Below are 54,048 nucleotides of genomic sequence, written 5' to 3'. Positions count from 1 at the left end.
GGCCTGTGGTGGGGGGCTTCCTGGGTCTCCCCTTTCGGGCGGCGCGGGGGGGGGGGGGGGGGGGGGGGGGGGGGGCCCCCCCGGGGCCCCCCCCCCCCCCCCCCCGCCCCCCCCCCCGCGATTCGTCGTTCTCGGGCGGGTGCAATGGGAAGGAACGGGCGCGGGCGCGGGTCAGGCGAGGATCGCGCCGTGGGGGAGCAGCGCGTGCACGCCCCACGTGCGGTTCGCGACCTGGGTGACGCGCATGCTCACGGCAACGCTGGCCATCGCCAGGGCCTCGGCGCGACCGATGCCGTGCAGGCCCGCGATCCAGTCCACCATCCGGTCGAGGGCGGTCGTCGTCGCGGTGTTCAGATCGGCGTCGAACCCGAACGTGATGCGCCCGGCCGGGGTGTCCGCGTGCACGCCGTCGACCGGGGCCGAGTCGAGCAGCGACAGCGTCATCGTCGTGGTCATGCCGCACTCGACCGCGGTGCCGGAGACCTCGCCGTCGCCCTGCGCCGCGTGGCCGTCTCCGACGAAGAGGAGCGCGTCGGGCACCGTCACCGGGAGGTACAGGGTCGCGCCGGCGACGAGCTCGCGGCAGTCGATGTTGCCGCCGCCGACCGAGCGCGGCGGGATGGTCGAGTGTTCGCCGGAGGACTCCGGCGGCAGCCCGACGACGCCGAGGAACGGCGCGGTACGGACACCGAGACCGAGCTGGTTCCGTGCGGTGCCCTGCTCGGGGTCGATGTCCCAGAGGAGCGGCCCGCGGGACGCCGGGTCGGCGAGCCCGAGCGCCCGGTTCACCGGGGTGTCGACGCCGCCCGAGCCGGTGTACCCCCAGTGGTCGGGGACGAGAGCGTCGAAGCGGACGGCGAGGACCTGCCCCGGACGGGCACCCGCGACCGCGACCGGGCCGACCAGGCAGTGCCCCCGGCGCGGGTCGATCAGCGTCGGGACGTCGACGCCGGGCTGCTGCTGGCGTTCCGTGTAGCCCGCGGCGCTCAGGGTGCGGACCGTCACGGTGTCGCCGGGCTCGACCCGGAGGACGGGTTCGCGCTCCGCGGTGAAGACGTCGATGGCGGTCGTGGGTGTGGCGTCGATGCGGTGTCCGGTCACGTGCCGATCCTCGCAGGCCCGACGCGGTGCCGTCAGTGGAACTGGGGGATCGTCAGCCAGATGCCGTACAGGACGGCGGCGACGCAGACGGCGAAGCACAGCCCGGCTCCTGCGAGGGCGATCGGCGGCGTGTGGCCGGACCGCGGCGTCTCCTGGCGGTACTGCGTGCGCTCACCGCCGGCGTCGACGGGCTGGCCGACGCCGAGCAGCCGCAGACCGAGCGTGTAGAGCAGCACCACGCCGACCGCGGACACGAAGCCCACGCCCGCGACCGTGCCGATCGCTCCGAAGTCGATGTCCATCGTCGTGCTCCTCAGCGCTCGGTGGCCGCGGCGACGGGCTCGCGCTCCGCGGCGTCGGTGGTGATGTCCTCGTGCGAGACCGGCTTGCGCCGGGCGAGACCGTAGAAGGTGAGTCCGGCGGCCAGCGCCAGGACGGCGACCAGCACCAGGCCGATCACCGAGGTCGAGGCGAGCCAGGTCGCCAGGCCGCCGACGAGCGCAGCGGCCGGCAGCGTGATCACCCAGGCGACCACGATCCGGCCGACGACGCCCCAGTGCACGTCGGCGAGCTTCTTGCCGAGGCCCGACCCGACGACGGAACCGCTCGTGACGTGCGTCGTCGAGAGCGCGAAGCCGAGGTGCGACGACACGAGGATCGTCGCCGCGGAGCTGGTCTCCGCCGCGAACCCCTGCGGGGACTGCACGTCGGAGATCTTCTTGCCGACGGTCTGCATGATCCGCCACCCGCCGACGTAGGTGCCGAGGCCGATCGCCAGGCCGCAGGCGAGGATCACCCAGATCACCGGGCCGGTGCCGGCGTCCTGGTAGTTCGCGGCGATCAGCGTGAGCGTGATGACGCCCATGGTCTTCTGCGCGTCGTTCGTGCCGTGGGCGAGCGAGACGAGCGACGCCGAGATCGTCTGGCCGTGCCGGAAGCCGGTCGCGGCACCGTGCGTCGTCGCGTTCTTCGTGAGCGTGTACGCCAGGTACGTCGCGACCAGGGCGATGACACCCGCGATCACCGGCGACAGCAGCGCCGGCAGCACGACCTTCGACACGACCGTCGCCCAGTCGACCGAGTGCAGCCCGGCACCGATGATCGATGCGCCGATCAGTCCACCGAACAGCGCGTGGGTGGACGACGACGGCAGCCCGAAGTACCAGGTGGCGAGGTTCCAGAGCACCGCACCCACGAGTCCCGCGAAGATCATCGTCGGGGAGATGTGGATGCCGTCCTGGCCCTCACGGATGATGCCCTGCGAGACGGTCTTCGCGACCTCGGTGGACAAGAACGCGCCGACGACGTTGAGCACGGCGGAGATGAGCACGGCGGTCCGGGGCTTCAGCGCACCCGTTGCGACCGACGTGGCCATGGCGTTGGCGGTGTCGTGGAATCCGTTCGTGAAGTCGAACACGAGCGCGACCACGATCACGAGCACCACGATGACGAGGACGTCCATGGCGGCGACGGTAGGCCTGCGGCGCACCGTCTGCGTGAACGCCCGGTGAACAGGTCCGCCCGTCTGGGAGGATGCTCACGTGCCCACCTTCTCAGCTGCCCGCGGCGACTCCTCGTTCGTCGACGCGCACGGCGTCGAGATCGTCTACTCCACCTGGCGTGCCGGCCGGCCGAAGGGGATCGTGCAGATCGCCCACGGCGTCGGCGAGTACGCGCTGCGCTACGAACGGCTCGCCCAGGACCTCGTCCGCGCCGGGTACACCGTCGTCGCGAACGACCACCGGGGGCACGGACGCACCGGCCTCGGCCAGTGGGACGACGATCGCACGAAGCTCGGGAAGCTCGGCCCCGGCGGGCTCCGCGCGGCGATCGCGGCCGTCGAGCGGATGACCGAGATCGCCCGCGACGAGACACCCGGTGTGCCGCTCGTGCTGTTCGGGCAGTCGTGGGGGTCCCTGATGGCGCAGCGGATCGTGAACACCTCGAGCGAGGCGTACGACGGTGTCGTCCTGTCCGCCAGCGCGTACCGGGTGCCCGGGTTCATGAACAGCGGGGACCTGAACAAGCGGCACGCGGCGACCGGGCCGACGCGGTTCGAGTGGCTCAGCCGCGACCGCGCGGTGGTGGACGCGATGTCCGTGGACCCGCTCGTCGTCGAGGCGAACGTGATCAGCCTGTTCGGGCTGCCCGACGCGGTCCGGCTGCTCGGGGTGCCCCGCCGCGGGATCCCGCACGACGTGCCGATGCTGCTGCAGGTCGGCTCCGACGACACGCTCGGCGGACCCCGCTCGGTGGAGCGGCTGGCGCGGGCGTACCGGGGGCGTGGTGGGCTGTCGGACGTGACGGTGCGGGTGTACGAGGGTGCGCGGCACGAGGTCTACAACGAGACGAACCGTGACGAGGTGGTCGCGGACCTCGTGGGGTGGCTGGGACGCGTGGTCGGCCACTGAACGCGCGTGGCGTCGGACGGGAGGCCGATGGCGGCGCCGCCATCGGCCTCCCGTCCGTCGCGGCGTAGGCTCGGACCGTGCACGGTGAGTACAAGGTCCCAGGTGGCAAGCTCGTCGTCGTCGACCTGGAAGTGGTCGACGACACCATCCAGGAGTTCCGGCTGGCGGGTGACTTCTTCCTCGAACCGGACGACGCGCTGCCGCTGATCGACGCGGCCGTCAACGGGCTGCCCGCCACGACCGACGCCGCCGGGGTCGCCGCAGCCGTCCGCGCAGCCCTGCCCCAGGACGCCGTGCTGCTCGGCTTCACGCCCGAGTCCGTCGGGGTCGCCGTCCGCCGTGCCCTGTCGCGCGCATCGGCGTGGAACGACTACGACTGGCAGATCGTCCACGAGGGCCCGATCAGCCCGAACGAGCACCTGGCGCTCGACCAGGTCCTCACCGAAGAGGTCGGTGCCGGCCGTCGCGGGCCGACCTTGCGGATCTGGGAGTGGGACCAGCCCGCGGTCGTGATCGGCTCGTTCCAGTCCCTGAAGAACGAGGTCGACCCGGCGGGCGCGGCGAAGTACGGCGTCGAGGTCGTCCGGCGGATCTCCGGCGGCGGCGCGATGTTCATGGACGCCGGCGCGATCATCTCGTACTCGCTGTACGTGCCGACGGACCTCGTGCAGGGCATGACGTTCGCGGACTCGTACGCGTACCTGGACGAGTGGGTGATCGAGGCGCTCAAGTCCCTCGGCATCGACGCGTACTACCAGCCGCTCAACGACATCACGTCGACCAAGGGCAAGATCGGCGGCGCCGCGCAGAAGCGCCTCGGGACCGGTGCGCTGCTCCACCACGCCACCATGAGCTACGACATGGACGGCGAGAAGATGGTCGAGGTCCTGCGGATCGGCCGCGAGAAGATGAGCGACAAGGGGACGACCTCGGCGGCGAAGCGCGTCGACCCGCTGCGGTCGCAGACCGGGTTGTCCCGCGCGGCGATCATCGAGTCGCTGATCGGCACCTTCACCAAGCTGTACGGGGCGACCCCTGGGCAGGTCACGGACGCCGAGCGGGCGCGGGCGCAGGAGCTGGTCGCCTCGAAGTTCGCGACGAAGGAGTGGCTCGAGCGCGTCCCGTGAGCTGGTCGGCGGCCGAGGGAGGGGGGATCCTCGGCCGCCGCGGAACCAGTGTGGGTGTCCGACCCGTGAACCACACATGTGGATCATGAGAATCACCCGCGCGGCTGATCCGCCGCCCCGGAGCGGCACGTAGCCTCGCTTGCGTGAACTGGTTGATCCTCCTGGGGGCGGTGGCCGCTGCGGTCGTCGTGACGTGGATCGCCGATCGCCTGGGGTGGATCGACCTGTCGAACAAGTCGACCAACAGCGGGGGATCCGGTGGTGTCATCTCGATGATGGACGAGGTCTTCGCCCCGACCCGCCACGAGACGCAGGCCGAGTACGAACGGCAGTCACGCCTGCCGCGGGAAGCGCCGACACCCGCCGACGACGACCACGACCTGCTGAGCGGGAGCGTGCTCATCAAGGTGCCGGCGGTCCGGGGCGCCGGCCGGCACGAGGCCCGCGCCGGCACGCACGACCGCTCGTACTGAGCGGGGCCGTCAGCGGGTCGTGAGCTCCTGGTAGTCCGGGTGCCGCTCGATCCACGCCGCGACGTAGCTGCACTGCGGCACGACACGGAGCGACCCGGTGCGGACGTCGTCGAGCGCGTGCTGCACGAGCAACGACGCGTGCCCGCCACCACGGTGCGCCGGGTCCACCTCGGTGTGCACGAAGCGGATCTCGTCGCCGTCCGTCTCGTACGCGGCGAAGCCGATCACCTCGCCGTCCTCGACGAGGGAGTACTGCTGCTGATCGGTGTCGTTGCGGACGTCCAGTGCCATGCCCACGACGCTACGCCCGAGCCCAGAAGAGGGGCCTGTGCGCCTGCTGTGACGACCGCTACCCTCAGCGCGTGACCGAGCAGCACCCCGGCGTCGAGCCCGCCCGTTTCCGCACCCCACCGGGGTGGCCCGCCCCGTCGGCCGCGTGGGTCGAACGGCACCGCCTGGCGGAGCCGGCCCTCGGCTGGGTCCCGGCCCCGAGCCTCCCGGCCGCCCCGCAGGGCTGGCGGTTCTGGGAGCTGGACCGGCGCGCGTTCGCGGCCGACCGTCGGAGCCTGGTCCTCGTCCTGGTCGGGCTCGCCCTGGTGCTGGTCGGCATCGCCACGGTCGTCGCGGTGTCGGTCCTGGGCGGCGACCTGCGCGGACTCGCCGTGCTCGGCCTGGTGCCGGTCGTCGGCGGTGCCGCGATCGCGATCACGAGCAGTGTCCGCCGCGCCGTCCTCCGCGCTGCCGCGGCCGACGGTGTCGTCGCCGCCGCCCGCGAACGTCGCGCCGCGGAGCCCATCGACCCGGAGGCCGCGTGGGGCGTTCCCGGAGCCCTGCCCTTCGTCGAGGCGTCCGGCGACGAGCGGCGGTCGCCCGTGCGACGTCGTGACCGGATCGGGGTCACCGTGACGGCGGCGGCCACGGCGGTCGTGACGATCGTGGGTGCCGCGGTCGCCGTCGTCCCGCTCGTGCAGGAGACGGTCGGCGGGGGCGGACAGACCCTGGCGCTCGGGCTGCAGGACGATGCACCGGCACCACCGACGGCCTCGGCTTCGGCGGATCCGGACACCGACCCGGCTCCCGACACGGACCCGACGACGCCGCCGGCGCCGTCGACCGTGGCGGTCGACGCCGTCCTCGAGGAGGGGACGGCGCTGCAGGCGGACTGTTCGGTCGCGATGGCGGGTCGGACGGACCCCGCGCACTGCTGGGCCTGGTCGCTCACCGCACCGGCCGCGTGCGAGGCCCAGGTCACTGCCCGGTTCGGCCAGGACGCGAACGGCCCGGCGACCCGGACCGAGAAGCGCTTCGTGTCCCTGTCACCGGGGGTGCCGCTGTCCCTCGTGCTCCGCGGCGGCGAGACCATCGCCGGACTCGACCACCCGACCTGCGTCGGGACGGCAGCCGCGCGGTACCCGATCGGCACCTACGACGCCGGCGTGGACCTGCCGGACGCGGACTTCCCCGCGGCGTGCGACGACTGGGGGTGCGACGGGTTCATCTTCGACGCCGAGGCATCGTGCGACCAGGCGACCATCGAGGTGCACGTCTTCGACGACGTCGCGGACCATCACTCCCGGGACTACGTGGTCGTGCAGCCGGTCGCCGACGGGACGAGCACGACCCACAACGAGGTCTTCGTGCCGTACGACCACGGCGAGCAGCCGGCCGACGCCGAGGTGTCGTCCGTGACCTGCGAGGACTGACCCGGCGCGGACGCCTGTCCGTCCGCGCACGGTGGCGCGGGCGGACAGGCGTCGCGGCTACTCGGCGGAGTGGCGGCCGTGCGGGTGGTCGCCGTCGTCCAGCCGGGAGGCTCCGGTCGGCTCCGCAGGGTCGGCTGCGGTCGCGGGGGCGTCGGCCTCCAGCGCCGCGGCGTGCGCGGCACGTCGGGTCCGGATGGCGCCGGTCGTCGTCGCGGGCTCGTCGATCGGCGCAGCCGCCGAGTGCGCGCCGTGCGTGGGGGCGTCCGGGAGCGGCGCGCGGGTGTCACCCGCGACGTCCTCCGGCAGCACCGACACGTCGGGCGTCGCCGTGGACCGGGCCGAGCGCGGCTGCGCGGGCACGTCCGGGGACGTCGGGACCACGTGCATCGAGCCGGTGTCCGGGGACACGAGCGATCCCGAGCGGGCGGCCGCGCCCTGGGCGTCGACGGTCAGGCGGTCCTGGTCGTCTCCGTCCCCGCCGGAGGCCGCGGCACGGGCGGTGTCGGCCTGCTCCTGGAGCGCCGAGGTCTTGCGCAGCGGCGGCACCCGGAAGAACCACGTCAGCACGAACGCGATCAGGATCACGGCGAGGCCGACGTAGTACACGGTGACGGCCGAGCTGCTGAACCCGACGAGGAAGGGGCGGGTGAGGCGCTTGTCCGCGCCGTTGAGGAACGAGGTGTCGCTCGTCGCGGAGCTCGAGGAGGAGCTCGCTGCGGAGTCGCCGCTCTTGAGCTGCTTGATGAGCGTCGGCGTGACCTCGTCGACGACGTTCGAGCGCTGGGCGGCGTTCGCGTAGTCGACCTGGAGCGTGCCGTCGACGACCTCGGCGTTCGCCTTGGACGCCGCCGTCTCGAGGGCCTGCTGCTCGGCCGCGGGCTTGGCGGCTGCGACCTGTTCGGTGATGACCGACTGTGCGGCGGAGGCGGGGACGGTGCCGGCGTCGACCTGTTGCTGCACGGCGGCGGTGACCTGCTTCGTCACGGCGGCGTCGGCGGCCTCCTTCGCCTGGACCGCGCCCTTGTCGAGGCCGTCCTGCACGTTCTTCTTCACCGGGTCGACGATCTTGTCCCAGATCTGGTCCATCACGCCCTTGTTGTCGGACGCGTTCGCGACCGAGGGGGTGAGCGCGGCGTTCAGGGCGCTCGACAGGTCGGACTTGTTCTGCATCGCCGTCGTGATGTTCGTCGGCATCAGGGTGAAGAGCACCGAGAGGAGCACGGCGGTGCCCATGGTGCCGCCGATCTGCCGGAAGAAGGTCGCCGCGCTGGTCGCGACGCCGATGTCCCGCGGCGACACCGAGTTCTGCGCCGCCAGGGTCAGCGTCTGCATGAGCTGACCGAGGCCGAGCCCGATGCCGAACATCCCGAGCATCAGGAACCAGAGCGGACGGTCGGCCGTCAGGAACGTCAGGACGGTGAACCCGATGGCGGTGAACGCGGTGCCGGTGATCGGGAAGACCTGGTAGTTGCCGGTCCTGGCGATGATCTGGCCGGAGGCGATCGAGGAGATCATCAGGCCGAGGACCATCGGGAGCATCGCGAACCCGGACTCGGTCGGCGTGACGCCCTTCACGATCTGCAGGTACAGCGGGATGGTCAGCATCGCGCCGAACATCCCGAAGCCGACCAGCACGGACAGGATCGCGGACATCGAGAACACCCGGGACCCGAAGAGCTTCAGCGGCAGGATCGCGTCGTCGCCCATGGCGCGCTCGACGATCACGAACCCGAGCAGCCCGAGTGCACCGATCACGTAGCAGGCGAGTGCGCCCGGCGAGGACCAGCCCCACGTGCGGCCCTGCTCCGCGATGAGGAGCAGCGGCACGAGCGTGACGATGACGAGCGTCGCGCCCCACCAGTCGATGCGCGGCTTGCCGCGGTCGCCGAACTTCGGCAGGTGCAGGAAGGTCAGGACCATGCCGAGGGCGATGATGCCGATCGGGACGTTGATCAGGAAGACCCAGCGCCAGCCGGCCACGAAGAGGATCTGGTCGGCGCCGGCGAACAGGCCGCCGACGAGCGGGCCGATGACGCTGGAGATGCCGAACACGGCGAGGAAGTAGCCCTGGTACTTGGCGCGCTCGCGCGGGGCGAGCATGTCGCCCATGATCGCCAGCGGCAGGGACATCAGACCACCGGCGCCGAGACCCTGCAGCGCGCGGAACCCGGCGAGCATCAGCATCGAGGTCGAGAACGACGCGGCGAACGAGCCGATGATGAAGATGCCGATCGCGGTGAGGAACAGCGGGCGCCGGCCGAAGATGTCGGAGAGCTTGCCGTAGATCGGCGTGGTGATGGTGCTCGCGATGAGGTACGCGGTGGTGACCCAGGCCTGCTGGTCGAGCCCGTGCAGGTCGTCACCGATCGTGCGGATCGCGGTGCCGACGATCGTCTGGTCGAGGGCGCCGAGGAACATGCCGGCCATCAGGCCGTAGATCACCAACAGGATCTGTCGGTGGTTCATCACGACGTTGGACGCCGTGGTGGGTCCCGCGGGTGCGGTCGCCGTCTGGGTCATGTGCAGGGTCTCCCGGTGCCGGAGCGCAGAGTCAAGAATTTTGCGCTGTCTGCAAAGTTACATCTGCCGCAAGGCGTTGGTCCGCGTCAGGGCGGGTTCCTGTGTGGATCGGCAGCGATCCGTCGAGGAACAGTAGGGTCGCCGTCATGAGCACGCCCGACGGGATCACGCTACGCCCGACCTCCCGGAGTGGTCCACGGCCGGTGGTGATCGTCCTGCCGGGCGGCGGGTACGAGGAACACGGCGCCGCGAGCTCCGAGCCGATGGCGGAGTGGTTCGCCGGCATCGGCGTGCACGCGTTCCTGTTCCGGTACCCCCTGCGCACGCCGGACACCGTCGGGCCGCTGCACCCCGCACCGATCGACGCGACCCGTGCGGTGTTCACGTGGCTACGCTCTGGACAGGCGGCGGTGGACACCGGCCTCGCGATCGACACCGAGCGGATCGGTGTCGTCGGGTCGAGCGCCGGCGGCCACCTCGCCGCATGCCTGGCGAACGGCATCGACGACCCGTCCCTCGACCGGCCGGCGTTCTGCGTCCTCAACTACCCGGTCGTGTCGATGGAGCACCCGACCAGGCCCCGTCCGGTCGTCGGGCTCCTCGGCGACGCACCGTCCTGGCGGACGCGCCGTGCGCTGTCGATGGAGACCCGGGTCGACGAACGGACGCCACCGACGTTCGTCTGGACGACGGCCGACGACCGGATCGTGCGCGCGACGAACGCGCTGTCGTACGCAGACGCGCTGGTCCGGAACGAGGTCGACGTCGAGGTGCACGTCTTCCCGCACGGCCGACACGGGCTCGGCACCGCCGTCCGCGAACCGCACACGTCCCAGTGGACTCGACTCTGCGAGAACTGGCTGCGGTACCAGCGCGTGCTGCCCGACTAGGCGACCCCGGCCTCCTGACCGGTTGGAGGCCCGGCGCACGTCCGTCAGACGGCCGCCGTCTCGACGATCCTGCGCACACCCCGCGCGGCCAGGTCCGCCGGATCGGCCGCGGTCCGGCTCGTCACCACGGTGACCGCCTCGCCGGCGGCGCGGAGGCGGTGCCAGCGGTCGAAGACCGCGCCCCCCGGTGCGAGGTCGGCACGGCGGCGGGGCAGATCGGCCTCGTCGACGTCGACCACGACGGCGGTCGTCCGCACGGTCGGGGCCGGCGCCGCGCGGCGTGCGTCGGCGACGACCTCGGCGTAGCGACGGCCGAGGGGCTTCACCCGGTTGTCGACGTCGAGCAGACCGAGCGTGTACTCGAGGTCCTTGAAGTCGCCGAGGTCGCGGGAGACGTCGTGGGAACACCACCACGTGACGGCGTGCAGGTGCTCGGTCGTCAGGGCGGCGGCCACCGTGCGCTCGAGGAACTCGGGCATCTCGTCGTCGGCGAGGTGGCGGTCCGGCGCGCCCACCTCCTGCAGCCAGACCGGTCGGCGGAGGTCCGTCGCGAACGCCTTCGCGAGCTCGATCATCCACTCGGCGTGCCGGACGGACTCGTCGGAGAGCGCGCCGTACCGCCCGGCGACGCCGTTGAAGATCCACGAGTGCACGGTGGTGACGTCGCCGAGGCGGCTGGCGTGAGCCGGCACGAAGGGGTGTCCGTCGCGGTACCAGAGGTGGTCGTTCTCGCTGTGGGTGACGACGTGCCGCGGGTCCCTGTCGCGCGGGGCGCCGAGCAGGGACTCGAGCCAGTGCGTGACCTGGTCGGTGTCGGCGGGCATCGCTGCCGGGTTCGGCGGCTGGAACTGGTTGACCTCGTTGCCCAGTGTCAGGCCGGTGAAGTTCGGGCGGTCGCGCACGGCGTCGTACACGGCGGCGACGAGGTCGGCCTGCGCGCTGATCGCCGCCGGGTCGGTGAACATGTTGCCGTCGTGCCAGTTCACGAGCCACGCCGGGACGAAGTCGAAGCCCGACATGTGCCCCTGGATCACGTCGACGCTGGCGTCGAGACCGAACTCCGCGGCGACGTCGACGACCTTCGCGACGTCGTCGAGCGCCTGCCGGCGGATCAGCGTGCGGTTCGGTTGCAGCGTCGGCCAGAGCGGGAAGAGCCGCACGTGGTCCAGGCCGAGGCCGGCGATCGCCTCGAGGTCGCGGCGGACCGCGTCTTCCTGCACCGACTGCCACTGGAACATCCAGTCGGTGGACGGCACGTAGTTCACGCCGAAGCGCGGGGCGGTGGTCATCGATCTCCCTCGGTCGGTGCGTGCGGTGTCGCGGGTCGGGTCGGTGCCGGTCCGGTGGAACCGCGGACGTGCAGGGCGCGGCCGCTCACCTCGGCGTCGCCGACGTCCTCGCCGCGGACCAGGCGCTCGACCAGGGCGACCGCCGTGCGCGCTGACTCCTCCACCGGGGCGTCGAGCGCGGTGAGCGTCGGGCGGACGATCGACGACACCCAGGAGTCCTCCCACGCGACGACGGACAGGTCGTCGGGGACGCGGACGCCGAGTTCGGGGGCGTGGGCGATCACCTCGGCCGCGATCGCCTCGCCGTCGAGGACGATCGCGGTCGCGCCGTCGAGCCGGCCGAGGAGCTCGGCGACCGGGTCCTCGGCGTCGGCGCGCCAGGCCAGGACGAGCGCGTCGATCCCGCGTTCCCCGGCGGCGGCGGTGAACCGGGCGTCGCGTGCACCGGTGTGCGCCAGCGAGGGGCCGTCGCCGACGCGGGCGATCCGCCGGTGCCCGAGTCCGTCGAGGTGGTCGAGCAGGGCGCCGGTGGCATCGGCGTCACCGACCGTGACGGCCGGGATCGTGCTGCCGGGGATCGGTGCCCCGAGCATCACGGCCGGTGCGGACAGGTGCTGGAGGAGCGAGGCGCGGGGGTCGTCGGTGCGGACGTCGACGAGCAGGAAGCTGTCGACCCGCTGCTCGGTCCACCACTGGCGGTAGACGTCCGCTTCGTCCTCGGCGCGGACCAGGGTCATCGAGAGCGACCACCCGATCGCGGCGAGCGGCTCCGTGAGCCCCGCGATCAGACGCATCGTGAACGGGTCCCGTTGGAAGGTGTCCCGGGAACGGGCGAGCACGAGGCCGAGGCTGCGGCCCGCGTTGCCCGACAGCTTGCGGCTCGCCAGGTTCGGCCGCCAGTTCAGGTCGTCGGCGGCCTTGCGGATCCGGGCGGCGGTGGCGGCCGAGACGTTGGGTCGGCCGTTGAAGACGTGGGAGACCGCCGAGGTCGAGACGCCGGCGCGCTTGGCGACCTGCGCGATCGTCACGCGACGACGGTCGACGGCTCCGGCGGTGGTGTCGCTCATGCCGACGAGCGTAGAGGGTTGACCGGTTCGTGTAAAGCGGTATACGTTGCTCGTCACCTGAAGTACACCGCTGTACCAAGCACACCGCGAACCGCTCCACCTTCCACTGCCAAGGAGGCACCGTGACGGACGGAATCAGCAGGCGGACCCTCCTCGGAGCCGGCCTCGGCGCCGGGGTCCTGGCCCCGATCCTCGCCGGGTGCGCCGCGCTCACACCGGCTTCGAGCGGTCCGGGGACCCTCAGCGTGCACACGCAGCTGAGCGGTGCCGTCGCGGGGGCCCAGACGTTCACCGACGTCGTCGCCGCCTACCGCCGACGCACGAGCAGCAGGGTCGCGCTCCTGTCGAACGGCTCCGACCTGCCGATCGTGTTCGAGACGAGTTCGCTCGCGGGCAAGGAAGCCGACGTCGCCATCGTGAACATGGTCGGGCGCACCCTGTCGTGGACGGGGGAGCACGCGACGATCCCGGTGAACCGGTACCTCGACGACTGGGGGCTGCGGGACGAGATCATCCCCGCGGCGATCGACGAGTGGACCGATGACCAGGGCCGGGTCCGCGCGTTCCCCTTCACCAGGACGAACTGGCCGGTGTCGTACAACACCGCCCTGCTGGAGCAGGCGGGCGTGAGCGAGATCCCGACCACGTCCGACCAGCTCGTCGCCGCGGCCGACCGGCTCCGTGCCGCCGGCATCGGGCCGGTGACCGTCGGCGGCTCGGACTGGAGCGGGCAGAAGCTCCTCATGCAGATCATGCAGGGGTTCATCACCCAGGACGAGGCGACGAAGGTGTTCTCCACCGGCAAGATCTCGGAGTCCGCCGGCGCGGTCCGGGGCGTCGAGCACTTCGTCGAGCTCCGCGACGCCGGCGTGTTCGTCGACTCGGTCCAGGGCTTCACCTCGGACTCCGAGCTCACGCAGTTCAACACGCGCAAGGCGGCGATCGTCCCGGCGATGTCGTCCGCGCTCGCGCTCGTGTCGAAGGAACGCGCGGCCGAGGTCACGGTGGGCGGCTGGCCGGTACCGTCCGCGCACGCCGCGATCGCGCACCCGAGCGTCATCAAGAGCTACAACGGTCACGGCATCTGGATCAGCGAGAACGGTCGCGACAAGCTCGACCTCATCAAGCCGTTCGTGCAGTACCTGTACTCGTCGGCCGTCACCAGCGAGTTCGTCCTCGACTCCGGGCGCGACATGAGCCGCATCACGGACACCGTCAGCCAGGACTTCCCGCTCGTCGCGCAGGCGTCCGAGCTCACCGACGACCAGGTCACCCCGGTGATGCTGCCCGACCTGCTCGTGCCGGACTCCGCCTACGAACCGATGATCCGCGCGACGTCGCTCGCGTACGGCACGGGCACGTCGGCCGAACGGATCATCGACCTGTTCGAGCGCGCCTACACCGCTGCCTGACCCTGCGGCTGCCGGTCAGACCCCCTTTCCCTCCCCCCGATCCACCCGTCCGCAAGGAGCGATCCATGGCAGTGCTCGTCGAGGAACCACCCGTCCGGTCCGCCGGAACGCCCCCGCGCCAGGTCCGACGCCGGTCCTCCGGCGTCGGTGAGGGCCGTGGCCGCTTCCCGACCTTCGCGATCCCGGCGCTCGTCTGGTACGGCGTCTTCATGATCGGACCGGTCGTCGCGATGATCGTCATCGCGTTCCTCAGCTGGCCGGGCATGCTCGTCACCCCGACGTTCGCCGGGCTCGACAACTTCCGCGTGCTGTTCTCCGACGACACCTTCTGGGCCGCCGTGCGGAACAGCACGATCCAGATCGTCGTCGGACTCCCGATCATGATCGTGCTCGCGTTCCTGCTCGCCTTCCACGTCGTGCAGAAGCCGAGGGGGCACAAGGCGCTCCGCTACCTGCTCTTCATCCCCGCGCTGATCTCGGCGCCGGCGACGGCGATGATGTTCTACGCGATGCTCAACCCCGACGGCCTCGTCAACGGGGTGCTCGCGACGCTCGGCATCGGCGGGAAGGCGTGGCTCGCGGATCCGGCCACCGCGCTCGGCGCCCTCATCGTCGTGGACCTCTGGGCGGGCATCGGGTACTCGGCCGTGCTCATCGCGTCGCGGCTCGACGGCGTCGACAACGAGGTCGTCCAGGCGGCCCGGATGGACGGCGCCGGGTCGTGGCGCCTCGCGTGGGGCGTGTACTGGCCGATCGCGCGCGACTTCATCGGCGTGGTCGCCATGCTGCAGTTCCTGTCGATGCTCTTCAGCTCGGCGCAGAACGTGCTGCTGCTGACGCAGGGCGGACCCGGCACCGCCACCACGACGCTGTCGTACCTCGTGTACCAGAAGGCGTTCGTCGACACCGACCTCGGCTACAGCCAGGCCGTCGGCGTGGTCCTCTTCGTCCTCGGCCTCGTGGGCATGTTCATCATCCGCCGCGTCCTGCGCAAGACGCACTGACCAGGGAGACCACCATGGCGAAACCGACCGCGGGCACCCGGCTCCGCGACCGCATCGGCTCGATCACCGGCGGCACCATCGCCTGGGTCTACGCGGCGCTGCTCATCCTGCCCTTCTACTACTTCGTCGTGTCGTCGTTCAAGGACAACGACGGCATCTTCGAGTCGCCGTTGGCGCTGCCCGCCAGCTGGGACCTCAGCAACTTCACCGACGCCGTGCGGCAGGCCTCGCTCGGGCCCGCGATCGCGAACTCCGCGATCACGACCGTCGCCGCACTCGTCCTGACCCTCGTGCTCGCGCTCCCCGCGTCGTTCGCGCTCGCCCGCGCCACCGGTCGTGCCGGACGGATCGTCGAGGGACTGTTCTCCCTCGGGTTCCTCATCCCGTCGTTCGCCGCGCTCTTCCCGACGTTCCTGCTCGCGGCGGCGATGGGACTGTTCCACACCAGGACGTTCCTCGTGCTGCTGCTCCCGGCGACGGCCATGCCCCTGGCCGTGGTCATCCTCACGCAGTTCATGCGGACCATCCCCCGCGAGCTGGAGGAGGCTGCCTCGATGGACGGCGCATCCGCCTGGCAGGTGATGCGGCAGGTGTACCTGCCGATCTGCATCCCCGGCATCGCGACCGTGCTGCTGCTGAACTTCCTGTCGTTCTGGAACGAGTACCTCTACGCCCTCGTGCTGATCGGCCCCGACACCGCGCAGCGGACGATCCAGGTCGCGCTGCCGACGCTCAAGGTCGACGCGGGCACCGACTACGGCATGCTCATGGCCGGCACGCTCGTCACGCTGCTGCCGGTCTACCTCGTGTACACGATCCTGCAGCGGCAGATGCAGAAGGCACTGGTCTCCGGGGCGATCAAGGGATGACCGACTCCACCGCCACGACCGGCGTCACCCCGCGGGCGAGCGACCTCGACGTCCGCGCCCGCATCGGCCAGGTCAACCAGCGGCTCAAGGGCTGGGAAGCCGTCCGCTGGATCGACGGCAGACCCCGGATCACGGACGTGCTCCGGGCCGAGGTCGACCGGTGGGGCGGCATCGGCGCGGTGTACGGGGTGCTCCGCGCCGATCCGTGGTCCGGCGTGCACTGGGGCAACGGCGTCCCGCCGGAACGCTCCGCCGAGGCGTACGCGGCCGTCCAGGACCACGTCGTCGCGCACAGCGACGGGCGAGTGCCGACGCTGTTCGTGGAAGAGGTCCCGCACGGACTGCAGGCCCTCGGCGGGACGACCGTGCCCGTGAACCTGGCACTCGGTGCGGCGATGGACGTGCAGCTGGTGGAGGAGCTCGCCGCGGCCGTCGCAGCCGAGGTCCGTGCCCGCGGGACCCACGTCGCCCTGGTCTCCGGGCTCGACGTCCTCCGCGACCCGCGGTGGGGACGCGCCGAGGAGTGCTGGTCAGAGGACGCCGCGCTCGCCGCCCTGATGGTCGGGGCGACCGTCCGCGGCATGCAGGGCGGCGGCGACGGCCCCATCGACGGTCGGCACGTGGCCGTCGTCGCGAAGCACCTCGCCGGGCAGGGTGCGGGAATCGGCGGACGCAACGGCTCCGGTGCGCCGATCGGCCGGCGCGAACTCGCCGAGGTGCACCTGCCGCCGGCGCTCGCCGCCGCGCGGGAGCACGTCGTCGGGTTCATGGCCGCCTACAACGACGTCGACGGCGTCCCGTGCTGCGGCAACCGCGACCTGCTCACCGCCACGGTCCGTGAGGCCTGGGACTGGGACGGCCTGGTGATGGCCGACGGCACCGCGATCGACCGGCTGCGCGACGTCACCCCCGATCCGGCGACCGCTGCCGCCGTCGCCCTGCGCGCCGGGGTGGACCTCAGCCTGTGGGACGAGGCGTTCACCCACCTCGACGAGGCGCTCGACCGTGGGCTCGTGGACCTCACCGACCTCGACCGTGGGGTCGACCGGGTCCTGGCGGTCAAGGACCGGGTCGGGCTGTTCGGCGAGGCGCCCGCGACCGCCACCGGTGCGGAGCGCGAGACCCTCGTGCTCGCGGACCGTGCCGCGCGTCGTGCCGTCGTCGCGCTCGGCGACACCGCGCTCCGGGTGCGCGCGGACTCGACCGTCGCGCTCCTCGGCCCGAACGCCGACGACCTGGACGCGCAGCTCGGCGACTACTCGCCACCGCGTCCGACGACGGACCCGGCGGCGTCGACGGTGCGCTCCGCACTGGAGGCACGGCTCGGCCCCGACCGCGTCCGGTACGCCCCGGGGAGCGGACTCCGCGGGCCGCTGCCGGACCCCGACGCGTCGGCCGACGTCGCCGCGGCCCTCGCTGCCGCCGACGTCGCGGTGGTCGTGCTCGGCGGGTCGAGCCGCCGCACCTACGACGACGGCTTCGAGGACAACGGCGCCGTCAGCGGCCCGGCACCGGACACCACGAACGGCGAGGGCGTCGACCTGGCGTCGGTGGCGGTCCCGGACGCGCAGCTCACCGTGCTCCGTGCGGCGCACGCGTCCGGGCTGCCGGTCGTGGCCGTGGTCGTCGACGGGCGGCCCCGCGTGCTCACCGACGTGACCGCGCTCGCGGACGCCGTGCTGGTCGTGCCGTTCCCGGGTCCGGCGGGCGGCGCGGCTGTCGTGGACGTGCTCCTCGGTGCGCCGGCGGACGGCCGGCTGCCCGCGACCTGGCCGGCCGCGGACGGCACCTGGCCGGTGGCGCACGACGAACGGCTGGAGACCGCTCGCGGCTACGTCGACGTCGCCGAGCCGTCGCTCGCGCTCGGTCTGCCGGGGCCGGGCGCGGGGGTGGAGGTGGGACTCGGGGACGTGCGCGGTGCGCTCACGGTGTCGAGCCTCCTGGCCGGAGCCGTGGTGACCGTCCCGGTGACCGTGACCAACGGGTCGGAGCGCGACCGCCGCGTCGCGGTGCCGCTGTGGTCCCGCCGCCGGGAGCCAGGTGTCCGTCCGCGGCGACGTCGGGTGCTCGCACTCGTCACCGTGGACGTCCCAGCGGGTGCGACCGTGCGTGCGGAGTACGTGCTCGGGCTGGACGCGCTCGGCACGTGGGGCGACGACCTCCGGCTCGGCGCCCGGCCGCTCGAGGTGGTGTACTGGACCGATGCCGTCACCACGCCACCGGACTCCGCTCGGCTGGTCCGCGTGACCGACGACGACGGACGCATCCCGTGGGTGTCGTGACCGGCGTCGACCTCGCCGGCATCGCGCCGACGATCCGCGCGGCGGCCGACCGTGTGCGCACGGCGATCGGTGACGAGGTCGGCGACCGGGTCGAGCGTGCGCTCGGACGGACACTGCGGGACACGATCTCCCTCGACGAGGACGGCGCCTTCGTGATCACCGGTGACATCCCAGCGATGTGGCTCCGCGACTCCACCACGCAGATGACCCCGTACCTGCGGCTGGTGGCGGAGAGCCCGGCGCTCGCCGACGTGCTCTGGGCGGTGGTGCGTCGGCAGTTCCGGCTCATCGACCACGACCCCTACGCGAACTCGTTCAACCGGGAGCCGAACGGGGCGCACTACGAGCCGGACGACCTGAACGCGGACCCGCTGGTCTGGGAGCAGAAGTACGAGGTGGACAGCCTCGGCTACCCGGTGACCTTCGCCCACGCGCTCTGGCGGAGGACCGGCAGGGTCGACGTCCTCGACGCCACCGCACACCGGGTGTTCCGGACGATCGTCGACCAGTGGCGGCTCGAGACCGACCACGAGCGGTCCTCGTACCGGTTCGTGCGTCCCGGGGCGGTGGCCACCGAGACGCTCGCGCGAGACGGGCGCGGGACGCCCGTCGCGGTGACGGGGATGACGTGGAGCGGGTTCCGGCCCTCGGACGACGCCTGCACGTACGGGTACAACGTGCCCGCGAACCTGTTCGCCGCCGAGGCGCTGCTCGCCGTCGCGGCCATCGCACGCGAGGTGTGGGACGACGGCGCGCTCGCCGCCGACGCCGATGCGCTGCGGACCACGATCCTCGACGGGGTCGCACGGCACGGTGTCGTGCCCGGACCCTCGGGCGCGGACGTGTACGCCTACGAGGTCGACGGGCTCGGCGGCGTGCTGCTCATGGACGACGCGAACACCCCGTCGCTGCTGTCCCTGCCGCTGTCGGCACCCTCCGTGGTGGACCCGGCGGTGTGGGCGGCGACCCGGGAGTTCGTGACCTCGCCGGCGAACCCGTTCTGGTTCGCCGGGTCGGCCGCCGCCGGCATCGGCAGTCCGCACACGCTGCCGGGGCGGGTGTGGCCGATCGCGCTCGCGGTGGAGGGGCTCGTGTCCGGGTCGGGCGCCCGGCAGCGGGAGGTGCTCGAGCTGCTCGTGGCGACGGACGCGGGGACCGGTGACATGCACGAGTCGTTCGACGTCGACGACCCGACACAGTTCTCGCGGCCGTGGTTCTCGTGGGCGGACGCGATGTTCTGCGAGGTGGCGCTGGTGGCGGCCGGGGTCGGGGCTGCTTGAGGCGCCGCCGGACTGCTGAGGCGCCCCCGAACCGCCGAGACGCCGCCGGATCCGGCGGCGTCTCGGGGAGCGTGCGGTGTCTCGAGCGTTGGGCGGCGTGACGCCCGGGCGGCCTAGGCCCCCAGTGCGGCGTCCACGATCTCCTTCGCCTCGCGCTGCACCTGCTCCAGGTGTTCCTGCGACACGAAGCTCTCCGCGTAGATCTTGTAGACGTCCTCGGTGCCGGAGGGGCGGGCCGCGAACCAGGCCTTGTCGGTGACGACCTTCACGCCACCGACGGCAGCGTCGTTGCCGGGAGCCTTCGAGAGCTTCGCGGTGATCGGGTCGCCGGCCAGGGTCTCGGCCGTGATCGCGTCCCCGTCGAGCTTCGACAGGCGGGCCTTCTGGTCCTTGCTCGCCGCGGCGTCGACGCGCTGGTAGACCGGGGCACCGAAGCGCTCGGTGAGCTCGTCGTACAGCTGCGACGGGGTCTTGCCGGTGACCGCGACGATCTCGGACGCCAGGAGCGCCAGGATGATGCCGTCCTTGTCGGTCGTCCACGCGGTGCCGTCGGTGCGCAGGAACGAGGCGCCGGCGGACTCTTCGCCGCCGAAGGCCACGGAGCCGTCGATCAGGCCGGGCACGAACCACTTGAAGCCGACCGGGACCTCCCACAGGCGACGGCCGAGGGACTCCGCGACGCGGTCGATGATGCTCGAGGACACCAGGGTCTTGCCGATCGCGGCGTCGTCCCGCCAGGCCGGACGGTGGGCGTAGAGGTACTCGATCGCCACCGCGAGGTAGTGGTTCGGGTTCATCAGCCCGCCGTCGGGCGTGACGATGCCGTGGCGGTCGGAGTCGGCGTCGTTGCCGGTGAGGACGTCGTACTCGTCCTTGTGCGCCAGGACGGAGGCCATCGCAGACGGGCTGGACGGGTCCATCCGGATCTTGCCGTCCCAGTCGAGCGTCATGAACGACCAGGTCGGGTCGACGTCCGGGTTCACGACCGTGAGGTCGAGGCCGTAGTGGTCGCGGATGAGGTTCCAGTACGGCAGCGAGGCACCACCGAGGGGGTCGGCGCCGATCTTCACGCCGGCCTGCTTGATCGCGGCGATGTCGATGATGTTCTCGAGGTCCGCCACGTAGGTGTGCAGGAAGTCGTAGCGGTCGGGGGTGGCGTGCTCGGTGCGCTGCACCTCGGCGTTGCCGCCCTCGATGATTGCGTTCGCCCGGTTCGCGATCCAGGACGTGGCATCGCTGTCCGCGGGGCCACCGTGCGGCGGGTTGTACTTGAAGCCGCCGTCGCGGGGCGGGTTGTGGCTCGGCGTGATCACGATGCCGTCCGCGGTGTCCGGGTTGCCGGCGCGGTTGTAGCGGATGATCGCGTGGCTGAGCGCCGGGGTGGGGACGTAGCCGTTCTCGCTGTCGGCGAGGACGTGCACGCCGTTCGCGGCCAGGACCTCGAGTGCGGTGCGCTCCGCGGGGCCGGACAGGGCGTGGGTGTCGCGGCCGATGAAGAGCGGGCCGTCGGTGCCCTGGGACTGCCGGTACTCGACGATCGCCTGCGTGATGGCGGCGATGTGCGTGTCGTTGAACGCCGAGTCGAGCGAGGAGCCGCGGTGCCCGGACGTGCCGAACACCACCTTCTGCTCCGGGACGGAGACGTCCGGGACCCGCTCGTAGTACGCGGCGATGAGGGCGTCGAGGTCGACGAGGTCGTCTGCGGTCGCTGGGGTTCCGGCGCGGTCGTTCATGCGTCCATCCTGGCACCAGCGCCTGCGGGGCGTTCGAGGGTGACCGTCCGTGCGTACGCTGGGTCCGGCGATGGGTGGCATCGCGGTCGGGGGGATCATGGGGCACGTCGTGCGCGCGGACGCCGCGCTGTTCGGGCGGATCGGTCGAGACCGGACGCGCGTGGTCGAGACGCCGTCCGGCGCGGTGCTGTCGTGGGCGGCGCTGCACCTGCTCGCCGAGCACGGGTACCGCTGGCGGCCGTCCGGGGAACCGGAACGACCGGACGCACCGGTCGGGGACCTGCTGCACGTCGACCTGACGATCGAGCACGCGCCGTCGGGGCGCCTGGTCCTCGGCGCGACACCGGCCCGGTTCCTGCAGGCGTTCGGTCGCACGGTCACCTACGCCCCGGACGAGTCCGCCGAGCCGTGGTCGTCGTCGGAGCTGACAGCGCGTGCCGAGCGGCGCGCGCCGACACCCACCACCGTCGTCGTCGGCAGCGCCGACGACGCCGTCGGCGGGATCCTCGTCGTCGAGCGTGGACCGCGGACGGTCTTCGAGACCCTCCGCGTCGTGGTGGCGATCCGAGACCGACGCACGGTGCGCGACGGACTGGAGGCCGGCCTCCAGTCCGTCAGTCTCGGTCGCCATCCGCAGTCCGGACTGTTCTCCACCAGCCGTGGACGGCTCGACGGGGTCACCGACCCGGTCCTGCGCGGACCGACGACCCCGCTCGCGGTCTTCGCCGGAGCGCGCGCCGTGCGCGCTCGCGACCTGGCGGGGCGGGCGGCGGACCTGGGTGGACGGCCCGTCGGGTCGGCCCGGGCGCCCGGCTTCGTGTTCTGGTTCGCCGGCGACGAGCCGGATCGGTGGCGCGCCGCCGCGGACCTGGCGCGCGGCGTCCGGGGGAGTGGGTTGCGCCGGACGCCGTCGGCGCGGGACGATGACAACCGAACGGGGGAGGTTCGATGAGTTCGGGGAGCTGGAAGATCGACCCCGCCGGGGTGCGGTCGGTGCTCGACGGCATGCAGACGTCGCTCGACGGCACGGCTGCCGCGCTGCAGTCCGTGCAGACCGGGGTCGCCGATGCGTCCGGCGGAGCCGGAGCGGTCGTGAACGAGGCGCTCGGTGCCTTCGTCGACCAGGTCAGCGACGACGTCGACCAGGTCACGTTCCGGCTCGTCGGTGGAGTCCAGGGCGTCCACGGCGCGGTCGACGCCTACGTGCGCGGCGACCTCGAGATGGCGGCCGAGTTCCAGCGGGCCGGCACCACGGCGCACGAGACCCACGACGTCTCCCTGTTCGTCCGGACCGCCGGGGCGGACACCGGGACGGCCGTTCCCGGAGCGGACCGGTGAGCGGTGTCGCGATCGGGGACCACGGGCTCGTCGACCCGGACGGCATCCCCGGATCGGAACTCGACCTGGCCTCCGTGTCGGCCGCCGCGACGACGATCTCGGGCGGCGGCGAGTCGATGCGCACCGTCGCCGACGACATCCCGACGAAGTGGAAGGCGCTCGCCGGCGTCTACGAGGCACCGGAGTCGGCCGAGGCCCTCGCGCTGATGGACCCCGTGGCCGACGACACCCACGCGATCGGCAGGGCAGCACGCGGTGTCGCGAAGGCACTCGACACCTACGCCTCGAGCGCCGCCGGTCCGAAGCAGCGGCTCGACGACCTGCGTGTCGAGGCGGCGGCGTTCGTCGCACGGGTGCAGCACGGGGTCCCGAAGACGACGTCGCCCTACACGACCACGACCGCGCCGCAGGTGGACGGCTCGTGGAACGCGTACGGCGCGACCCGGACCGACGCGCCCCCGGAGAAGACCACCGTGCCCTGGTACGAGGACATCGTCACCCGGAACGAGAACGACGACATCATCCGGCGGATCAACGCGCAGGTCGCGCTCCTCGAGCAGGCCCAGGCGGACTGCGCGACCGCGATCAAGACAGCGTCGGGAGCGAGCCTGAAGGGTGCCTACGTCGCTCCCTCGGAGAACGATCTCAACACCCGCGGCGTCGACCTGCCGTGGAGCATGCCCGGCACGGCGGACGGCAAGACCTGCGGCGAGCAGTTCTCCGAGGGTGCGACGGACGAACTGCTGCAGTCGCTCGAGAGCGGCATCCACATGCTCGGCTTCGACAACCAGGGCACCTGGTCGACGGACACCCTCGGCTCGTCGTGGGGCGGCGTCGTCGACGGTGCGGCGACACTCGGACTGTTCATCTCGCCGTTCGCGTGGGTCGACGCCGCGCTCGACCCGCAGGGCGACGCGGCGAAGGCGCACGACGCCGCCGGACAGGCGCTCGGCGATTGGTGGACCGAGGCGCAGGAACACCCGGGTGCCGCTGCGGGAGCCGCTGCGATGGGGATCGGGCTCGGTGTGGCCGGGCCGGGTGGCTTGGCGAAGGACACTGCGAAGGCGACGGAGCTGGCGGAGGGGCTGTCGAAGCTCGGGCTGCAGGGGCTGAGCCGGGACGTCCGGTCCTGGGTGGAGCACGGTGCGTCGAAGGAGAGCGTCGACACGCTGCACGACCTGGTGGACCGGACCTACCGCGAGTACGCCGGCAGCGACGACTTCACGCCGGGCATCGGGAAGGGTGACGGCTCCTTCGATCAGTTGCTGCGCGGCGAGATGGCGCAGTTCGCGGACGAGCACCCGGACCTGCTGCGGCCGCACGACGAGGCCTCGCTGCCGCACGGCATCGAGTCGCAGCCGTTCACCGACGGGGGCGGGCTGGCTGCCGCGGAGGCTGCGGGCGGCCACACGCTCGAGCGCCACGTCCGGCCGGACCTGCACGGGCAGGAGCTCGACGACTGGATCCGCTCGCGGAACGGCGGCAAGAGCGCGAACAGCGCGTTCACCGTGCAGACGTCCGAGGTCGACAAACTGGTCGCGAACACGCTTGACTTCAACCACGAAGCGGTCCAGGAATGGATCCACGCCAATCAGGTCGCCGACAGACCGACACGGACCGAGGGCTTTGACTGGCCTTCGGACCGGGTAGTCGGTCGGGGCTATGCCCCTGGACGCACGCCGCCGATGCACGACGACACGGTGGTCCGCGTCGTGCTGCGGTGGGACCCGACCGCGGAACCGCCCTACCGAGTGATCACGAGCTACCCGAAGGCGACGTTGGACCAGTGAACGACTCAGAACGGCGCGCGGTCGTGGCCGAGATCCCGCACCTGCGCAACTTGCTCGGGGCAGTGTTCAACTACGACTGGGACCTCGACTTCGAGGATGCTGAAGCCGCTTACGCATCCGTTTTCGACGATCTCGATCCCGAAGCGCGCGCCGTGTACCTGCGTGAGGCGCAGGTCCTCGAGCGGGAGCTGACGACCGAAGCTGAGGTACAGGCCTTCCTGAACTTCGTCGGGTCTGGGCTCGCTCCGAGTGTGCATCTCGGCGTGCCTCTCGCCGAGTGGCCGAGTTCCCTGACCCGCAGGATCGGTGAGTCGACGTGAGCAACGATGAACTCGCTTTCCGAGGGATCCGCTCGCGGACGGACGACGCCGTGCAGGACCTCCGCGACGTCGTCGTCACGGGTCGTGATCCGGAGTGGGATGGCGGCCTCACGCCGACGGCGTGGCTGCGTGCGCTCCGGGTTCACATCGAGCAGGAGCTCGCCACACCACGAAGAAGGAGTATGTGATGCTCCACGCCGTCAGGACCGGGACCTCGGTGTTCACCGGCGGGACCGACGACGCGAACCGGATCGTCGCACACGCCTTGGACGCCAACCACCTGCGGATCCGTACCTGGGTCGCTGATGACTGCCCGAAGCCCCTCCGCGTCTACGCCGTTCCCGGCGGTGTGACCGGGCGCGGCATGCCCTTCGGCGAGGTCCAGGACCTGGACGCCGTCCGGGTGGTGCTCACCGCCGCACCGGACCGTCCCGCCGGTTACACGGTGCTGACGGCCTACCCCGCGGTCGCGAGCATCACCGCGGCGAACTTCGCTGCCTCCGACGACTTCGTGGGTGCCTACTTCCACCAGGACTGGGCCGACGCACCCTACGGGGCTGCCGATGCGCTGGAGCACTACCTGGCGATCAGCTCCGACGACGGCCAGCCAGGGAGGATCCCGCCGATGCACGAAGACTCGGTGGTGCGCGCCGTTCTCAAGTACGATCCGGACCGTCAGCCGCCCTACATCGTCCTCACGTCGTTCCCGAGAGCGGGGATCAGATGACGATCTCCCCGGAACGTCTCCGTGAACTCGGAGGACTCGCGCCACACATCTACGACTTCCTGGCCGGGGATTTCAACTTCGACTGGGACCTCGACCACCTCGATGCAGAAGCGGTCTACGCCGAAGTCCTCGATCGACTCCTTCCATCCGAGCGGTCGCTGTACCTCTCCGAGGCGCGCCTTCTCCGGCACACCCTGACGGACGACGAGGCCGTCCTGCGCTTCCTGCGTTGGGTGGGGGTCGGGATGGACCCCGAAGAGGACTTCGGGTTGCGGCCGGTTGCATGGTTCGGCGCACTCGTGGAACGGCTCGAGCGTCCGCCTGGTTCTGCGGAGGTCCCTCGCGGCTCCGACGGAATGCCGTGAAGACCGGCGAGGAGGCCCGCGAGCTCCTTCGCCGAACGCCATGCATCGTCAACCTGCTGTCGGCGGATTCCAACCAGGACTGGGATCTCGATCACCTCGACGCAGAATCGGTGTCCGCCTCGACCATCGACCGGCTCGCCGAAGCAGTGGTCGGACGCGCTCGTCGCACGTCTGGAGCGCGGATGATCGACGTCCCACGACCACCACGAAGAAGGAGTATGTGATGCCCCACGCCGTCAGGACCGGGACCTCGGTGTTCACCGGCGGGACCGACGACGCGAACCGAATTGTCGCACACGCCTTGGACGCCAACCACCTGCGGATCCGTACCTGGGTCGCTGATGACTGCCCGAAGCCCCTCCGCGTCTACGCCGTTCCCGGCGGTGTGACCGGGCGCGGCATGCCCTTCGGCGAGGTCCAGGACCTGGACGCCGTCCGGGTGGTGCTCACCGCCGCACCGGACCGTCCCGCCGGTTACACGGTGCTGACGGCCTACCCCGCGGTCGCGAGCATCACCGCGGCGAACTTCGCTGGCTTCGACGACTTCGTGGGTGCCTACTTCCACCAGGACTGGGCCGACGCACCCTACGGGGCTGCCGATGCGCTGGAGCACTACCTGGCGATCAGCTCCGACGACGACCAGCGCGCGCTGCTCGGGGACGTCCGTGACCTGGACGAGGTGCTGCCCGACGCGGCGGCACTGGGCGGGCGACTCGTGGAGCTCGACTGCAACTACGTGCCGTCCGAGGATGGTCTCGACGATCGCGAGTGGCTCCGTCAGGTCGCGCAGCGCCTCGAGGCTGCGGTCGCCGGGGTCTGAGGACCAGGACCCGGAACGAGCGAACGGCCGCCCAGCCCGGGTCAAAGGGGGGAGGACCCGGGGTGGACGGCCGTTCGCGGTCGGTGGGACGGCGGGCTCAGGCGGTGCGGAACGACCCCGTCGCCGTGCGGAACGAGCCGGTGACCGTGCGGTTCGACGCGGTGACGGTGCCCGGTCGTGCGGACTGGGTGTCCACGAAACGGCCGAGGCGTCCGGTGACCGGGACGCCCGTGTAGGTGCCGACCGAGTGGTCGGAGCGGGAGCCGGTGTAGGTGCCGTGCTCGTCACGTCCGCCGAGTCCGGACACGAAGGTGCCGCCGAACGGGAAGGTGCTGTTCGTCATGGTGGTCTCCTCGATGTGGTGGCAGCGTCGAGGGTCGCCGGTCCGGCGGCCCTGACGCCGTCGGCTGGAGAACACCACGGTACCCGGTTGTCTTGAACAATGCAAAACAACCGGTTGCATCGGCGTTGTTCAGGCGATGAGCTCGCAGAAGCTCCGCCCCGCGACGGTCCAGCTCGCACGAGCGACCAGGCCGGCGCGGGCAGCGTGCCCGTGCAGTGCGTCGAGGCCGACCTCGGCCCACGGGAACTCGGCGCTCTCGTGGCCGTCGGTGTCGGTCACCCGGGCCCGGTAGGTCCGGTCGGCCGAGCGGTCGACGTGCGTCTCGACGACCACGCGGCCCCCGACGCGGACGATGTCCCGGCAGCGCTCGAGCAATGCGGTCGGGTCCCCGCCGATGCCGATGTTGCCGTCGAGGACGAGTGCGGTGTCCCAGTGTCCTTCGTCGGGCACGGGCTCGAACACGGAGCCCTGCACGGCACGGCCGCCGGCACGCCGTGCGATCGCGATCGCATCGGCGGACACGTCGACGCCGAGCGCCGGGATGCCGAGGGTCCGGGCCGCGACGAGCATCCGCCCGGGCCCGCAGCCGATGTCGATGACGGGGCCGTCGACGTCGTCGAGCAGGGAGCGGTCGACACGGTCCGCGGCGGCGCTCCAGCGCCCGACGTCGAGGGTGACCTCGGCGTCCGGGCGGTCCGGGTCGGTCAGGCGGAGGCGGCCGTCGGAGCGGAGCGCTCGTGCGTACGGCTCGTCGCCGCCGGTGCCGAAGGTGACCGGGGCCTGGGTGATGTCGCTCATCGGGTGCCTCCTGAGGCGCGGGGAGTCGTCGCAGTGGTGAGGTGCGACGTCAGGGATGCGGCGAGTGCCGCGGCGAACGAGGAGTCCGGCACGAGCTCGGCGACCCGCCGGGCATCGGGCACGGTGTCCACGTCGAGCAGGGTGACGAGGGTGCCGACGTCGAGTCCGGCGTCCACCAGGCGTGCGAGCTGCACGGCGCCGGTGTCGTCCTGGGACATCGGGACGCCGCGCAGGTGGGCGCCGTCCGGCTCGCGGAGGTACAGCGCCCAGAAGCCGCCGTCCTCGGCCGGGCCGAACCAGGCGTCCCGGTCGGGCTCGCGGAGCACCGGGGTCAGGTCCGCGGCGGAGAGCTGCGGGGTGTCCATGCCGACCAGGAGCGTCGGCCCGGTCATGGTGTCGAAGAGGTGGCCGAGGCGTTCGTCGAGTCCGCCTCCGGGCTGGTGCAGCACCTCGAAGTCCACTGCGGCACCGGGGGTCACCGCGCCGTCGAAGAAGAGCACCCGTCGGGCGACGGGGAGCGCGGCGACGGTGCGGAGGGTGTCGTCGAGGCTGCCGGCGGCGACCTGCGCGGCGGCCTCGGGCGTGATCGCCGGCGTCAGGCGGGTCTTCACCTTGCCGGGCAGGCACTCCTTCGCGATGACGACGACGGTCAGCGGCACGACGGTGGTCTCAGAGGTGTTCATGCGTTCGTCCCCTCGGCGACGGGGGCGGGCGCGACGACGCGGGTGCGTTCCTCGCGCCGGTACTTCCGGAGCAGGCGGGACATGTCCCGCACCGCGTTGATCGTGCCGCGCAGCGTGCCGGTCACCTTGCTGTCGCCGATGCGCTGCTCGTAGCCGATGTCCGACTCGTCGACGCGCCAGCCGGCGGCGTGGGCAGCGAGCACCATCTCGAGCGGGTAGCCGCTCCGACGGTCCTGCAGGTCGAGGGCGACCAGGTCGGCGCGGCGCATCACACGCATCGGGCCGAGGTCGCGGAGCGCGTACCCGGTCGCGCGGCGCATCAGGACCGCGAGCACCCGGTTCGCGAAGCGTGCGTGCGGTGCCCAGGCGGCGGGGGTGGTCGGGACGCGGCGGCCGAGCGCCAGGTCGACGCGGCCGGTGGCCACGCGGGCGACGAGCGGCGGGAGCTCGGCGGGGTCCATCGAGGCATCGGCGTCGCAGAACGCGACGTACTCGGCGGTCGCAGCGGCCACACCCGCGGCGCAGGCCGATCCGAAGCCCCGTCGGGTCTCGGTGACGACGACCGCACCGTGCGCGCGGGCGACGTCCGCGGAGCCGTCCGTCGAACCGTTGTCGACGACGATCGCGCGGTAGCCGGCGGGCAGGCGGCCGATCACCTCGGGCAGGGCGTCCGCCTCGTCCAAGCACGGCAGGATCACGTCGACGTTCATGTCGACCATTCGGTGCGGTCGGCCGTTTCGACGGGAGCTGGTTGCCATGCACACCAGGCAACCGGAAGCGTGGTGCGGACGCACCGGGAACTCGTACCCCTTGGCCGGTCGACGCACAGGTTGCCCCGCGAAGTGGGTGCACGGAGTGCTCGATCCGGACACGCGCGCCCGAGAGCGGGAGGACGCCGCCGCGCCGTGTCGGACGGGAGGGCCGTGGCGGGCCCGACCCGGACCTCCCGTCCGGCGGTGGTCCGGTGGGCCTGCGTCAGCGGACGGCCGCGCGCAGCGGTGCGTCCGCGAACTCGCGCATGCCACGCTCGAAGTCGACCCCGGCGCGCCAGCCCAGCTCGTGCTCGATCCGCGCCGACGAGGCGGTGACGTGCCGGACGTCGCCGAGGCGGTACTCGCCGGTGACGACCGGCGCGAGGCCCGCCGTCCCCGCGATCGCCGCGGCCATGTCCCCGATCGTGTGGACGGTGCCCGACCCGACGTTGTACGCCCGGAAGGTGTCGTCCGGCAGGGAGTCCGTCGCACCGATCGACGCCAGGTTGGCGCCGGCCACGTCGTCCACGTGCACGAAGTCCCGTCGCTGGGCGCCGTCCTCGAAGACGCGGGGTGCCTCCCCACGGGCGATCGCGGAGCGGAACAGCGACGCGACGCCCGCGTAGGGCGTGTTCGCGGGCATGCCCGGCCCGTAGACGTTGTGGTACCGCAGCGCGACGGCACGGCCGCCGGTCGCCCGGGCCCAGGACGAGGCGAGGTGCTCCTGCGCGACCTTCGTCTGCGCGTAGACGTTCCGGGGATCGAGCGCCGCGGACTCGTCGATCAGTCCGGGGACGAGCGGCCGCCCGTCCGGACCGATCGGGTCGAAGCGGCCGGCGTCGAGGTCCTCGCGGCGGCGGGCCGGCGGGCGCACGGGCTCCCCGGTCGAGGTCGTGTACGCGCCCTCGCCGTAGACCACCATCGAGCTCGCGACGACCAGGCGGCCGATGCCCTCGCGGTCCATCCCGGCGAGCACGTGGGCGGTGCCCGCGTCGTTGCTCGAGACGTAGTCGGGGGCGTCCTGGAAGTCGACGCCGAGGCCGACCTTGGCGGCCTGGTGGCAGACCACGTCGATGCCGTCGAGTGCGGCGTCGAGGGCCACGCGCTCGCGGACGTCGCCGTGCACGAACGCGATGCCGCGCTGCTCGTGGTCCGCGATGACGGCCTGCGGGTCGCCGTGGACGTCGGCGCGGAGGGAGTCGAGCACGCGGACCTCGTGGCCGTCGGCGATGGCGCGGCGGACGATCGCGGAGCCGATGAACCCGGCACCGCCGGTGACGAGCAGGCGGCTCACGCGGTGGCCCCGATCACACGCTCGCTGGCGGCGGCGGGGACGAGTTCGCGCGGGGTGAAGTCGTCGGGGATCGCGGCAACGATCGAGCCGATGGCGCCGACGATGACCTGGTTCGCGCGGGCCAGGCGTTCCATCACGAGCGCGTGGGTGACGGGTTCGCCGGCTTCGGCTGCGTGTTCGTCCCCCGTGGGGGCTTCGTTTCCTGTCGGGGCTTCGTGTTCTGCCGGGACTTCGTCTCCTGCCGGGGCTTCGTCTTCTGCCGGGGCCAGGCCCGCGTCGGCGTCGGTCACGAAGGACAGGTTCACGGTGCCGATCCCGAGCTCGGCGGCGAGCGGGACCTCCGGCGTCATCGTCATGTTGATCGTGTGCCCGCCGGCCTGCCGCATCCACACCGACTCGGCGCGGGTGGAGAAGCGCGGCCCCTGGATCACGACGCACGTGCCGGTGGGGCGGAACGGGACGTCCCGGTCGGCGAGGGCGTCGATCGCGACACGGCGGAGCACCGGGTCGAACGGGTCCGCGAAGGACAGGTGCTGCACGGCGTCCTCGAAGAAGGTGTCGGCGCGGCCCCATGTCCGGTCGATGAGCTGGTCGGTCACGACGAACGTGCCGGGGGCGTAGTCCGGGTGCAGGCCGCCGACGGCGCTCGAGGACACGATCGCGCGGACGCCGAGCGACCGGAGCGCCCAGAGGTTCGCGCGGTGGTTGATCCGATGCGGGGCGACGGAGTGTTCGCGGCCGTGACGGGTGAGGAACGCGACGCGTTTGCCCGCCATCGTCCCGACGGTGATCGGCGACGACGTGGACCCGAACGGCGTCGGCACGTCGATCTCGTCGGCCGTGCCGGGAGCGAACAACTCGTAGAGGCCGGAGCCGCCGATCACGCCGATGGTCGCAGTCGGGTTGGTGGCGGGCAGGTCGTTCTCCACAGGTCCTCCGGTTCGTCTGGGCGCGTTGTGCGCGCTCGTTACGCTACTGACACGCGCCGCCTCGGGGGCGGCGCGTCCAGTCATTCGGAGGCACCATTGCGATCGATCGGTCAGCACCGGCAGGACATCGAGGCGCTCGTCGAGCCCGTGGTGCGTCCGTTCGCCGGGTCCGGCACGCGTTCGTCCGGCCTGGAGGCCATGGCCGTCGACGACCTCGCTGCCGACACCGGTGCGGGGCACGGGTACCGCGTGCTCGGTCGTGCCGTCGGGTCACCGATCCCGCTCCCACCGTTCGACAACAGCCAGATGGACGGGTTCGCGGTGCGGGCTGCGGATGCCGGCGCGACGCTGCGCGTCGTCGACCCGGTCCCGGCCGGAGTCGTCCCCGTGCCGCTCACGCCGGGGAGCGCCGCGCCGATCATGACCGGTGCCCGGATCCCGGACGGCGCCGACGCGGTCTTCCCGGTCGAGGCCACACCGCCGGGGGCCTTCCCCGCGGCACTCTCGCTGGCATCGGTGCAGGTACCGGCGGACCTCAGCGCGGGCACGTTCGTCCGGGCGGTGGGGTCGGACCTCGGTGTCGGCGCGACGATCGTGGACGCCGGCGCCGCCCTGACGCCCGCGGTGCTCGGGGCGCTGGCGTCCGCCGGGGTGGCCACCGTCGACGTGGTCCGTCGGCTGCGGGTGCTCGTCGTGTCGACGGGGTCGGAGCTCGGTGGGGCGGCGGCTCCCGGGGGCCGCGGTGGCGGTGTCGCCGGTGGCGGTGTCGCCGGTGCCGGCGCCGGGATCAACGACGCGAACGGGGTCGCGCTGCGGGCGGCGCTCGCCGAGGTCGGTGTGGAGTCCCGGACCGTGCGGGTGCCCGACGACGAAGCCCGGTTCCTCGCCGCGCTGGAGACCGCCGTGGGGGACTGGGCCGACCTGGTCCTGACCACGGGCGGCATCAGCGCCGGTGCGTACGAGGTCGTGCGACAGGCCCTCGAGCCGCGTGGCCTGGCGGTGACCCCGGTCGCGATGCAGCCGGGCGGACCGCAGGCGTTCGGCACGGTGTCGTTCGCCGGCCGACCCGTCCCGGTGGTGTCGTTCCCCGGCAACCCGGTGTCGGCGCTTGTCTCGTTCGAGGTGTTCCTGCGTCCGGTGCTCGCCCGCGCCGCGCGCATGCCCGACGCCCGCCCGGCGCAGACCCTGCCCGCCGCTTCCGCCGCGACCTCGCCCGAGGGCAAACACCAGGTCCGCCGCGGTCGGGTGGCCGACGGGCGCGTGCACTTCGTCGGCGGGCCGTCCTCGCACCTGCTCGCCCACTACGCCGACGCCACGCACCTGGTGCACGTGCCCGTCGGCACCGCGTCCGTCGAACCCGGCGACCCCCTGACCGTCTGGAGCATCCGATGACCACTGCGGCTGATCAGCCTGGCCTCTCGCACGTCCGCCCGGACGGCAGCGCACACATGGTGGACGTCTCCGAGAAGGACGTCACCGACCGCTCGGCCACGGCCACGGCGACCCTCGTCACCCGCCCCGACGTCGTCGCACGGATCCTGGACGGTTCGCTGCCCAAGGGCGAGGTCATCGGCACCGCCCGGATCGCCGCGATCATGGCGGTGAAGAAGACCTCGGACCTGGTGCCGCTCTGCCACCCGCTGCCGATCGCGGGGGTCGAGGTGGACATCACCGGCGCCGACGACCGCGTGGTGGTGCAGGTCTCGGTGCGCACGACTTCGCGCACCGGCGTCGAGATGGAAGCACTCACCGGGGCGAGCATCGGCGCGCTGACCGTGTACGACATGGTGAAGGCCGTTGACCGGGCGGCCACGATCACGGACGTCCGGGTGCTCGAGAAGCACGGTGGCCGCTCCGGGGACTGGAGCGCACGATGACCTCGCAACCGACCCGCGGCCGCGCTGCCGTGGTCGTCGTCTCGACGCAGGCCGCAGCCGACCCGGCGCTCGACCGCACCGGGCCGGTGATCGCGGCGTGGCTCCGCGAGCACGAGTTCTCCGTGCCCGATCCGGTGATCGTCGCCGACGGGGGACCGGTCACCGAGACCATCACGAGCGAGCTCCTCGCGGACGCCCGGGTCGTCATCACCACCGGAGGCACCGGCGTCACCCCGACGGACCGCACCCCCGAGGCGGTCGCGCCCCTGCTGGACCTCGAACTCCCCGGCATCGTCGAGGAGATCCGCCGCCGGGGCCTCGCCGGTGCCGGACCGACCGCCCTGCTGAGCCGCGGTGTCGCGGGGATCGCGTCGGGCGGGGCCTTCGTGGTCACGCTCCCCGGGTCCCGCGGCGGCGTCGCGGACGGGCTCGCGGTGCTCGACGGCCTGCTCGACCACCTCCTGGCGCAGCTGCACGGCGACGGCCACGCACCGCGGAGCACCTCGTGAGCGGGGCAGGGCACACGACCGCGGCTGACCGGGTGATGCTGGCGGACGTCGTCGACCGGCCGATCACCATCGACCAGGTCTCGGCCGTCGTCGCGACCGACCAGGACGGCGCCGTCGTGACCTTCGCCGGCGTCGTCCGTGACCACGACGGCGGCAAGGGCGTCACGGCGCTCGAGTACGAGCGGCACCCGAGCGCTGCCGAGGTCATCACCGAGGTCGCCGCGACCATCGCCGAGGACCACCCCGGGGTGCGCATCGCCGTCCTGCACCGCGTCGGGGAGCTCGTCGTCGGCGACGTCGCCCTGGCCGCCGCGGTGTCGTCGGCGCACCGGGCCGAGGCGTTCGTGGCCTGTGCGGCCCTCATCGACCTGGTCAAGGAGCGCGTGCCGATCTGGAAGCACCAGCGCTTCACCGACGGCTCGGACGAGTGGGTGGCGTCCCTCTGACGCGGGCGTAGCGGAAGCTCCAAGGGAGTCCATAGAATCCGGGACATGAGCGTGCTGTTGCCCGGGCTGACGATCGTCCTGCTGGTGTTCGCACTGATCGACATCCTCACCAAGACGGACGACCAGATCCGTGGGCTGCCGAAGATCGCGTGGGTGATCCTGGTCGTCCTGGTGCCCGTCGTCGGCAGCATCGTGTGGTTCGCGATCGGGCACGACTGGGCTCCCGGGCCGCGGAACCACGGCCGGTACATCGAGCCGACCCGCCACGAGGACGGCTACGCCAGCATCGGGCACGCTCGAGCCGCGCACGGCGACCGCAGGGTGACCACGACCGAGCAGGAACTGGCGGAGCTCGACCGCGAGATCGAGTTCTGGGAGGCCAAGGCGCGCCTGAAGCGTGCCAAGGAGGCCGCGGGCGAGCCGGACACGACGCTCGGGAGCTGACCCGGGCCTCCCGGCTGGCGCTGCGGCGCGTCCGCCGCAGCTGCCGCGCGCTGACGCCGCCGCCGGCGGTGACGCCGCCGCTGGCGCGGGCTGGCGCCGCGGCGCGTCCGCCGCCGCTGGCGCGGGCTGGCGCCGCGTAACCGAAACCAGTTCGCACCACGGCCGCGCGTTGTTCGAGCCGGTTTCCGTTGTGCGCCGCCGGTTCGCACCGCGGGGCGGCGCGGGCGCGGCTGCCGCGGCGCCCCGCGCGCCGCCGCCCCGCGGCGCGCGCCCGCGCGCCGCCGCGCCCCGCGCAGCACCTACCCTTGACGGGTGGCACATCTCCTCGGCGCCGAGAACCTGCATCTCGAGTTCCCCACCCGCACCGTCTTCGACAGCGTCACCATCGGCATCGACGAGGGTGACCGCATCGGCGTGGTCGGTCGGAACGGCGACGGCAAGTCGACGCTCCTGAGCCTGCTGTCGAAGCGCCTCGAACCGGACACCGGCCGCGTGACGCACCGCCGCGGCGTGACCGTCGGCGTCCTCGACCAGCGCGACGCCCTGCCCGAGGGCCAGACCGTCGGCGCTGTCGTCGTCGGCGACCGCGCGGAGCACGAGTGGGCCGGCGACCCGAAGATCCGCGACGTCATCGGTGGACTCGTGTCGGACATCCCGTGGGACGAGCCGGTCGACGAGCTGTCCGGAGGGCAGCGTCGCCGCGTCGCCCTCGCCCGTCTGCTCGTCGGCGACTGGGACGTGCTGTTCCTCGACGAGCCCACGAACCACCTGGACGTCGAGGGCATCCAGTGGCTGGCCGAGCACATCAACCGGCGCTGGCCGGCGAACCAGGGCGGACTCGTCGTCGTGACGCACGACCGGTGGTTCCTCGACGCCGTCTCGACCGACACGTGGGAGGTGCACGACGGCATCGTCGAGCCCTTCGAGGGCGGGTACGCGGCGTACATCCTGCAGCGCGTCGAGCGTGACCGGCAGGCGGCGGCGTCCGAGCAGCGCCGGCAGAACCTGGCGCGCAAGGAACTCGCGTGGCTCCGTCGCGGCGCCCCGGCCCGCACCAGCAAGCCGAAGTTCCGCATCGACGCCGCGAACGCGCTCATCGACGACGTCCCGCCGCTGCGTGACACCGTCGCCCTGTCGAAGACCGCCACGGCACGCCTCGGCAAGGACGTCGTCGACCTGCTGGACGTCGGCGTCACCTACCCCGGCGCCGACGAGCCGACCATCCGCAGCATCGAGTGGCGCATCGCACCGGGGGAGCGGACCGGCATCCTCGGCCCGAACGGCGCCGGCAAGTCGACGCTGCTCTCGCTCATCGCGGGGCGCCTGCAGCCGACCAGCGGCCGCGTGAAGACCGGCAAGACCGTGCAGGTCGCGGTCCTCGACCAGCAGCTCGCGGACCTGGCGCAGTACGCCGACGACCGCGTCCGCGAGGTCGTCGCCCGCAAGAAGACGAGCTACGTCGCCGACGGCAAGGAGATGACGCCGTCACAGCTCCTGGAGCGCCTCGGCTTCACCGCCGAGCAGCTCTCCACGCCCGTCAAGGATCTGTCCGGTGGGCAGAAGCGCCGACTGCAGCTCATGCTCATCCTGCTCGACGAGCCGAACCTGCTCATCCTGGACGAGCCGACCAACGACCTCGACACCGACATGCTCGCCGCGATGGAGGACCTGCTCGACACCTGGCCGGGCACCCTGCTCGTGGTGAGCCACGACCGGTACCTGCTCGAGCGCGTCACCGACCAGCAGTACGCCGTGCTCGGCGGGCACCTGCGGCACCTGCCGGGCGGCGTCGACGAGTACATGCGGCTCCGGGCGGCCGGCACCGGAGGGTCCACTGCTTCTGCGGCTGCCGCCGCTTCGGCCGGGAGGCCCGACACGGCTGGGTCGGGCACGTCACCTTCCCCGTCGGTCGCGTCCGGCGCGGCGGCCGGCTCCGGTGGGTCCGGGTTGTCCGGCGCTGACCGTCGGGCCGCGGAGAAGGAGATGTCGGCACTCGACCGGCGGATCGCCCGCGTCGGTGACGACCGGAAGAAGCTGCTCGACGCGTTCGCCACGCACGACCAGTCCGACTACGCCGGGCTCGGGGACCTGCAGACGAAGCTCGGCACGCTCGAGGCCGAGATCGAGCAGCTTGAGGAGCGGTGGCTCGAGGTCGCGGAGCAGCTCGGGGTCTAGTGCTCCGTCACTCCGGCGTCGCGTCGGACGGGGCACCCATGCCCGGGTTCGCGACGACTTCCCACAGGTGCCCGTCCGGGTCCTGGAAGAAGCCGGAGTACATGCCCCACGGCCGTGTGTACGGCGGCTCGAGCATCGTCGCGCCCGCTGCCCGCGCCCGCTCGAGGAACGCGTCGGCCGCCGACCGGGACTCGACGAAGTGCCCGATCGTGCTGCTCGGGTCGGCCGCCAGCTCGACGCTCGCGTCCTTCCGCATGTCGTCGCGGCCGTAGAGGGAGACGATGAACCCGTCCTCGAGGGTGAACATCGCGGTGGCCCCGCCGGCGGTGGTGTCGGTCGCGACGTACTCGGTGCCGATGATCCCGCTGCCCTCGATGCCGAAGAGCGCGGTGTAGAACGCGGCCGATCGCTCGATGTCGGCGACGGCGAGGGTGATGGCGTGCATGCGCCGCACGGTACGCCGTCGGGCCCGAACTGCTCGCCTTGACGACACTGTGCTCGCCCTGACGACGCCGGTGCGCGCCTTGACGACGCCGGTGCTCGGTGCCGGTGCTCTCTTGTCGTCGCCGTTGCTCGCCCTGACGACAACTGCGCACGCGTCCGCATGCGCACTTGTCGTCAGCGCGATCAGAACGGTGCGGTCAGTCGCCCAGGCCGAGGATGAGCCGGCGCAGCAGCCCGGCGAGCTGGTCCTGCTCGTCGTCGGACAGCCCCGCCAGGATGTCCCGCTCCGCCCGCAGCAGGTCGGCGATCGCGGAGTCGACCGCGGCTCGTCCGGCGTCGGTGAGCGACACGAGGATGCCGCGGCCGTCCTTCGGGTCCGTCCGCCGTGCGACCAGCCCGCGTGCCGTCAGTCGGTCCACGCGGTTCGTCATCGTGCCGCTCGACACCAGGGTCTGCTGCAGCAGGGTCTTCGGGCTGAGCTCGTACGGTGCACCGGCCCGCCGCAGTGCCGACAGCACGTCGAACTCCCACGGCTCCGTGCCGCTCGCGTCGAACGCGGCCCGTCGTGCGCGGTCGAGGTGCCGGGCGAGCCGGTCCACCCGCGAGAGCACCTGCAGCGGCGCGAAGTCGAGGTCGTCGCGCTGCCGTCCCCACGCCGCGACGATCCGGTCGACTTCGTCCTCGTGCGGCATCCCTCCATCTTGGCCGAAGCCCGCGCGCACGGCCACCGTCGGACCCATGGGAGGATGGACGGGCCCCTCCGTGGGGTGTTCCGCCTTGGTGTAATGGCAGCACGACGGCCTTTGGTGCCGTTAGGTCCGGGTTCGAATCCTGGAGGCGGAGCTCGGGCCTGTTCGGTCTTCGCGGGAGTCCGGATCGGTCTCCCGACCACGGAGTGCCCTTGCGGCGCTCCCGTGGTGACCTGGTTGCCGGGGCTCGTGTGGATTCCCGGACTCATCGCTGGCACCGCGATCGTGCACCTAGGTGAAGAAGACCAGGGTCCCGATGCCGATCCACGCGAGGCCGATGCTGACCAGGGTCGACAGGCTGGCGACGCTCGTCGCGATGATCGCGGACACCTGCTCCTTCCAGAGGCGGAGTGCACTTGCCGCGATGCAGAGGGCGAGGACAGCGACAGGAAGAGCCGCGATCATCGCGACAGCCTGGGCGGTCGCGACGGCGCGGTCATCGGCAGACGGTGGCACGCTCCCGCCGTCGTAGTCGAACTGGGAGGGCGGGGTCTGGCCGGCCGGGTCGAACGCCCCCGTCGCGACGAGCACAGCACCCCACACGACGATCAGCGCGATCGAAACGAACGCTCGAACGTTGAGCTGTCCCCAGCGCACCGTCATCGCACGGCAGCCATCATCCGGCAGGCGTCTCGTCGGCCTGGATCCCCGGTCCCGGAGGTCGGCGAGGGTTGCGGAGATCGCCGTCCCAGCTCAGGTCGTCGTCTTCGTGGACTTCGAAGGCCTCGAACCGGTCGTCCGCGAGGATGGTGTCGACGAGTGCGCGTGAGCCGGCGACGATCGTCGAGTCCCAGTCCTCCTCCGAGGCGACCACCCAGGCGTGGTCCTCGGGCCAGATCAGCGACGTGTACGGTCCCTCCTGGCCGTGACGGCTGCATTCCCACCCAGGGACGGGACGCTGCGCCCACGCCGGGTCCGCGAGCTCGCTCACGCTCGCACCGAACAGCCACATGTCCCGGCCGGGCCAGTGCATCTGCATCCGATCCCGAGCGCGTCCGTTGCGGCCGCTCTCGGCCCACGGCGGGTTGCCGGTGCCTTCCCACGCGCCGACGACCAGGTCGTCGGGTGTTCGGGTCGCGACTCGCAGGTGCGTGGTCAGGACCGCGAGGTCCGCGGGGTCGAACCATCCGTCGTCGGACTGGTCGACCCACCACCCGTCGGCCCAGTCCCTCGTCTGCTCGTTGTCGGTGATCCGGAACCACTGCATGAGGGGGTGCATCACCCTGCCGTTGCGTCGCGCGACCTCGGCCCACCGCCAGCGCGTGTGCTCGACATCGACGGGACCGCCGCGGTCATCGGTCGTGTTCCGGTCGGTCCGGTGCGCACCGACCGGGTGCAGCAGCCGTGCGTACGCGTCGAAGCCCGTTCCGGCGACACCGCCCACCGTTGCCCAGCGGCCGGCACGCTCCACGAGCCACGCACCACGCACGGCTTCGGTCAGCAAGAGCACCCGATCAGCATGGCACGACGGACGTCGTCGCCCCCGCCCGGAGCAGCCTCAGGAGAGCTCCACCTGGTCGTGCCGCTCGGCAGCGTACGCGTGACCGGGGTACCGCAGGCTGTCGAAGAACATGTTCGTGTGCGCGACGATCTGCTCGCCGGTGATGCGGACGCCGTCGTGCTCGGCGTCCGTCGTCGTGTGTGCGTCGGACACCAGGGTGACGTCGAACCCGCGCGCGGCCGCGGCCTGCGTGGTGGTCCGGATGCAGTAGTCGCTCTGGGCTCCGGCCACGACGAGGTGTTGCGCGCCGAAGGAGTGCAGCACGTCGGCGAGGTCGGTGTCCGCGAAGGAGTCGCGGTACTGCTTCCGGACGAGCGGTTCGTCGGACCTCCGCTCGAGCGGAGCTGCGAGTGCCCACCCGTCTGTGCCCTCCGCGAAGGTGCCGTGGTCCTGCACCCACACCACTGGCACGCCTGTCGATCGCGCGCGCTCGATGAGCTGGGCGGTGCGACGGAGCACACCGTCAGCGTCGAAGCAGCCCTGCACGACGCCACGCTGCAGGTCGATGATGAGGAGCGCGGTCGTCGTGGGCACACCCCATCCTCTCAACCGACACCGACGCCGTCACCGCAGCGGCACGATCCCCTGCGACCCGCGCGGGAACGTCGCGAGCACCTCCTCGGGGATGTTCAGGTGCTGCGACACCAACGACGGCGGCAGGTGGGCGAGCCAGTTCGCCAGGGAGACCTCCTCGTAGTGGTCGCTGCGGAACGTCTCCACGTAGACCAGCGGCTCGTCCCCGGTGTTCTCGACGTAGTGCCCGAGGTTCCGCTTCACGACACCGACGTCGCCGGCCGCGAAGTCCATGGTGTTCGCGTGCGGACCGGTGTTGAAGACCGTCATCCGGCCCCGTCCCCTGAGGTAGTACTGCCACTCGTCGGCGTTCGGGTGCCAGTGCAGCTCGCGCATCGAACCGGGCTCCACGACCGTCAGGGCCGCGGCGACGGTCTTCGCGCCGGGGAAGTTCGTGCTGTCCGCGATCCGGATGCTGCCGCCGCTGTTCTCGAACCGCGGGGCCGTCTTGCTCATCCGGAAGATGACCGGCTCCGTCCCGCCCCACTCGACGCCGGCGGCCAGCTGGTCGCGCTCGAGCTCGCCGGGGACCTCGCCGGGGAAGATCCAGAGGTCGTGGAGCGGCAGGTCACCGAACGCCTCCTGCGCGACACCGAAGTTCTTCGCCAGCACGTCCGGCGGCGTGTGGGCGAACCAGTCGGTGAGCAGGAGGGTGTTGCTCTCGGACTGCTCGCCGCTGTCGAAGGCCAGGACGAACTCGGCGCCGTCGGGGCCGAGTCCCTGCAGCGAGTGGGGGAGTCCCGCGGGGAAGAACCAGAGGTCGCCCTCGAAGACGTCCTCCACGCTCGGCAGCCCGTCGCGGCTCAAGGTCGTGACACGGCAGCCTCGGCGGGTCATCAGGGCCCACTCCGCGGTCTGGTGCCAGTGCAGCTCGCGGATGCCGCCCGGCTCGAGGTACATGTTCACGCCCGCGATCTCGTCGGAGATCGCGAAGTCGGACTGGGTCAGCTCGCGCGCCCACCCGCCCCGCTGCACCCGACGCGGCGAGATGGTGAACGAGGACCAGAAGAAGGCCTGGGTGCTGATGTCCGTGGCCGGCGCGTTCAGCTGGCTCGGGAACTGCGCCGCGAGTGCCGGGTTCTGCGGACCCGTCATCGTGTTCGCGGTGGGGTCGTCCGCGATGTTGACGAGCCCCTCCTGCGGGAGGTCGGGGTCACCGACGACGGGGGTGTCGTGGTGCGGCGGGGTGGGGTTGTCGGTCATCGTGTGCTCTTTCGCGCTCGGACGGGCGTCGAGACCATCGGACCAGGGCTGGTCCGCCGCCCCTAGCGTCATTCGACGCGATCCCGCTTCAGCGCCCGCACGCCCTCGGCGTGCTCAGCGAGCGCCGCACCGAGGACGTCCGCCAGGAACGTGGAGCCGGACACCCGTGCGATGAACGCCCGACTCGTCGGCGTCAGTGCTCCCCGGTGGACGGCGTCGACGACGATCTCGCGAACGGCTTCGCGTCGACCCGCGGGGAGCCCGGCGAGCACGCGGTCGGCCTGCTCCCGCAACTCGGTCTGCATGCCGGAGGACGCTACCGGCGGCGGGACCGCATCCGCCTCGGTCGGATGACTCGGATCGGCGAGCAGCGCGTGGCGTGCGGACACACGAGAGGGGCGCGTCCGACCGGACGCGCCCCTCTCGCGACGAGCTCGACTACTGCTTGAGGAAGGCGAGGATGTCCGGGTTGATGACGTCCGCGTGCGTCGTCAGCATCCCGTGCGGATACCCCTCGTAGATCTTGAGGGTGGCGTTGCTGAGGAGTTCGGCCTGCTTGATCGAGGCCGCCTTGTACGGGACGACCTGGTCGTCGTCGCCCTGCGTCACGAGGACCGGGACCGAGATGGCCTTGAGGTCCTCGGTCTGGTCGGTCTCCGAGAAGGCCTTGATGCCCTCGTAGTGCGCCAGCGCGCTCCCCGTCATCCCCTGACGCCACCAGTTCGCGATCACCGGGGCGGACACCTCGGCGCCGGCACGGTTGAACCCGTAGAAGGGACCCTCGGCGACGGCCTGGTAGAACTCGGCCCGGTTCGCGGCGAGGGCGCTCCGGAACCCGTCGAGCACCTCGATCGGCGTGCCCTCGGGGTTGTCGTCGCTCTTGAGCATGATCGGGGGCACGGACGACACCAGGACCGCCTTCGCGACACGGCCCTGCGGCTCCCCGTACCGGGCGACGTAGCGTGCGACCTGGCCGCCACCGGTCGAGTGCCCGATGTGGATCGCGTTCTGCAGGTCGAGGTGCTGCACCAGCGCGTCGGTGTCGCTGGCGTAGTGGTCCATGTCGTGGCCGGTGCCGATCTGGGACGACCGTCCGTGGCCGCGGCGGTCGTGCGCGATCACCCGGTAGCCGTTCGCGAGGACGAACAGCATCTGCGCGTCCCAGTCATCGGACGACAGGGGCCATCCGTGGTGGAAGACGATGGGCTGCGCGTCGCTGGGGCCCCAGTCCTTGTAGAAGATCTCCGCACCATCGCTCGTTGTGACGAACGCCATCTTGAACCTCCGAGAATGTCCGAGCCCAGCGGTGATGCGGGCTGTCGAGGTCAACCTAACGGCGCAGCAGGTCCGGCCGCTTGGGTCATTCATCTCGATGGCGGGCCGCCGAGCGCCTCCTCAGAGGTTCGGTCCGCGACTACCGCCAGGACCTCGGATTCCGGGCGGCGTCTTCCAGCGCGCTCTCCAGCGTCTCGAGCCAGTGCCGCACACCTCGAGCAGCGGTCATGAGGACGATGACCGTCAATGCCAGACCGCCGAACGCCACGATGGTGACCGCAGTCGCAACGCCGACACCGCCCAGCACCTCCGCTGTGGCCGGAGAAGCAGTCTCGACCGCAACCAGGGCTGCGCCGACCGCGATGATGAGGACAGCCGCGTCCCACCCGACCGTCGCGGCTTCTGCCTTCGACCGGAGACTCGCGAGGACCTCTGTCCGGGTCCTCGGGTGCTCGCCCACGAACGCACGGGTGGTCGCCCAATCCCGTTCGTACGGCGCGTTCGCCTTCGTCGGCTTCGACGTCGTCTTCGGCTTCTTCGCCTTCACGTACCGCTCGACCCGCGTCTTGTCGTACGCGGGCGGTGTCCTGCGTCCCATCGTGCCCCCATCGTTGCTCGTGGCGCACCGAAGCCGCCCCCGGTCCGCCAGCGTACCGACCCCCGATGGTGCTCGATGGGCAGTCCCGGCACCGCAGGCGTCCGGGGGCGTGAGCGCCCCTGGTGCCGTCGGGTGGACAGCACTATTGCAACGTTGTAGCGTCGAGGAGTCCCTGGTACCAACTCAAGGAAGAGCCATGACCACGACCTCCCCGGACGCCTCGACCCCGCGCCCCGAGTACCCGCGCCCGCAGTTCGTCCGCGACCGCTGGCTGAACCTCAACGGCCAGTGGGGCTTCGACTTCGACCCGGGCGACTCGGGCCTCGAACGCGGGCTCGCCGCCCCGGACGCCACCCTGTCGCGCGAGATCACCGTCCCGTTCGCGCCGGAGTCCGCACTGTCCGGCATCGGCGACGTCGACTTCCACCACGCGGTCTGGTACCGCCGGCAGGTCACGGTCCCCGGGTCGTGGGACGGCCGGATCCTGCTGCACTTCGGCGCCGTCGACCACGACACCACGGTCTGGGTGGACGGGCACGAGGTCGGTCGGCACCGCGGCGGCTTCACGAGCTTCACGTTCGACCTCACCGCCCGTGCCGGCGTCCGGGCCGGTGACACCGTCGTCCTGACCGTCCGGGCCCGTGACTCGAAGGACGCGCCGCAGGCACGCGGCAAGCAGTCCACCGAGTACGCGAACCACGACGCGGACTACACCAGGACGACCGGCATCTGGCAGACTGTGTGGCTCGAGCCGGTGCCGGAGATCGCGATCGCCCGCCCGCGGATCACGCCGGACCTCGAGGGGCAGCAACTCGCCGTCGAGGTGCCGCTGAGCTCGGGGCTGTCCGGCGGCCACGTCCGCGTCGTCGTCGCGGACGACCAGGGCGAGGTCGGTGCGCACCGGGTCCGCGCCGACCTGACCCTGGCACCGCGCCTGACCGTCGGCATCCCCGACGACCGCGTGCGGCCGTGGTCGATCGCGGACCCGTTCCTCTACGACGTCCGGGTCGAGCTCCTCGACGCGGACGACACGGTCGTGGACTCCGTCGCGAGCTACGCGGGCCTGCGGAGCGTCGCGATCGTCGGGCAGTCGGTCCTGCTCAACGGCGAGACGGTCTTCCAGCGGCTCGTCCTCGACCAGGGGCTCTACCCCGACGGGCTCCTCACCGCTCCGTCCGACGACGCGCTCGTGCGGGACATCGAGCTGAGCATGCAGGCCGGCTTCAACGGCGCGCGCCTGCACCAGAAGGTCTTCGAGGAGCGGTTCCTGCACCACGCCGACCGGATGGGTTACCTGGTGTGGGGCGAGTTCGGCGACTGGGGCTGCAAGACGACCGGGCCGAGCGACGACCGGCAGCAGCCGGACGCCAGTTACGTCGCCGAGTGGCTCGAAGCGCTCGAGCGCGACTTCTCGCACCCGGCGATCGTCGGGTGGTGCCCGCTGAACGAGACGCGGCAGCACATCTCGGACCGCATCACCGCGCTCGACGACGTCACCCGCGCGATGTTCCTCGCCACGAAGGCGATGGACACGACCCGACCGGTCCTCGACGCGTCGGGGTACTCGCACCGGGTGTTCGAGACCGACGTCTACGACTCCCACAATTACGACCAGGACCCGGCGACGTTCAGCGCGACGCTCGGGATGCTCGACCCGGCGGCTCGGGTGGCCTTCACGAACACCGAGGACGACGGCGACCGCCACGTGCACGGCGCCCGACCGTGGAGCCTGCCGTACAACGGCCAGCCCTACTTCTGCAGCGAGTTCGGCGGCATCTGGTGGAACGCCGAGGCCGCCGCGGCAGCCGACGCCCCGGAGCAGTCCGGCACGACCTCGTGGGGGTACGGCGAGCGTGTCCGTTCCGTCGAGGAGTTCATGGCGCGCTTCGAGGGGCTCACGACGGCCCTGCTCGGCAACGAGCACATGTTCGGCTACTGCTACACGCAGTTGACGGACGTGTTCCAGGAGCAGAACGGCCTGTACGACTTCGACCGCGGGACCAAGTTCGACATCGGCCGGATCAGCGCGATCCAGACCCGGGTCGCCGCGATCGAGCAGGCCGCCCGCTCCCGGGGCTGACCGACCACCGGGTCCGGTGGGCAGTGACGCCCAGCCCGACCCACTGACGGGCGGGAGGCCCGGTGCCAGCTGGCACCGGGCCTCCCGTCCGTCATCCGCTCACCGTCACGGCGTGAGCACGATCCGGCCGAACACGGAGCCCGCGTCCATCCGCCGGTGCGCCTCGGCGGCGTCGGCCAGCGGCAGGACCGCGTCGACGACCGGCGCGAGCGCGCCGTCGGCGGCTCGCTGCAGGAGCGCTGCCCTGGCGGCGTTCCGCGCGTCGCGCGGGACGGTGTCCAGGCTGAACGTCGCGAAGGAGAGCGACCGCTGGAAGAGCCGCATGAGCGACATCCCGAAGTCGGCGGGCGGGTACCCGCCGACGATGCCGATCGACACGGCGCGCCCGTTCGGGGCGAGCCGCTCGAAGAACGACGGCAGGCCGTCGCCACCCGCGACGTCGACGAGGACGTCGAACGCGGCGGGCTCGGTACCCGGGTCGACGGGCGCCCCGGACCGGTCGAGGACGTGGGTCGCACCGAGCGCACGGAGCCGTCGACCGCGCTCGGCGGAGGAGGTCGTGACGCCGATCGCGGACGCGCCCGCCGCCGCCGCGAGCTGGACGGCCGCGATCCCGAGGCTCCCACCGGCACCCCGGACCAGGACCGACTGCCCGGCCCCGAAGCGCGCGTGCTCGAGCGCGAAGTGCGCCACGGTGGCGGCGCTGCCGGTGGCGACGGCGTCGACGGACGAGAGTGCGTCGGGGAGCGCGGTGACGTCGTCGAGCCGTGCGACCACGCGTTCGGCGTACGCGCCGCCGGTCCCGGTGAACGCCCAGACCCGCCGTCCCCGCCAGGCGTCGTCCACACCGTCGCCGACCTGGACGACGTGACCGGCGACCTCGCTGCCCGGGACCATGCCGACCGGGAACGCGCTGCCGAGCGTCCCGCGGCGGATCACCGCGTCGACGCCGCCCACCCCGATGGCCTCGACCGCGACCAGGACCGATCCCGCACCGGGGACCGGATCCGGACGCTCCGACGGCACCAGGCCCGATGCGGGGCCGTACTCCTCGATCGACACGACGCGCACGGTGTTCCTCCTGTCCGAGCGGCGCCAGTGCGCCGCCGGGACGACGGTAGTGGACGCCTGCGTCCACTTGCGTAGAGTGAGACACGTGCCGGATCCGTTGCCTCACTTGCGCGCCGACGCGCACGACAACCGTGAGCGGGTCCTCGAGTCCGCGCGGGAGCTCTTCGCCGAGTCCGGTCTCGGGGTGCCGATGCGCGCGGTGGCCCGCCGAGCGGGCGTCGGGCCGGCGACGCTGTACCGCCGGTTCCCCACGAAGCAGGACCTCGTCGGCGCGGCCTTCGAGGCGGAGTTGCGGGAGTGTCGGGAGATCGTCGAGCGCGGTGCGGCCGACCCCGACCCGTGGCGCGGGTTCCGCAGCGTGGTGATCGGTGCCAGTGAGCTGAACGCCCGGAACCACGCGTTCGTCGAGGCGTTCACGAGCGAGTTCCCCGACGCGCTCGACTTCGCCGGTCACCGCGGCGAGCTGCTCCGGATCCTCGCCGGGCTGGCGCAGCGGGCGAAGGCGGCCGGGGCCCTCCGTCCGGACTTCTCCCTCGACGACCTGGTCATCGTGCTGCTGGCCGGCCGCGGTGTCTCGCGTGTGCCGGTCGCCACGCGCCTCGCCGCCGCACGGCGCTTCGCGGAGATCGCCACCGACGGGCTCCGCGCGTCCCGCTGATCCGCTCGTCCTCGGGCAGTGGGCTGGACTGCGCATGACCTTCGTGGGTCGTTTTGGGGACAGGCTTGTACCCCGTTTGTGGTCTGTTGGTGGAACGACCGGTGCACTGGAATGGATGGCGAACGACATCACCGCCCGCGCTGTCGAAGGAGCTCGCATGACCGTCACGGTTCCCCGTCGGATCCCCGCCCGATCCCCGTCCATGACGGTCCGCCCGTCGGCGCTCCGTCCGCTGCCCTCGGGCTGGACGCGATGGATCTCGAGCGCGGCGTTCTCGCTGCCCTACGTCACGTTGGCTGTGCTGGCCGCTCGCGCGAGTACGACGTCGTTGCTGGCTCTCTCCGGCAACCAGGCGACCTACGACCGGGCGACGGCGGCGCTCGACGGTGGCGTCGTACAGGCCATCGGACAGCTCTACCCGCTGCTCTCCGGCGTGCTGATGCGCTTCATGCCGTTCGGCGTCCACGGCGCGGCAGTGCTCGGCGGGGTGGCGGCGGGCGTGCTGCTGCAGCTCCTGGCGCAGGCGATGCTCCGTCGTGGCATCCCGATGCGGAAGGTCGTGGTCTTCACCATCGCGCTCGGCGCCAACCCGCTCTACGCCTTCCTCGCGCTGAACGACCTCCAGGCGTTCCTCGGCATCGCCGTGTTCGCGCTCGCCCTCGTCGACATGGTCCGGTTCTTCTCCTACGGCGACACCCAGGCTGGCTTCCGTGCGGGGTTGTTGCTGATGGTCTCGACCCTGGTCGACCCGATGGGCCTCGTCTACGTCGTGATCGCGGCGGTGACGGCGCCCCTGCTCGAACTCGCGCGCAGTGGCCAGCGTGGCATCCGCCGAGCGAACACGCTCGTCTTGGTCTTCCCGAGCATCGCGGTGTTCGGGTCGATGTCCGTCCTCGACGTGCTCGTGCTCGGCGATCCGTTGGCCGCACTCCGTCGGACCGTCCACTTCGCCGACGTCCGGCTCTCCGGCCTGGAGCAACTCACGAGGTCGTTCGACGGGTTGCTGCTGGTCTCGATGGTGGTCGCCGGGTGCCTCCTCGCCCTGCTCGTGCACCGCCCTGGCGCCATCGTCGTGGTGCTCGCGTTGTTCTGCGGCACGCTCGCGGGCTACGCCATCGGGCTCGTCCCGGTCGCCACGGCCGGCAACACCTTCGTCACGATGCTCGCCGTGGCGATCGCGATCCTGCCGCGTGCCAGCAGCCGGGTGACGAGCGTGCTCATCACGGTGCTCGCTGCGCTCCAGGTGCCGCTCGCGTGGGCGGCGGCGTTCGAACGCGAGGTCGTCGTGCAGTGGATGCACACGATCGCGACCATGGTGGTCGGCTCGTGACCGCGCTGGTACCGGGCACTCCGGAGGCCGTGGGCGTGCCCGCTGCGCTCGCGCGCGACTCGTCCGACCGCGCGGCTGTGCCCGGTGCGGATGCGGTCACCCCGAACGGACGCCACCGGGGCGACGAGTCGGACTGGAGGCCGCCCCACCGGTGCTCCGTGCGCCGCCACGTCGACGAGGGCTGGGTCGCGTCCGCGCGTCTCCGCGAAGGCGTCCTCGTACTGACCAGCGGCCGTTCGGATCCGATCGTCCTCCGCGAGGCGCTCACCGAGGAGTTCGGCGAACCCGTCGTCCTCCGGGTCGTCGACGAGTCGGAGGTCCGGCAACGGATCATGTGGGAGCTCGATGACGAGGTCGCCGACCTCGCCGCGCACGACCTGGCCCGCACCAACCCGGCGATGTCGGCCCGGACGGTCCTCTCCCGCGGGCAGCAGATCGGCGGGGCAGCCGCCCTCGCGGTGTTCGTCGGATGTCTCGTACTCGCACCAGGCACGACGGCCGCGATCGTCACCGCGGTGTTGTCACTGGGTTTCCTCGCCGGCATCATCTTCAAGTTCTGGGTGTCGATGGTCGGTGCTCGCTTCGACCTCGTCGAACAGGTGCCCGCCGCGGACGTCGCCGCGCTCGACGACGCCACCCTGCCGACCTACACGGTCCTCGTGCCGGTCTTCCACGAGGCGAACGTCGTTCACGATCTCGTGCGCAACCTCGAGGTGCTCGACTGGCCGAAGGACCGCCTCGAGGTGCTCGTCCTGGTCGAAGCCGAGGACCACGAGACCCGGCAGGCCGTCCTCGACGCCGAACCGCCCGCGTGGATGCGCATCGTCATCGTGCCACCGGGCTCCCCGCAGACGAAGCCGCGGGCGTGCAACGTCGGGCTCGCCGTTGCCCGAGGCGAGTACGTGGTCGTCTACGACGCCGAGGACCGACCCGACCCGGACCAGTTGAAGAAGGTCTTCATCTCGTTCGGGCGTGCCGGTGACGACACCGTGTGCGTACAGGCTGCCCTGAGCTACTTCAACGCGGACGAGAACGCCCTCACCCGGATGTTCACCCTCGAGTACTCGTACTGGTTCGACTACATGCTGGCCGGTCTCGACGCGCGGAACCTGCCCATCCCGCTCGGCGGTACGTCGAACCACTTCCGCACCGGGCTCCTGCGCGAACTCGGCGGCTGGGACCCCTTCAACGTGACCGAAGACGCCGACCTCGGGATCCGCGCCTCCGCCGTCGGTCACCGCGTGTCGGTGGTCAACTCGACGACGCTGGAAGAGGCGAACACCTCGATCCCGAACTTCGTCCGGCAGCGATCCCGCTGGATCAAGGGGTACATGCAGACCGCGCTCGTGCACGCGCGGCGTCCTCGGGCGCTGGTCCGGGAGATCGGGCTGCGCCGGGCTGCCGCGTTCACCCTGCTCATCGCCGGGACGCCGTTGACGTTCCTCGGCATGCTGCCCGGCATCGCGGTGACCGTCGCCACGTTCGTGCTGCCCGTGGCGTGGACGGCACCGGTGTTCCCCGCGCCGGTCCTCTGGTTGTGCGTGCTGGACTTCCTGCTCGGCAACGCGACGATGATCTACCTGACGATGATGGGGCCGTACAAGCGCGCCCGGTTCGACCTGATGATCTGGGCGCTGCTGAACCCGTTCTACTGGGTGCTGCACTCGATCGCTGCCTACAAGGGTCTCTGGCAGCTCATCACGCGCCCGCACTACTGGGAGAAGACGGAGCACGGCCTGACCGCCGTGGCCGGGTAGCGGTCGAGCCGAGGCGGACCTGGCGGCCATGAGCGCAGGTGCCAGTCGGAGCACAAGGCGGGTGATGGTGACGAAGTCGTTGGACAGGCTGCCGAGCGCGATCCCTCCGACGACCGGGAGTTCGCGGGTGCCCTCTCGACCCTGCGCCGACGCCGTTCGACGCGGTGCGCACCTGCGCTAGCGGCACACCCCGCGCAGCACCGCGGCCGGCGTTGCCGTCCCGGACACGGTGTGGCACCCGGGCCCGACCTCGACGACCGCATCCGAGCCCGATCGTGTCGCGGTCTGGCGTTCCCCGTCCACCCAGACGTCCGACCCGGTCGCCGGCACCCGGATGGTGGCCCGCGTGGTTGCCGGGACCGCCACCGTCACGTCGACACCCGACCCCGCCGTCGCGTACCCGGCCCGGATCGTCCCGCGCACGGTCGGCCGCGCCAGGGTCGCGGAAGCGATCCCGCCGGGTGCCGGCGCGACCTCGAACGTCGACCACGAGGGTGTCGTGGCCCGCACCCCGACCAGGCTCGACGCCACGATGGACACCGGTGAAGCAGCCCACGGGTGCGAGTACGTCGTGTTCGCCTTGAGGGACACGTCCCAGGCCTCCATCGTCGCCCCGGCTCCGACGCGGATCATGTTCGCCCAGCTCCGCGTCCCGGTGCCCGTGAGCATCGACGCCGCAGCCGTGGCCTGCCCGTTCGCGAACAGCCCGGGGACCAGGAACGCCGCGCAGAACACGCTGCACACCATTCCGCGGCCGGCGACGTAGGCCGCCGCTCCGGTCGCGGTCTGGCCCTCGCCGACCCCGAACGCCAGCGCGAACGCACTCGCCTGCACGGCCCAGTGCCCGACCGTGAGGCCGTCTCGGTAGGCGCGCTTCGCGGGGTCGTAGAGCCGCGCATTGATCGCGGTCCGCAGCGCGACGGCTTGCTTCGTGTACGTCGCCGCGTCGGTGGACCGCCCGATCGCGGTCGCCATGTCGGACATCGCGACGAGGTCACCGTAGGTCAGCGCGTTCACGACGGTGCTGGTCTTCGTGATCACGTACCCGTCGCGCTCGGCGCCGGGCCAGTCGACGATGTCGTTCGTCGAGTCGTGCCGCACGAGCCCGGTCTTCGTGTCGATGTACTTCGCCAGCAGGGTCTTCTGCAGCGCGGCCCAGTTCGCGGTGATCTCGGTCGTGTCACCGGTCTCCGTCCACCGGGCGTGGACGGCGAGCGCGTTGAACAGTGGCCACTCGGTCGGCCACGTCGGGTTGGCGAGGAGCCACCGGGTCGTGTACGCGGCAGCGGCGGAGTCGGTGTCGAGCGCTGCCTGCGCGAGCTGTTCGACGTAGGCGTCCGCCTCGTACGGTGCGCGCTCCCGTTCCCAGGAGTCGACGTACAGCCCGAGGGTGGTGCTCTCGATGGTGGCCGCGGACAGCTTCCGGACAGCGTCGAGGGTGGGGTTCGACGAGCTGAACTCGGCGTTCGTCCCGACCGGCGAGTGCAGTGCGACGGCACGGACGTCGGCGGCCGACACCCCGGCGGGGAGACCGGTGATCTGCACGTACCGGAAGACCCAGAGACCCCAGCCCTGGATCGTCTGCGTGCCCGGACGGAGCCGGTAGGTGTCGACCCAGCTGTTGCCCGACGCGGCCGTCGCGGCGATGCCCTTCGCCGAGGTCAGTGTCTGCCCGTACGTCACCGTGACGTCCCGAGCCGCGGTGGCCGACACCGTGAGGCCGATGCCGCCCATCCACGTCCGGCCGAAGTCGACGACGAGTGTGCCGGAGGACGACCGCACGGTCGAGCTGACGGCGTGGGTGGTCTCGACGATCGGTTCGAGCGGTGAGGCGCTCAGCGCAGCGATGGTGGGACGGACCTCGGCCGCCCGCCACCCGCTGTCGTCGAACGTCGCGGTGTCCCACCCGTCCGGGTACCGCGCTGCGTCGATGTTCTCGGACGGTGCGACGAAGTACCCGGTGCCGACGGACGCCCCCGGACGGAAGGCCCCGGTGCCGTCGAGGGTGCGCCACGACGATCCGCTCCCGATGACGACGCGCGAACCGTCGTCGTACGTGACGACGAGCTGGACCAGCAGCCGCCGATCGACCGTCGTGTACGCGAGTGCGGCGAGCGTGTTCTGCTCCCCGGCGCGCAGCAGTGTCGTGACGTCGGTGCTGTCGTACCGGACCTCGTTGCCGATCGGTCGCACCGGCCCCGCTGCGGCGAACGCGCCGTTCACCGAGAGCCGGTAGACGTACTGGCGCGTGGGGGTCGGCGACGAGCCGGTCGACCAGACCGTTGCCCACCGGATCTTCCCGGCGGGGAGGCTGAAGGAGGTCCTGGCGAAGGTCCAGTCGGCGCACGCTGAGGTGACGGGGACCGGTGGGCAGTATGTTCCGATGCCGGACAACGCTCGGGTGTTCTCCGGTGGCACGACGGCCGGCGTCTTCAAGACGGTGAAGGTCGACGGGGTCGATGGGCTCCCGGCGTCGGGGATCGGTGCGATCAGTGCGTTGGTGACGGTCGCGGATCCCAGTGGGCAGGGGCAGCTGGTCGGGCGGCCCGACGCGTCGGACCCGGACACGTTGCTGATGATCTACGGCGCGGGGGTGGGCGGGAACACGTCGAACACGGCGCTGCTCGCGGTCGGTGATGACGGGTCGATCCGGATCAAGACCGGGACGACGCAGGCGAACGTCACGGTCGACGTGAGCGGGTACTACACCTCGACGCAGAACGGTGTGGGTGCGGGTGGGTTCGTTCCGCTGTCGGGGACTCGTGTGGCGAACACGCTCACGGGTGACGGTGTGCGCAAGGGCACCGTGTCCGGTGGCGGCAGCATCAGCTTCTCGGTGGCGGGGGTCGGTGGGATCCCGTCGAACGCTGCGGCGGTCGCGCTGGGCGTGATCGTGGTGAACTCCGGGGGTGGTGCCGGGTGGGTTCGTCCGTACCCGAGTGGTGGTGACAAGGGCACGGGCGTTCTGAACTACGTGTCGACGAAGGGCGTGTCCACGTCGATGACGGCGCAGGTCGCGGTCGGTTCGGACGGGAAGGTCACCATCGACACACCGTCCGGGGGTGGGACGATCGACATCGCCGTGGACGTGCAGGGGTACTTCCTGGCGAGCAACCCCGGTGGCGGTTTCACGCCGCTGACGGGTCGTCTCGTCGACACGCGTGACAGTGCGTCTGTCGGCCGTGACGGGTCGGTCGCGGTGCAGGTCGCGGGCGCTCGTGGTGGTCTGCCGAGTGTCGAGGGTGGCCTGTCGGCGGTCGCGATCACCCTGACCGCGATCCACGACGGCACCAGTGGCGGGTACGCGAAGGCGTGGGGCGACGGCGGCGCGGAGCCCGGGAACAGCGCGATCAACTACGGTCCCGTGACGTCCATCCGGACCACGACGGCGATCGTGCCGGTCGGTGCGAACGGGAAGATCCGGATCAAGAACTCCTCGACGACGGCGACGGACTTCGTCGTCGACCTGCAGGGTGCGTACAACTCCCTGCCGGGTGGTCCCACAGCGACGAACCTGACCGGTCAGCGGACCTCCGCCACGACGTTGCCGTTCCCGATCACGGACCAGACCTCCGCATCGGTCGATGTCGGTACCGGGAACCTGCTGGTGACCACCACGGCACTGAACCTGCCGGGTGTGACGCAGAACAGCACGATCGGAGCCGCGTACAACTCGCGAGCGACGAACGTAGCGAACGCGAACACGATGGACGCGAACCGCTGGCAGTACGCCCTCGCCGGAGCCGGCGACCTGACTGCGAACGCGGCCGGTGTGGTCTACACCGACGCCGCAGGCACGGCATGGCAGTTCACCCCGTCCCTGACACTCGGCGTGGGTGCGTTCACGACGCCCGCCGGGCTGCAGCAGACCCTGACACGGGTGAACACGTCCGGGACGGACTACGAGTACCAGCTGAAGGGGTGGACCTCAAACCAGGTCATCCACTTCAACCTCGCAGGCCAGCCCACCTCGATCGTGGACCGGAACAGCAACCAGACCAGCTTCAACACCTCGGACGGCTACGCGCTGACGACGAT

The 54,048-nt window shown here is 71.7% G+C and carries 55 protein-coding genes and 1 tRNA gene; 31 read left to right on the top strand and 25 right to left on the bottom strand.

The annotated features are described in order from the left end of the window. Positions 1–171 precede the first annotated feature (171 nt). From ACIPJY_RS04845 to ACIPJY_RS04835, 3 genes are read right to left on the bottom strand one after another with little or no spacing between them, the layout of a single operon-like run. Complete coding sequence (locus tag ACIPJY_RS04845; RefSeq protein ID WP_400467507.1) at positions 172–1,101, bottom strand: acetamidase/formamidase family protein; 930 nt, start codon at positions 1,099–1,101, stop codon at positions 172–174. A 32-nt stretch (positions 1,102–1,133) separates the two neighbouring features. Further along, the gene (locus ACIPJY_RS04840) at positions 1,134–1,403 is read right to left on the bottom strand and encodes a hypothetical protein (protein WP_400467509.1); all 270 of its coding nucleotides are present in this window, start codon (positions 1,401–1,403) and stop codon (positions 1,134–1,136) included. Positions 1,404–1,414: 11 nt separating this feature from the next. After that, positions 1,415–2,563, bottom strand: coding sequence for an anion permease (locus ACIPJY_RS04835; RefSeq protein WP_400467511.1), 1,149 nt, complete (start codon positions 2,561–2,563; stop codon positions 1,415–1,417). Positions 2,564–2,642: 79 nt separating this feature from the next. On the opposite strand from ACIPJY_RS04835, the gene ACIPJY_RS04830 reads away from it, so the two are divergent. From ACIPJY_RS04830 to ACIPJY_RS04820, 3 genes are all read left to right on the top strand, one after another. Further along, positions 2,643–3,512, top strand: a complete 870-nt coding sequence (locus ACIPJY_RS04830) for an alpha/beta fold hydrolase (protein WP_400467513.1) — start codon at positions 2,643–2,645, stop codon at positions 3,510–3,512. Between the two features lie 77 nt (positions 3,513–3,589). After that, the gene (locus tag ACIPJY_RS04825) at positions 3,590–4,639 is read left to right on the top strand and encodes a biotin/lipoate A/B protein ligase family protein (protein ID WP_400467515.1); all 1,050 of its coding nucleotides are present in this window, start codon (positions 3,590–3,592) and stop codon (positions 4,637–4,639) included. A 143-nt stretch (positions 4,640–4,782) separates the two neighbouring features. Further along, complete coding sequence (locus tag ACIPJY_RS04820; protein WP_400467517.1) at positions 4,783–5,112, top strand: hypothetical protein; 330 nt, start codon at positions 4,783–4,785, stop codon at positions 5,110–5,112. A 9-nt stretch (positions 5,113–5,121) separates the two neighbouring features. Here the strand turns inward: ACIPJY_RS04820 and ACIPJY_RS04815 are convergent, their stop codons facing one another. Continuing rightward, positions 5,122–5,403: a GNAT family N-acetyltransferase gene (locus tag ACIPJY_RS04815; RefSeq protein WP_400467519.1), complete on the bottom strand. Its 282-nt coding sequence runs from the start codon at positions 5,401–5,403 to the stop codon at positions 5,122–5,124. Positions 5,404–5,474: 71 nt separating this feature from the next. Between ACIPJY_RS04815 and ACIPJY_RS04810 the strand changes: the two genes are divergently transcribed. Continuing rightward, complete coding sequence (locus tag ACIPJY_RS04810) at positions 5,475–6,815, top strand: hypothetical protein (RefSeq protein WP_400467521.1); 1,341 nt, start codon at positions 5,475–5,477, stop codon at positions 6,813–6,815. A gap of 57 nt (positions 6,816–6,872) precedes the next feature. Here the strand turns inward: ACIPJY_RS04810 and ACIPJY_RS04805 are convergent, their stop codons facing one another. Continuing rightward, on the bottom strand, positions 6,873–9,335 hold the full coding sequence (locus ACIPJY_RS04805) for an MDR family MFS transporter (RefSeq protein WP_400467522.1): 2,463 nt from the start codon (positions 9,333–9,335) through the stop codon (positions 6,873–6,875). A 146-nt stretch (positions 9,336–9,481) separates the two neighbouring features. Between ACIPJY_RS04805 and ACIPJY_RS04800 the strand changes: the two genes are divergently transcribed. Next, the gene (locus ACIPJY_RS04800; protein ID WP_400467524.1) at positions 9,482–10,225 is read left to right on the top strand and encodes an alpha/beta hydrolase; all 744 of its coding nucleotides are present in this window, start codon (positions 9,482–9,484) and stop codon (positions 10,223–10,225) included. 44 nt (positions 10,226–10,269) lie between these two features. On the opposite strand, the gene ACIPJY_RS04795 is transcribed toward ACIPJY_RS04800, so the two are convergent. Further along, the gene (locus tag ACIPJY_RS04795; RefSeq protein WP_400467526.1) at positions 10,270–11,514 is read right to left on the bottom strand and encodes a cellulase family glycosylhydrolase; all 1,245 of its coding nucleotides are present in this window, start codon (positions 11,512–11,514) and stop codon (positions 10,270–10,272) included. Beyond that, on the bottom strand, positions 11,511–12,581 hold the full coding sequence (locus tag ACIPJY_RS04790; RefSeq protein WP_400467528.1) for a LacI family DNA-binding transcriptional regulator: 1,071 nt from the start codon (positions 12,579–12,581) through the stop codon (positions 11,511–11,513). The genes ACIPJY_RS04795 and ACIPJY_RS04790 overlap by 4 nt, the downstream gene beginning before the upstream one ends. Before the next feature lie 122 nt (positions 12,582–12,703). Between ACIPJY_RS04790 and ACIPJY_RS04785 the strand changes: the two genes are divergently transcribed. The 5 genes from ACIPJY_RS04785 to ACIPJY_RS04765 all read left to right on the top strand — a co-directional run bounded on the left by ACIPJY_RS04785 (position 12,704) and on the right by ACIPJY_RS04765 (position 19,428). Beyond that, a complete protein-coding gene (locus tag ACIPJY_RS04785) occupies positions 12,704–13,993 on the top strand; it encodes an ABC transporter substrate-binding protein (protein ID WP_400467530.1) in 1,290 nt (429 codons plus the stop codon). Positions 13,994–14,058: 65 nt separating this feature from the next. Then, positions 14,059–14,997 carry a carbohydrate ABC transporter permease gene (locus ACIPJY_RS04780; protein WP_400467532.1) on the top strand — a complete coding sequence of 313 codons (939 nt, stop codon included), beginning with the start codon at positions 14,059–14,061 and terminating at the stop codon, positions 14,995–14,997. A 14-nt stretch (positions 14,998–15,011) separates the two neighbouring features. After that, positions 15,012–15,866 (top strand): carbohydrate ABC transporter permease, encoded by an 855-nt coding sequence (locus ACIPJY_RS04775; protein ID WP_400467534.1) that lies wholly within the window; start codon positions 15,012–15,014, stop codon positions 15,864–15,866. After that, positions 15,863–18,148: a glycoside hydrolase family 3 protein gene (locus ACIPJY_RS04770; RefSeq protein WP_400467536.1), complete on the top strand. Its 2,286-nt coding sequence runs from the start codon at positions 15,863–15,865 to the stop codon at positions 18,146–18,148. The genes ACIPJY_RS04775 and ACIPJY_RS04770 overlap by 4 nt, the downstream gene beginning before the upstream one ends. Further along, positions 18,145–19,428, top strand: a complete 1,284-nt coding sequence (locus ACIPJY_RS04765) for a glycoside hydrolase family 125 protein (RefSeq protein ID WP_400467538.1) — start codon at positions 18,145–18,147, stop codon at positions 19,426–19,428. The genes ACIPJY_RS04770 and ACIPJY_RS04765 overlap by 4 nt, the downstream gene beginning before the upstream one ends. 113 nt (positions 19,429–19,541) lie before the next feature. On the opposite strand, the gene pgm is transcribed toward ACIPJY_RS04765, so the two are convergent. Beyond that, entirely contained in the window at positions 19,542–21,161 is a 1,620-nt protein-coding gene (pgm, locus tag ACIPJY_RS04760; protein ID WP_400467540.1) for a phosphoglucomutase (alpha-D-glucose-1,6-bisphosphate-dependent), read from the bottom strand. 49 nt (positions 21,162–21,210) lie between these two features. Between pgm and ACIPJY_RS04755 the strand changes: the two genes are divergently transcribed. The 9 genes from ACIPJY_RS04755 to ACIPJY_RS04715 are packed head-to-tail and all read left to right on the top strand — an operon-like array spanning position 21,211 to position 26,521. After that, a complete protein-coding gene (locus tag ACIPJY_RS04755) occupies positions 21,211–22,113 on the top strand; it encodes a DUF6177 family protein (RefSeq protein ID WP_400468142.1) in 903 nt (300 codons plus the stop codon). Further along, complete coding sequence (locus tag ACIPJY_RS04750; protein WP_400467543.1) at positions 22,110–22,499, top strand: DUF6507 family protein; 390 nt, start codon at positions 22,110–22,112, stop codon at positions 22,497–22,499. The genes ACIPJY_RS04755 and ACIPJY_RS04750 overlap by 4 nt, the downstream gene beginning before the upstream one ends. Then, on the top strand, positions 22,496–24,289 hold the full coding sequence (locus ACIPJY_RS04745) for an RNase A-like domain-containing protein (protein ID WP_400467545.1): 1,794 nt from the start codon (positions 22,496–22,498) through the stop codon (positions 24,287–24,289). The genes ACIPJY_RS04750 and ACIPJY_RS04745 overlap by 4 nt, the downstream gene beginning before the upstream one ends. Beyond that, positions 24,286–24,609: a contact-dependent growth inhibition system immunity protein gene (locus tag ACIPJY_RS04740; protein ID WP_400467547.1), complete on the top strand. Its 324-nt coding sequence runs from the start codon at positions 24,286–24,288 to the stop codon at positions 24,607–24,609. Before ACIPJY_RS04745 ends, ACIPJY_RS04740 begins: the two co-directional genes overlap by 4 nt. Then, positions 24,606–24,797, top strand: a complete 192-nt coding sequence (locus tag ACIPJY_RS04735; protein ID WP_400467549.1) for a hypothetical protein — start codon at positions 24,606–24,608, stop codon at positions 24,795–24,797. Before ACIPJY_RS04740 ends, ACIPJY_RS04735 begins: the two co-directional genes overlap by 4 nt. After that, positions 24,797–25,336, top strand: coding sequence for an RNase A-like domain-containing protein (locus ACIPJY_RS04730; protein WP_400467550.1), 540 nt, complete (start codon positions 24,797–24,799; stop codon positions 25,334–25,336). Before ACIPJY_RS04735 ends, ACIPJY_RS04730 begins: the two co-directional genes overlap by 1 nt. Further along, positions 25,333–25,701 (top strand): hypothetical protein, encoded by a 369-nt coding sequence (locus ACIPJY_RS04725; protein ID WP_400467552.1) that lies wholly within the window; start codon positions 25,333–25,335, stop codon positions 25,699–25,701. Before ACIPJY_RS04730 ends, ACIPJY_RS04725 begins: the two co-directional genes overlap by 4 nt. Beyond that, positions 25,698–25,925 carry a hypothetical protein gene (locus ACIPJY_RS04720; RefSeq protein ID WP_400467553.1) on the top strand — a complete coding sequence of 76 codons (228 nt, stop codon included), beginning with the start codon at positions 25,698–25,700 and terminating at the stop codon, positions 25,923–25,925. Before ACIPJY_RS04725 ends, ACIPJY_RS04720 begins: the two co-directional genes overlap by 4 nt. Then, a complete protein-coding gene (locus ACIPJY_RS04715; protein ID WP_400467554.1) occupies positions 25,925–26,521 on the top strand; it encodes a contact-dependent growth inhibition system immunity protein in 597 nt (198 codons plus the stop codon). Before ACIPJY_RS04720 ends, ACIPJY_RS04715 begins: the two co-directional genes overlap by 1 nt. 97 nt (positions 26,522–26,618) lie before the next feature. Here the strand turns inward: ACIPJY_RS04715 and ACIPJY_RS04710 are convergent, their stop codons facing one another. The 6 genes from ACIPJY_RS04710 to ACIPJY_RS04685 form a co-directional block, all read right to left on the bottom strand. Continuing rightward, complete coding sequence (locus tag ACIPJY_RS04710; RefSeq protein WP_400467555.1) at positions 26,619–26,864, bottom strand: hypothetical protein; 246 nt, start codon at positions 26,862–26,864, stop codon at positions 26,619–26,621. 129 nt (positions 26,865–26,993) lie between these two features. Beyond that, positions 26,994–27,662, bottom strand: a complete 669-nt coding sequence (locus ACIPJY_RS04705) for a methyltransferase domain-containing protein (protein ID WP_400467557.1) — start codon at positions 27,660–27,662, stop codon at positions 26,994–26,996. After that, complete coding sequence (locus ACIPJY_RS04700; RefSeq protein WP_400467559.1) at positions 27,659–28,345, bottom strand: DUF2064 domain-containing protein; 687 nt, start codon at positions 28,343–28,345, stop codon at positions 27,659–27,661. Before ACIPJY_RS04700 ends, ACIPJY_RS04705 begins: the two co-directional genes overlap by 4 nt. Next, positions 28,342–29,064, bottom strand: a complete 723-nt coding sequence (locus tag ACIPJY_RS04695; protein WP_400467605.1) for a glycosyltransferase family 2 protein — start codon at positions 29,062–29,064, stop codon at positions 28,342–28,344. Before ACIPJY_RS04695 ends, ACIPJY_RS04700 begins: the two co-directional genes overlap by 4 nt. Positions 29,065–29,320: 256 nt before the next feature. After that, positions 29,321–30,391: an NAD-dependent epimerase/dehydratase family protein gene (locus ACIPJY_RS04690; RefSeq protein ID WP_400467560.1), complete on the bottom strand. Its 1,071-nt coding sequence runs from the start codon at positions 30,389–30,391 to the stop codon at positions 29,321–29,323. After that, positions 30,388–31,320, bottom strand: a complete 933-nt coding sequence (locus tag ACIPJY_RS04685) for an MTAP family purine nucleoside phosphorylase (protein WP_400467562.1) — start codon at positions 31,318–31,320, stop codon at positions 30,388–30,390. Before ACIPJY_RS04685 ends, ACIPJY_RS04690 begins: the two co-directional genes overlap by 4 nt. Before the next feature lie 96 nt (positions 31,321–31,416). On the opposite strand from ACIPJY_RS04685, the gene ACIPJY_RS04680 reads away from it, so the two are divergent. From ACIPJY_RS04680 to ACIPJY_RS04655, 6 genes are all read left to right on the top strand, one after another. Then, on the top strand, positions 31,417–32,712 hold the full coding sequence (locus ACIPJY_RS04680) for a molybdopterin molybdotransferase MoeA (protein WP_400467564.1): 1,296 nt from the start codon (positions 31,417–31,419) through the stop codon (positions 32,710–32,712). After that, positions 32,709–33,197: a cyclic pyranopterin monophosphate synthase MoaC gene (gene moaC / locus ACIPJY_RS04675; RefSeq protein ID WP_400467565.1), complete on the top strand. Its 489-nt coding sequence runs from the start codon at positions 32,709–32,711 to the stop codon at positions 33,195–33,197. The genes ACIPJY_RS04680 and moaC overlap by 4 nt, the downstream gene beginning before the upstream one ends. Next, positions 33,194–33,706 (top strand): molybdenum cofactor biosynthesis protein B, encoded by a 513-nt coding sequence (locus tag ACIPJY_RS04670; protein ID WP_400467567.1) that lies wholly within the window; start codon positions 33,194–33,196, stop codon positions 33,704–33,706. Before moaC ends, ACIPJY_RS04670 begins: the two co-directional genes overlap by 4 nt. Next, positions 33,703–34,152, top strand: a complete 450-nt coding sequence (locus tag ACIPJY_RS04665) for a molybdenum cofactor biosynthesis protein MoaE (RefSeq protein ID WP_400467569.1) — start codon at positions 33,703–33,705, stop codon at positions 34,150–34,152. The genes ACIPJY_RS04670 and ACIPJY_RS04665 overlap by 4 nt, the downstream gene beginning before the upstream one ends. Positions 34,153–34,197: 45 nt before the next feature. Beyond that, positions 34,198–34,596 (top strand): PLDc N-terminal domain-containing protein, encoded by a 399-nt coding sequence (locus ACIPJY_RS04660; protein ID WP_400467571.1) that lies wholly within the window; start codon positions 34,198–34,200, stop codon positions 34,594–34,596. 312 nt (positions 34,597–34,908) lie between these two features. Beyond that, a complete protein-coding gene (locus tag ACIPJY_RS04655) occupies positions 34,909–36,771 on the top strand; it encodes an ABC-F family ATP-binding cassette domain-containing protein (protein WP_400467572.1) in 1,863 nt (620 codons plus the stop codon). A 7-nt stretch (positions 36,772–36,778) separates the two neighbouring features. Here ACIPJY_RS04655 and ACIPJY_RS04650 read toward each other — a convergent pair whose 3' ends face one another. Both ACIPJY_RS04650 and ACIPJY_RS04645 read right to left on the bottom strand, forming a co-directional pair. Then, complete coding sequence (locus ACIPJY_RS04650) at positions 36,779–37,216, bottom strand: VOC family protein (RefSeq protein WP_400467574.1); 438 nt, start codon at positions 37,214–37,216, stop codon at positions 36,779–36,781. Between the two features lie 196 nt (positions 37,217–37,412). Beyond that, positions 37,413–37,907 (bottom strand): MarR family winged helix-turn-helix transcriptional regulator, encoded by a 495-nt coding sequence (locus ACIPJY_RS04645; RefSeq protein WP_400467576.1) that lies wholly within the window; start codon positions 37,905–37,907, stop codon positions 37,413–37,415. Positions 37,908–37,986: 79 nt separating this feature from the next. On the opposite strand from ACIPJY_RS04645, the gene ACIPJY_RS04640 reads away from it, so the two are divergent. Next, positions 37,987–38,058 (top strand) — tRNA-Gln (locus tag ACIPJY_RS04640). A 137-nt stretch (positions 38,059–38,195) separates the two neighbouring features. Here ACIPJY_RS04640 and ACIPJY_RS04635 read toward each other — a convergent pair. The 7 genes from ACIPJY_RS04635 to ACIPJY_RS04605 all read right to left on the bottom strand — a co-directional run bounded on the left by ACIPJY_RS04635 (position 38,196) and on the right by ACIPJY_RS04605 (position 43,114). Next, positions 38,196–38,567: a hypothetical protein gene (locus ACIPJY_RS04635; protein WP_400467578.1), complete on the bottom strand. Its 372-nt coding sequence runs from the start codon at positions 38,565–38,567 to the stop codon at positions 38,196–38,198. A 13-nt stretch (positions 38,568–38,580) separates the two neighbouring features. Beyond that, positions 38,581–39,414, bottom strand: coding sequence for a hypothetical protein (locus tag ACIPJY_RS04630; protein WP_400467580.1), 834 nt, complete (start codon positions 39,412–39,414; stop codon positions 38,581–38,583). Positions 39,415–39,462: 48 nt separating this feature from the next. Next, positions 39,463–39,999, bottom strand: a complete 537-nt coding sequence (locus tag ACIPJY_RS04625; protein ID WP_400467582.1) for a cysteine hydrolase family protein — start codon at positions 39,997–39,999, stop codon at positions 39,463–39,465. 30 nt (positions 40,000–40,029) lie between these two features. Beyond that, complete coding sequence (locus ACIPJY_RS04620) at positions 40,030–41,241, bottom strand: cupin domain-containing protein (protein ID WP_400467584.1); 1,212 nt, start codon at positions 41,239–41,241, stop codon at positions 40,030–40,032. Positions 41,242–41,309: 68 nt separating this feature from the next. Further along, positions 41,310–41,546, bottom strand: a complete 237-nt coding sequence (locus ACIPJY_RS04615; protein ID WP_400467586.1) for a hypothetical protein — start codon at positions 41,544–41,546, stop codon at positions 41,310–41,312. A 133-nt stretch (positions 41,547–41,679) separates the two neighbouring features. Next, positions 41,680–42,516, bottom strand: a complete 837-nt coding sequence (locus tag ACIPJY_RS04610) for an alpha/beta fold hydrolase (protein WP_400467588.1) — start codon at positions 42,514–42,516, stop codon at positions 41,680–41,682. Positions 42,517–42,655: 139 nt separating this feature from the next. Then, positions 42,656–43,114: a hypothetical protein gene (locus tag ACIPJY_RS04605; RefSeq protein WP_400467590.1), complete on the bottom strand. Its 459-nt coding sequence runs from the start codon at positions 43,112–43,114 to the stop codon at positions 42,656–42,658. Positions 43,115–43,310: 196 nt separating this feature from the next. Here ACIPJY_RS04605 and ACIPJY_RS04600 point away from each other — a divergent pair, with 196 nt between their 5' ends. After that, the gene (locus ACIPJY_RS04600) at positions 43,311–45,194 is read left to right on the top strand and encodes a glycoside hydrolase family 2 protein (RefSeq protein ID WP_400467592.1); all 1,884 of its coding nucleotides are present in this window, start codon (positions 43,311–43,313) and stop codon (positions 45,192–45,194) included. Positions 45,195–45,299: 105 nt separating this feature from the next. Here ACIPJY_RS04600 and ACIPJY_RS04595 read toward each other — a convergent pair whose 3' ends face one another. Beyond that, complete coding sequence (locus ACIPJY_RS04595; RefSeq protein WP_400467593.1) at positions 45,300–46,265, bottom strand: zinc-binding dehydrogenase; 966 nt, start codon at positions 46,263–46,265, stop codon at positions 45,300–45,302. Positions 46,266–46,350: 85 nt separating this feature from the next. On the opposite strand from ACIPJY_RS04595, the gene ACIPJY_RS04590 reads away from it, so the two are divergent. The 3 genes from ACIPJY_RS04590 (at position 46,351) to ACIPJY_RS04580 (ending at position 50,010) form a co-directional block, all read left to right on the top strand. Then, positions 46,351–46,923, top strand: coding sequence for a TetR/AcrR family transcriptional regulator (locus ACIPJY_RS04590; RefSeq protein ID WP_400467595.1), 573 nt, complete (start codon positions 46,351–46,353; stop codon positions 46,921–46,923). 157 nt (positions 46,924–47,080) lie between these two features. Continuing rightward, the gene (locus ACIPJY_RS04585) at positions 47,081–48,253 is read left to right on the top strand and encodes a hypothetical protein (protein ID WP_400467597.1); all 1,173 of its coding nucleotides are present in this window, start codon (positions 47,081–47,083) and stop codon (positions 48,251–48,253) included. A gap of 158 nt (positions 48,254–48,411) precedes the next feature. Beyond that, positions 48,412–50,010, top strand: coding sequence for a glycosyltransferase (locus tag ACIPJY_RS04580; protein ID WP_400467599.1), 1,599 nt, complete (start codon positions 48,412–48,414; stop codon positions 50,008–50,010). A 177-nt stretch (positions 50,011–50,187) separates the two neighbouring features. On the opposite strand, the gene ACIPJY_RS04575 is transcribed toward ACIPJY_RS04580, so the two are convergent. Then, positions 50,188–52,404 carry a family 78 glycoside hydrolase catalytic domain gene (locus ACIPJY_RS04575; RefSeq protein ID WP_400467601.1) on the bottom strand — a complete coding sequence of 739 codons (2,217 nt, stop codon included), beginning with the start codon at positions 52,402–52,404 and terminating at the stop codon, positions 50,188–50,190. Here ACIPJY_RS04575 and ACIPJY_RS04570 point away from each other — a divergent pair. Continuing rightward, a partial coding sequence (locus ACIPJY_RS04570) for a hypothetical protein (protein ID WP_400467603.1) occupies positions 52,394–54,048 on the top strand: 1,655 nt, incomplete at its 3' end. The two genes, ACIPJY_RS04575 and ACIPJY_RS04570, sit on opposite strands and share 11 nt — an antisense overlap.

This window comes from Curtobacterium sp. NPDC090223 (assembly GCF_044746585.1).
Lineage (GTDB): Bacteria > Actinomycetota > Actinomycetes > Actinomycetales > Microbacteriaceae > Curtobacterium.
Note: the sequence above shows the minus strand (reverse complement) of the source record. Positions and strands in the feature narration are given on the sequence as shown.

Bases quoted from the DNA above. Each gene is read 5' to 3' on its own strand.
- ACIPJY_RS04840 (WP_400467509.1), bottom strand. From the start codon at position 1,403: ATGGACATCGACTTCGGAGCGATCGGCACGGTCGCGGGCGTGGGCTTC.
- ACIPJY_RS04835 (WP_400467511.1), bottom strand. From the start codon at position 2,563: ATGGACGTCCTCGTCATCGTGGTGCTCGTGATCGTGGTCGCGCTCGTG.
- ACIPJY_RS04815 (WP_400467519.1), bottom strand. From the start codon at position 5,403: ATGGCACTGGACGTCCGCAACGACACCGATCAGCAGCAGTACTCCCTC.
- ACIPJY_RS04805 (WP_400467522.1), bottom strand. From the start codon at position 9,335: ATGACCCAGACGGCGACCGCACCCGCGGGACCCACCACGGCGTCCAAC.
- ACIPJY_RS04800 (WP_400467524.1), top strand. From the start codon at position 9,482: ATGAGCACGCCCGACGGGATCACGCTACGCCCGACCTCCCGGAGTGGT.
- ACIPJY_RS04795 (WP_400467526.1), bottom strand. From the start codon at position 11,514: ATGACCACCGCCCCGCGCTTCGGCGTGAACTACGTGCCGTCCACCGAC.
- ACIPJY_RS04790 (WP_400467528.1), bottom strand. From the start codon at position 12,581: ATGAGCGACACCACCGCCGGAGCCGTCGACCGTCGTCGCGTGACGATC.
- ACIPJY_RS04780 (WP_400467532.1), top strand. From the start codon at position 14,059: ATGGCAGTGCTCGTCGAGGAACCACCCGTCCGGTCCGCCGGAACGCCC.
- ACIPJY_RS04775 (WP_400467534.1), top strand. From the start codon at position 15,012: ATGGCGAAACCGACCGCGGGCACCCGGCTCCGCGACCGCATCGGCTCG.
- ACIPJY_RS04770 (WP_400467536.1), top strand. From the start codon at position 15,863: ATGACCGACTCCACCGCCACGACCGGCGTCACCCCGCGGGCGAGCGAC.
- pgm (WP_400467540.1), bottom strand. From the start codon at position 21,161: ATGAACGACCGCGCCGGAACCCCAGCGACCGCAGACGACCTCGTCGAC.
- ACIPJY_RS04750 (WP_400467543.1), top strand. From the start codon at position 22,110: ATGAGTTCGGGGAGCTGGAAGATCGACCCCGCCGGGGTGCGGTCGGTG.
- ACIPJY_RS04730 (WP_400467550.1), top strand. From the start codon at position 24,797: ATGCTCCACGCCGTCAGGACCGGGACCTCGGTGTTCACCGGCGGGACC.
- ACIPJY_RS04725 (WP_400467552.1), top strand. From the start codon at position 25,333: ATGACGATCTCCCCGGAACGTCTCCGTGAACTCGGAGGACTCGCGCCA.
- ACIPJY_RS04715 (WP_400467554.1), top strand. From the start codon at position 25,925: ATGCCCCACGCCGTCAGGACCGGGACCTCGGTGTTCACCGGCGGGACC.
- ACIPJY_RS04710 (WP_400467555.1), bottom strand. From the start codon at position 26,864: ATGACGAACAGCACCTTCCCGTTCGGCGGCACCTTCGTGTCCGGACTC.
- ACIPJY_RS04705 (WP_400467557.1), bottom strand. From the start codon at position 27,662: ATGAGCGACATCACCCAGGCCCCGGTCACCTTCGGCACCGGCGGCGAC.
- ACIPJY_RS04700 (WP_400467559.1), bottom strand. From the start codon at position 28,345: ATGAACACCTCTGAGACCACCGTCGTGCCGCTGACCGTCGTCGTCATC.
- ACIPJY_RS04695 (WP_400467605.1), bottom strand. From the start codon at position 29,064: ATGGTCGACATGAACGTCGACGTGATCCTGCCGTGCTTGGACGAGGCG.
- moaC (WP_400467565.1), top strand. From the start codon at position 32,709: ATGACCACTGCGGCTGATCAGCCTGGCCTCTCGCACGTCCGCCCGGAC.
- ACIPJY_RS04670 (WP_400467567.1), top strand. From the start codon at position 33,194: ATGACCTCGCAACCGACCCGCGGCCGCGCTGCCGTGGTCGTCGTCTCG.
- ACIPJY_RS04660 (WP_400467571.1), top strand. From the start codon at position 34,198: ATGAGCGTGCTGTTGCCCGGGCTGACGATCGTCCTGCTGGTGTTCGCA.
- ACIPJY_RS04650 (WP_400467574.1), bottom strand. From the start codon at position 37,216: ATGCACGCCATCACCCTCGCCGTCGCCGACATCGAGCGATCGGCCGCG.
- ACIPJY_RS04645 (WP_400467576.1), bottom strand. From the start codon at position 37,907: ATGCCGCACGAGGACGAAGTCGACCGGATCGTCGCGGCGTGGGGACGG.
- ACIPJY_RS04635 (WP_400467578.1), bottom strand. From the start codon at position 38,567: ATGACGGTGCGCTGGGGACAGCTCAACGTTCGAGCGTTCGTTTCGATC.
- ACIPJY_RS04620 (WP_400467584.1), bottom strand. From the start codon at position 41,241: ATGACCGACAACCCCACCCCGCCGCACCACGACACCCCCGTCGTCGGT.
- ACIPJY_RS04615 (WP_400467586.1), bottom strand. From the start codon at position 41,546: ATGCAGACCGAGTTGCGGGAGCAGGCCGACCGCGTGCTCGCCGGGCTC.
- ACIPJY_RS04610 (WP_400467588.1), bottom strand. From the start codon at position 42,516: ATGGCGTTCGTCACAACGAGCGATGGTGCGGAGATCTTCTACAAGGAC.
- ACIPJY_RS04605 (WP_400467590.1), bottom strand. From the start codon at position 43,114: ATGGGACGCAGGACACCGCCCGCGTACGACAAGACGCGGGTCGAGCGG.
- ACIPJY_RS04600 (WP_400467592.1), top strand. From the start codon at position 43,311: ATGACCACGACCTCCCCGGACGCCTCGACCCCGCGCCCCGAGTACCCG.
- ACIPJY_RS04585 (WP_400467597.1), top strand. From the start codon at position 47,081: ATGACCGTCACGGTTCCCCGTCGGATCCCCGCCCGATCCCCGTCCATG.